Annotated in this window: 53 protein-coding genes, 1 tRNA gene, 1 rRNA gene and 1 riboswitch (1 of these 56 running past the window's edge); of the genes, 33 read left to right on the forward strand and 22 right to left on the reverse strand. The window is 57.1% G+C overall.

Annotated features, from left to right (window positions below; translation table 11 throughout):
• Positions 1-14: 14 nt before the first annotated feature.
• The 19 genes from rrf to der all read left to right on the forward strand — a co-directional run bounded on the left by rrf (position 15) and on the right by der (position 19080).
• Positions 15-131: ribosomal RNA gene (gene rrf / locus BMZ01_RS05820) — 5S ribosomal RNA — on the forward strand.
• A gap of 250 nt (positions 132-381) precedes the next feature.
• The gene (locus BMZ01_RS05825) at positions 382-1551 is read left to right on the forward strand and encodes a tetratricopeptide repeat protein (RefSeq protein ID WP_092285418.1); all 1170 of its coding nucleotides are present in this window, start codon (positions 382-384) and stop codon (positions 1549-1551) included.
• Entirely contained in the window at positions 1548-2537 is a 990-nt protein-coding gene (locus BMZ01_RS05830; RefSeq protein ID WP_092285420.1) for an HAD-IIA family hydrolase, read from the forward strand. The genes BMZ01_RS05825 and BMZ01_RS05830 overlap by 4 nt, the downstream gene beginning before the upstream one ends.
• Positions 2531-2701 (forward strand): hypothetical protein, encoded by a 171-nt coding sequence (locus BMZ01_RS11165; RefSeq protein WP_177180085.1) that lies wholly within the window; start codon positions 2531-2533, stop codon positions 2699-2701. The genes BMZ01_RS05830 and BMZ01_RS11165 overlap by 7 nt, the downstream gene beginning before the upstream one ends.
• On the forward strand, positions 2702-3526 hold the full coding sequence (locus BMZ01_RS05835) for a TlyA family RNA methyltransferase (protein ID WP_092285422.1): 825 nt from the start codon (positions 2702-2704) through the stop codon (positions 3524-3526).
• Complete coding sequence (locus BMZ01_RS05840) at positions 3523-4527, forward strand: NAD kinase (protein ID WP_092285424.1); 1005 nt, start codon at positions 3523-3525, stop codon at positions 4525-4527. The genes BMZ01_RS05835 and BMZ01_RS05840 overlap by 4 nt, the downstream gene beginning before the upstream one ends.
• Positions 4528-4622: 95 nt before the next feature.
• Entirely contained in the window at positions 4623-6344 is a 1722-nt protein-coding gene (gene recN / locus BMZ01_RS05845; protein ID WP_092285426.1) for a DNA repair protein RecN, read from the forward strand.
• A 95-nt stretch (positions 6345-6439) separates the two neighbouring features.
• Positions 6440-7636, forward strand: a complete 1197-nt coding sequence (gene steA / locus BMZ01_RS05850; RefSeq protein WP_092285428.1) for a putative cytokinetic ring protein SteA — start codon at positions 6440-6442, stop codon at positions 7634-7636.
• 31 nt (positions 7637-7667) lie between these two features.
• Positions 7668-8780: a copper transporter gene (locus BMZ01_RS05855; RefSeq protein ID WP_092285430.1), complete on the forward strand. Its 1113-nt coding sequence runs from the start codon at positions 7668-7670 to the stop codon at positions 8778-8780.
• A 149-nt stretch (positions 8781-8929) separates the two neighbouring features.
• A complete protein-coding gene (locus BMZ01_RS05860) occupies positions 8930-10567 on the forward strand; it encodes a CTP synthase (RefSeq protein WP_092285432.1) in 1638 nt (545 codons plus the stop codon).
• A gap of 119 nt (positions 10568-10686) precedes the next feature.
• The gene (locus BMZ01_RS05865) at positions 10687-11319 is read left to right on the forward strand and encodes an NUDIX domain-containing protein (RefSeq protein WP_092285434.1); all 633 of its coding nucleotides are present in this window, start codon (positions 10687-10689) and stop codon (positions 11317-11319) included.
• A gap of 7 nt (positions 11320-11326) precedes the next feature.
• Positions 11327-12262, forward strand: coding sequence for a site-specific tyrosine recombinase XerD (gene xerD / locus BMZ01_RS05870; RefSeq protein ID WP_092285436.1), 936 nt, complete (start codon positions 11327-11329; stop codon positions 12260-12262).
• Between the two features lie 297 nt (positions 12263-12559).
• The gene (locus BMZ01_RS05875; RefSeq protein ID WP_092285606.1) at positions 12560-13435 is read left to right on the forward strand and encodes a ParA family protein; all 876 of its coding nucleotides are present in this window, start codon (positions 12560-12562) and stop codon (positions 13433-13435) included.
• Positions 13436-13452: 17 nt separating this feature from the next.
• Entirely contained in the window at positions 13453-14304 is an 852-nt protein-coding gene (locus BMZ01_RS05880; protein WP_092285608.1) for a segregation and condensation protein A, read from the forward strand.
• A 21-nt stretch (positions 14305-14325) separates the two neighbouring features.
• The gene (locus BMZ01_RS05885; protein ID WP_223845799.1) at positions 14326-15261 is read left to right on the forward strand and encodes a sulfurtransferase; all 936 of its coding nucleotides are present in this window, start codon (positions 14326-14328) and stop codon (positions 15259-15261) included.
• Complete coding sequence (scpB, locus tag BMZ01_RS05890) at positions 15254-15808, forward strand: SMC-Scp complex subunit ScpB (RefSeq protein WP_092285438.1); 555 nt, start codon at positions 15254-15256, stop codon at positions 15806-15808. The genes BMZ01_RS05885 and scpB overlap by 8 nt, the downstream gene beginning before the upstream one ends.
• A gap of 70 nt (positions 15809-15878) precedes the next feature.
• Entirely contained in the window at positions 15879-16844 is a 966-nt protein-coding gene (locus tag BMZ01_RS05895; protein WP_177180086.1) for a pseudouridine synthase, read from the forward strand.
• Positions 16841-17545 carry a (d)CMP kinase gene (gene cmk, locus BMZ01_RS05900; RefSeq protein WP_092285440.1) on the forward strand — a complete coding sequence of 235 codons (705 nt, stop codon included), beginning with the start codon at positions 16841-16843 and terminating at the stop codon, positions 17543-17545. Before BMZ01_RS05895 ends, cmk begins: the two co-directional genes overlap by 4 nt.
• The gene (der, locus tag BMZ01_RS05905) at positions 17545-19080 is read left to right on the forward strand and encodes a ribosome biogenesis GTPase Der (RefSeq protein ID WP_092285442.1); all 1536 of its coding nucleotides are present in this window, start codon (positions 17545-17547) and stop codon (positions 19078-19080) included. The genes cmk and der overlap by 1 nt, the downstream gene beginning before the upstream one ends.
• Positions 19081-19084: 4 nt before the next feature.
• Here the strand turns inward: der and BMZ01_RS05910 are convergent, their stop codons facing one another.
• Positions 19085-19870: a class I SAM-dependent methyltransferase gene (locus BMZ01_RS05910; RefSeq protein ID WP_092285444.1), complete on the reverse strand. Its 786-nt coding sequence runs from the start codon at positions 19868-19870 to the stop codon at positions 19085-19087.
• On the reverse strand, positions 19867-20553 hold the full coding sequence (locus tag BMZ01_RS05915; RefSeq protein WP_092285446.1) for a type 1 glutamine amidotransferase: 687 nt from the start codon (positions 20551-20553) through the stop codon (positions 19867-19869). Before BMZ01_RS05915 ends, BMZ01_RS05910 begins: the two co-directional genes overlap by 4 nt.
• Positions 20554-20782: 229 nt before the next feature.
• On the opposite strand from BMZ01_RS05915, the gene BMZ01_RS05920 reads away from it, so the two are divergent.
• Positions 20783-21157, forward strand: coding sequence for an SdpI family protein (locus BMZ01_RS05920; protein ID WP_092285448.1), 375 nt, complete (start codon positions 20783-20785; stop codon positions 21155-21157).
• 191 nt (positions 21158-21348) lie between these two features.
• On the opposite strand, the gene BMZ01_RS05925 is transcribed toward BMZ01_RS05920, so the two are convergent.
• The 3 genes from BMZ01_RS05925 to BMZ01_RS05935 form a co-directional block, all read right to left on the reverse strand.
• Positions 21349-21425, reverse strand: a tRNA-Pro gene (locus tag BMZ01_RS05925).
• A gap of 82 nt (positions 21426-21507) precedes the next feature.
• A complete protein-coding gene (locus BMZ01_RS05930) occupies positions 21508-21894 on the reverse strand; it encodes a YchJ family protein (RefSeq protein ID WP_092285450.1) in 387 nt (128 codons plus the stop codon).
• Complete coding sequence (locus BMZ01_RS05935; RefSeq protein WP_092285452.1) at positions 21894-23057, reverse strand: bifunctional alpha/beta hydrolase/OsmC family protein; 1164 nt, start codon at positions 23055-23057, stop codon at positions 21894-21896. Before BMZ01_RS05935 ends, BMZ01_RS05930 begins: the two co-directional genes overlap by 1 nt.
• 150 nt (positions 23058-23207) lie before the next feature.
• Here BMZ01_RS05935 and secA2 point away from each other — a divergent pair, with 150 nt between their 5' ends.
• The 5 genes from secA2 (at position 23208) to BMZ01_RS05960 (ending at position 28243) form a co-directional block, all read left to right on the forward strand.
• Positions 23208-25490 (forward strand): accessory Sec system translocase SecA2, encoded by a 2283-nt coding sequence (secA2, locus tag BMZ01_RS05940; protein WP_092285454.1) that lies wholly within the window; start codon positions 23208-23210, stop codon positions 25488-25490.
• Positions 25491-25590: 100 nt separating this feature from the next.
• On the forward strand, positions 25591-26025 hold the full coding sequence (gene odhI / locus BMZ01_RS05945) for an oxoglutarate dehydrogenase inhibitor Odhl (protein ID WP_092285456.1): 435 nt from the start codon (positions 25591-25593) through the stop codon (positions 26023-26025).
• A 125-nt stretch (positions 26026-26150) separates the two neighbouring features.
• A complete protein-coding gene (ftsR, locus tag BMZ01_RS05950) occupies positions 26151-26894 on the forward strand; it encodes a transcriptional regulator FtsR (protein WP_223845800.1) in 744 nt (247 codons plus the stop codon).
• A 15-nt stretch (positions 26895-26909) separates the two neighbouring features.
• The gene (locus tag BMZ01_RS05955) at positions 26910-27422 is read left to right on the forward strand and encodes a bifunctional nuclease domain-containing protein (protein WP_092285458.1); all 513 of its coding nucleotides are present in this window, start codon (positions 26910-26912) and stop codon (positions 27420-27422) included.
• 245 nt (positions 27423-27667) lie between these two features.
• Positions 27668-28243 (forward strand): MerR family transcriptional regulator, encoded by a 576-nt coding sequence (locus BMZ01_RS05960; protein WP_092285460.1) that lies wholly within the window; start codon positions 27668-27670, stop codon positions 28241-28243.
• On the opposite strand, the gene BMZ01_RS05965 is transcribed toward BMZ01_RS05960, so the two are convergent.
• From BMZ01_RS05965 to BMZ01_RS05980, 4 genes are read right to left on the reverse strand one after another with little or no spacing between them, the layout of a single operon-like run.
• A complete protein-coding gene (locus BMZ01_RS05965) occupies positions 28240-29637 on the reverse strand; it encodes a vWA domain-containing protein (protein ID WP_092285462.1) in 1398 nt (465 codons plus the stop codon). The two genes, BMZ01_RS05960 and BMZ01_RS05965, sit on opposite strands and share 4 nt — an antisense overlap.
• A gap of 54 nt (positions 29638-29691) precedes the next feature.
• Positions 29692-30765 carry a hemolysin family protein gene (locus BMZ01_RS05970; RefSeq protein ID WP_395890399.1) on the reverse strand — a complete coding sequence of 358 codons (1074 nt, stop codon included), beginning with the start codon at positions 30763-30765 and terminating at the stop codon, positions 29692-29694.
• The gene (locus BMZ01_RS05975) at positions 30762-32150 is read right to left on the reverse strand and encodes a hemolysin family protein (protein WP_092285466.1); all 1389 of its coding nucleotides are present in this window, start codon (positions 32148-32150) and stop codon (positions 30762-30764) included. The genes BMZ01_RS05970 and BMZ01_RS05975 overlap by 4 nt, the downstream gene beginning before the upstream one ends.
• 26 nt (positions 32151-32176) lie before the next feature.
• Positions 32177-33514 (reverse strand): DEAD/DEAH box helicase, encoded by a 1338-nt coding sequence (locus BMZ01_RS05980; RefSeq protein WP_092285468.1) that lies wholly within the window; start codon positions 33512-33514, stop codon positions 32177-32179.
• Between the two features lie 105 nt (positions 33515-33619).
• On the opposite strand from BMZ01_RS05980, the gene BMZ01_RS05985 reads away from it, so the two are divergent.
• Genes BMZ01_RS05985 through BMZ01_RS05995 form a run of 3 tightly spaced genes read left to right on the forward strand, consistent with a single transcriptional unit; the run spans position 33620 to position 37676 of the window.
• On the forward strand, positions 33620-34363 hold the full coding sequence (locus BMZ01_RS05985; RefSeq protein WP_092285470.1) for a siderophore-interacting protein: 744 nt from the start codon (positions 33620-33622) through the stop codon (positions 34361-34363).
• A gap of 2 nt (positions 34364-34365) precedes the next feature.
• Positions 34366-36042, forward strand: a complete 1677-nt coding sequence (locus BMZ01_RS05990) for an ABC transporter ATP-binding protein (RefSeq protein WP_092285472.1) — start codon at positions 34366-34368, stop codon at positions 36040-36042.
• Entirely contained in the window at positions 36039-37676 is a 1638-nt protein-coding gene (locus BMZ01_RS05995) for an ATP-binding cassette domain-containing protein (protein ID WP_092285474.1), read from the forward strand. Before BMZ01_RS05990 ends, BMZ01_RS05995 begins: the two co-directional genes overlap by 4 nt.
• A 55-nt stretch (positions 37677-37731) precedes the next feature.
• Here the strand turns inward: BMZ01_RS05995 and gndA are convergent, their stop codons facing one another.
• On the reverse strand, positions 37732-39186 hold the full coding sequence (gene gndA, locus BMZ01_RS06000) for an NADP-dependent phosphogluconate dehydrogenase (RefSeq protein ID WP_092285476.1): 1455 nt from the start codon (positions 39184-39186) through the stop codon (positions 37732-37734).
• A 39-nt stretch (positions 39187-39225) separates the two neighbouring features.
• Between gndA and BMZ01_RS06005 the strand changes: the two genes are divergently transcribed.
• Together BMZ01_RS06005 and BMZ01_RS06010 are read left to right on the forward strand one after the other, a co-directional pair.
• On the forward strand, positions 39226-39681 hold the full coding sequence (locus BMZ01_RS06005; RefSeq protein WP_092285478.1) for a PaaI family thioesterase: 456 nt from the start codon (positions 39226-39228) through the stop codon (positions 39679-39681).
• Between the two features lie 20 nt (positions 39682-39701).
• The gene (locus tag BMZ01_RS06010) at positions 39702-40292 is read left to right on the forward strand and encodes a class I SAM-dependent methyltransferase (RefSeq protein WP_092285480.1); all 591 of its coding nucleotides are present in this window, start codon (positions 39702-39704) and stop codon (positions 40290-40292) included.
• Here BMZ01_RS06010 and BMZ01_RS06015 read toward each other — a convergent pair.
• Both BMZ01_RS06015 and thiM read right to left on the reverse strand, forming a co-directional pair.
• Positions 40289-42361: a bifunctional hydroxymethylpyrimidine kinase/phosphomethylpyrimidine kinase gene (locus tag BMZ01_RS06015; RefSeq protein WP_092285482.1), complete on the reverse strand. Its 2073-nt coding sequence runs from the start codon at positions 42359-42361 to the stop codon at positions 40289-40291. The two genes, BMZ01_RS06010 and BMZ01_RS06015, sit on opposite strands and share 4 nt — an antisense overlap.
• Complete coding sequence (gene thiM / locus BMZ01_RS06020) at positions 42358-43146, reverse strand: hydroxyethylthiazole kinase (protein WP_092285616.1); 789 nt, start codon at positions 43144-43146, stop codon at positions 42358-42360. The genes BMZ01_RS06015 and thiM overlap by 4 nt, the downstream gene beginning before the upstream one ends.
• 10 nt (positions 43147-43156) lie before the next feature.
• Positions 43157-43249, reverse strand: a riboswitch (TPP riboswitch).
• Between the two features lie 141 nt (positions 43250-43390).
• On the opposite strand from thiM, the gene BMZ01_RS06025 reads away from it, so the two are divergent.
• Positions 43391-46336 (forward strand): FAD-binding and (Fe-S)-binding domain-containing protein, encoded by a 2946-nt coding sequence (locus tag BMZ01_RS06025; protein ID WP_092285484.1) that lies wholly within the window; start codon positions 43391-43393, stop codon positions 46334-46336.
• Between the two features lie 142 nt (positions 46337-46478).
• Here BMZ01_RS06025 and pflA read toward each other — a convergent pair whose 3' ends face one another.
• From pflA to BMZ01_RS06045, 4 genes are all read right to left on the reverse strand, one after another.
• Positions 46479-47372 (reverse strand): pyruvate formate-lyase-activating protein, encoded by an 894-nt coding sequence (gene pflA / locus BMZ01_RS06030; RefSeq protein WP_092285486.1) that lies wholly within the window; start codon positions 47370-47372, stop codon positions 46479-46481.
• Positions 47372-47623 (reverse strand): autonomous glycyl radical cofactor GrcA2, encoded by a 252-nt coding sequence (grcA2, locus tag BMZ01_RS06035; RefSeq protein WP_092285488.1) that lies wholly within the window; start codon positions 47621-47623, stop codon positions 47372-47374. Before grcA2 ends, pflA begins: the two co-directional genes overlap by 1 nt.
• A gap of 211 nt (positions 47624-47834) precedes the next feature.
• On the reverse strand, positions 47835-49910 hold the full coding sequence (gene pflB / locus BMZ01_RS06040) for a formate C-acetyltransferase (protein WP_092285490.1): 2076 nt from the start codon (positions 49908-49910) through the stop codon (positions 47835-47837).
• A 246-nt stretch (positions 49911-50156) separates the two neighbouring features.
• Positions 50157-51542, reverse strand: coding sequence for an NAD(P)/FAD-dependent oxidoreductase (locus BMZ01_RS06045; protein WP_092285493.1), 1386 nt, complete (start codon positions 51540-51542; stop codon positions 50157-50159).
• A 227-nt stretch (positions 51543-51769) separates the two neighbouring features.
• Here BMZ01_RS06045 and BMZ01_RS06050 point away from each other — a divergent pair, with 227 nt between their 5' ends.
• On the forward strand, positions 51770-53113 hold the full coding sequence (locus BMZ01_RS06050; RefSeq protein ID WP_092285495.1) for an SAM-dependent methyltransferase: 1344 nt from the start codon (positions 51770-51772) through the stop codon (positions 53111-53113).
• Positions 53114-53187: 74 nt separating this feature from the next.
• Here the strand turns inward: BMZ01_RS06050 and BMZ01_RS06055 are convergent, their stop codons facing one another.
• From BMZ01_RS06055 to BMZ01_RS06075, 5 genes are all read right to left on the reverse strand, one after another.
• Positions 53188-54552 carry an MFS transporter gene (locus BMZ01_RS06055; RefSeq protein WP_092285497.1) on the reverse strand — a complete coding sequence of 455 codons (1365 nt, stop codon included), beginning with the start codon at positions 54550-54552 and terminating at the stop codon, positions 53188-53190.
• Positions 54553-54737: 185 nt separating this feature from the next.
• On the reverse strand, positions 54738-55340 hold the full coding sequence (locus tag BMZ01_RS06060; protein WP_092285499.1) for an endonuclease III domain-containing protein: 603 nt from the start codon (positions 55338-55340) through the stop codon (positions 54738-54740).
• Between the two features lie 81 nt (positions 55341-55421).
• Positions 55422-55616 carry a hypothetical protein gene (locus tag BMZ01_RS06065; RefSeq protein ID WP_092285501.1) on the reverse strand — a complete coding sequence of 65 codons (195 nt, stop codon included), beginning with the start codon at positions 55614-55616 and terminating at the stop codon, positions 55422-55424.
• Positions 55616-56308: a YceI family protein gene (locus BMZ01_RS06070; RefSeq protein ID WP_177180087.1), complete on the reverse strand. Its 693-nt coding sequence runs from the start codon at positions 56306-56308 to the stop codon at positions 55616-55618. The genes BMZ01_RS06065 and BMZ01_RS06070 overlap by 1 nt, the downstream gene beginning before the upstream one ends.
• Positions 56309-56318: 10 nt before the next feature.
• Positions 56319-56651, reverse strand: coding sequence for a hypothetical protein (locus BMZ01_RS06075; RefSeq protein ID WP_092285505.1), 333 nt, complete (start codon positions 56649-56651; stop codon positions 56319-56321).
• Positions 56652-56802: 151 nt separating this feature from the next.
• On the opposite strand from BMZ01_RS06075, the gene BMZ01_RS06080 reads away from it, so the two are divergent.
• Positions 56803-57213, forward strand: a complete 411-nt coding sequence (locus BMZ01_RS06080; RefSeq protein ID WP_092285507.1) for an RNA polymerase-binding protein RbpA — start codon at positions 56803-56805, stop codon at positions 57211-57213.
• A gap of 63 nt (positions 57214-57276) precedes the next feature.
• Here the strand turns inward: BMZ01_RS06080 and BMZ01_RS06085 are convergent, their stop codons facing one another.
• On the reverse strand, positions 57277-57671 hold the 3' end of the coding sequence (locus BMZ01_RS06085) for a polyprenol monophosphomannose synthase (RefSeq protein ID WP_092285509.1). 403 nt of this gene lie beyond the right edge of the window; the window shows 395 of its 798 coding nt (coding positions 404-798); the start codon falls outside the window, past its right edge; its stop codon occupies positions 57277-57279.

Raw genomic sequence — 57671 nt, forward strand, 5'->3', positions numbered from 1 at the left:
GACAACAATGATGTGTCGGTGGTTATTGCGGCAGGGGTACGCCCGGTCCCTTTCCGAACCCGGAAGCTAAGCCTGTTTGCGCTGATGGTACTGCACCTGTGAGGGTGTGGGAGAGTAAGTTGCTGCCGACCTAAAACTTGATAACAAAGAATATGGGGTGGGGTGTGATACCAACTGGTGTCGCACCCCACCCCATTTCGCATATCTAAAAGAATTTCCGGTGGGTTCTCCTGCTGCAGATTATTGTCACAGAGACGAAGACGAATAATGCATCGCAACGGGGTAGAATGATCCACCGTTGTCTATATAAACCACTGCAGGCTCTGGCCTGCACACCCCCTTTTACAAACAACGGGGTTCCCCCCGATTTCGAGGATGTCGATGAGCTCAGATAACCCGCACCGTTCCTACCGGGACAATCACCACTCTCGCAGCGAAGGCCCACGCCAACGCCGCGACGATGACCAGCGGCGTCATCGTAACCACGACCCCCGCGATGAGCGTGGCGGACGCCATTATGGTGACCAACCTCGTGGCCGTAACTGGGACGGCCGTGGTGAGCGCAAAAACCGCGGCCGCCAGTGGGATAACCGTGGCGATGATCGCCGCCGTGACGATCGCCCGCGTGGCCGCAATTGGGAAGAACGCGGCGGGGAACGCGGTCGTGAGGATCGTACCCGTGGCCGTAACTGGGAGGACCGCGGGGATCGTCGACGTGATGATCGCCCGCGTGGCCGCAATTGGGAGGATCGGGGGGACCGCCGCGGCGGTGGGGATCGGGATCGTCGAGGCGGCCATGCTCAACGCGGTGGCGCTCAACGACGCGACCGTTTCCAAGCTGGACCGCAGCGCAGCGGCTTCCGTGAAGACCGGATGGCGCAGCGCGCTAATGAACCTGAACTACCCAACGACATTGATGTCCAGGATCTTGACCCCATGGTCCGCCAAGACCTTCGGGTGCTCTCCCGCGATAATGCCGATCGCGTAGCTAAGCACATGATTATGGCTGCGGTGCTGCTTGAAGAGGATCCGAAGAAGGCTCTTGAGCATGCTCGTGCTGCAAAGGATCGCGCGGGACGTGTGGCCGTTGCACGCGAGACCTGCGGTATTACTGCTTATCATGCCGGCGAGTGGAAAGAAGCATTATCTGAGCTTCGTGCGGCCCGTCGCATCTCTGGTGGTCCCGGGTTGCTGGCTGTGATGGCTGACTGTGAACGTGGCTTGGGCCGACCGGATAAAGCAGTGGAAATGGCTCGCGCGCCGGAGGTCCAAGAACTGGATCCCGATTCGCGGATTGAATTGGCCATTGTGGTTGCTGGCGCTCGCCGCGATATGCAGCAAAAAGATGCAGCTTTGGTGACCTTGCAGCGGATGGATCCTAAGAAGTCCAATACCACTGTCTCTGGCCTGCGCTTAGCCTATGCGTACGCGGATGCGCTACAAGATGTGGGGCGCACTGATGAAGCTAAGGAATGGTTCACGCACGTGGCTGAGCATGACCGCGAGTTCAACCTTTTCGACGCCGAGGATCGCCTTAAGGAGCTTTCGTGAGTCGACTCATCGATCAATTCGATGGATTGCTGTTTGACCTAGACGGCACTGTTTATGCTGGCGGCCAAGCAATTGAGCACGCCATTGAGTCAATCAATGACGCTGAGCTGCCCTGCATCTACGTGACCAATAATGCTTCGAGGGCCCCGGAAGTCGTGGCCGAGCAACTTAGAGGCTTAGGCATTGGGGCGGCTAGCGCGGATAGTGTTTTGACCTCCGCGCAGGCTGCTTTGAAGCTACTGCGCGAATCCATAGGCGGGCACAAACTGCTGCTTTTAGGTTCCCAGAGCTTCCGTGACCTTGCTGAAGCTGAGGGCTATACCTTGGTGGATTCAGCTGATGAGCGTCCAGATGCGGTGGTTCAAGGTCATAACCCGGATACCGGGTGGCGTCAGCTATCGGAAGCGGCTTTGGCGATTCGCGCTGGTGTGCCGTATTTTGCCTCGAATTTGGATACCACCTTGCCGCAGGAACGTGGCCTTATGGTGGGTAATGGTTCCATGGTTGCTGCTGTGGTGAGTGCGACCGGGGTGAAGCCGAAATCTGCCGGTAAACCCGCTCCGGATATGCTGCGAATCTCCGCTGAGTTGGCTCAAGCGAAACGCCCTTTGGTGGTTGGGGATCGCCTGGATACGGATATTCAAGGCGGTAATGCCGCGGGCTTTAAAACCCTTCAGGTACTCACCGGTGTGCATGGCCCACGTGATGTGATTGCGGCACCAGCGGAGCAGCGCCCTGATTATTTGGCGGTTGATTTACGTTGCCTGCATGACAGCGTGGAGCTTATTAGCCCAGGGGCGGATCTTGGCTTTAGTGCTGAGTTTGTTGATGGGGAAGTACAGCTTCAATCAACACCTATGCAGGTTGCGGGGCAACCGGCGTGGCATGCCGCACTCCTTGCTGCCGCACCGGTGTGTTGGGAGCACCAGACGGTGTCGGTAAAAGCTTTAGATGAAAAAGCAAAGGATGCTATTTCTTCGTGGTAGACAAACCAAGGGATCCGCGAATGCGTGCGGAAGAGATTCGTCGGGAAGTTGAAGATGTGTTGGTGGACTTGCCCGATGATTTGTCGAATCCAGAGCAATTAGAGGCGGAAGTGGCGCGGTTGTCGAAGGCTCATGAATTATTGGATCGTGCGTTGCAGGATTAAATGATGGATGAGCAGCGGTTGGATAGTGCCATTAGTGAGCGGGGGTTGGCGCGCTCGCGGGAGAAAGCCCGAGCCATGATTAAGGCCGGGCGGGTGAGCGTGGATGGTCGGGTGGTGAAGAAAGCTGCGACGGCTGTGGGGGAAAACTCGCGGATTGAGATTGCTGCTGCGCCGGAGGATCGCTGGGCATCCAGGGGAGCGTTGAAGCTGCTCAGCGTGTTGGATCTATGGGAACCGCAGGGTTTAAGTTTGGCGGGTAAGCGAGTGTTGGATGCGGGGGCCTCGACCGGTGGGTTTAGTGATGTGTGCCTCGATCGTGGGGCGAAGAAAGTGTATGCCGTGGATGTGGGGCATGATCAATTGATTGCTCGGCTGGCGGAAGATCCACGGATTAAGAACCTTGAAGCCACCAATATTCGGGAATTAGACCGAGATATGTTGGATGGTGAAGCAGTTGATCTAATGGTGGGGGATTTAAGCTTCATATCCTTGAAATTGGTGCTGCCGGTGATTGCACAATGCGTGCGTGAGGGAGCGGATTTATTGCCGATGGTGAAGCCCCAATTTGAGGTGGGAAAGGAAAGATTAAGCCGCACTGGGGTAGTGAAGTCGCCTGAATTAAGGGCAGAAGTGACTTTAGATATTGCTCGTTGTGCGGCGGATCTGGGCTTATCGACCTTAGGAGTTGTGGCCTCAGCATTGCCGGGGCCAAGTGGCAACGTAGAGTATTTTCTGTGGCTGCGTGCCGATGCGGGTGCGCAAGCGCCCAGTGAGACGCAGCTCAGTGACATGGTGTCACGCGCAATAAAGGAAGGACCCCAATGAGTCCCTGCCAGGGTATCGACCGCTATTGGGAACGCGGTGACCTCCCGCCGCGGCCGCTTGAAGGGGAGGAGCGTGAGGTACTGCTCGTCCCGCACACCGGGCGCCGCGAGAATGTGGATGCATCCTCTAAAGCAGCTGAGATGCTCCAAGCCGCAGGCATTGGGGTGCGTGTTCTAGTTCACCGCGACTCCACTGCGGTGGCGCAACACCCCGTGCTTTCTCAATTAGATCGCCGCACGCACTCAGCTAGCGCTGCGGAAGGCGTGGAATTAGTGCTTGTTCTTGGCGGCGATGGGACCTTCTTGCGGGCCGCAGACCTGGCGCACCGTGTGGATATTCCGGTGCTGGGAATCAACCTTGGGCATGTGGGCTTCTTGGCGGAATGGGAAGCAGAATCCCTGGAAGAAGCTATTCAACGGGTAATTGACCGGGATTACCGCGTGGAAGACCGCATGACCTTAGATGTGGTGGTGCGCGATACCGACCTGAATATCACGGGGCGTTGCTGGGCACTAAATGAAGTTTCCGTGGAGAATTTAGATCGCCGCGGGGTGCTTGATGCAGTGCTAGAAGTTGATGGGCGGCCGGTGAGTAGCTTCGGTTGCGACGGGGTGTTGATTTCTACCCCGACTGGCTCGACCGCCTATGCATTTTCTGCTGGTGGGCCGGTGCTATGGCCAGAACTTGATGCCATTTTGGTGGTCCCGAATAATGCGCACGCGCTTTTCACCAAGCCTTTGGTGGTGTCCCCAAGCTCCACGGTGGCGGTGGAATCTAATCCCTTCGCCTCCCATGCGCAGGCCATTATGGATGGGTTCAGGCCGCTGCCTATGCCCCCAGGATCGCGGGTGGAAGTAGAGCGCGGGAATCGTCCGGTGCGGTGGGTGCGTTTGGATGATTCGCCCTTTACGGACCGCCTGGTGACGAAGCTGCGGCTCCCAGTTGAAGGTTGGCGTGGCCCCGGTAATGAAGCGAAGAAATTGGACGCTGAACAGAAGTAGGCCTTGCTGAAGGGCGCTATTTCGAACGCTTGGGGGAGGGCAGCTGGGGAGGGTGCTCGGCACCCTGACCCTAGTGGCGCATTAGGCTTTGATTCATGCTTGCCGACATCACGATCGAGAACCTGGGCGTCATCCCCAAAGCTAGCGCTGAGCTAGCCCCCGGCTTAAGTGTGCTCACCGGTGAAACCGGTGCCGGCAAAACCATGGTGGTTACGGGATTACGCCTGCTTTCCGGTGGGCGCGCAGACCCCGGCAGGGTACGTGCTGGCTGCAAGAAAGCCGTGGTGGAGGGGCGTTTTACCGCTGAGGGGGTATCCCTGGAGGTGCAAGCGCGATGCCAGGAGATCCTCAAGGCAGCAGGTGGGGATGTTGATGAGAATGGGGATTATTTAGCACTGCGCTCAGTAAGCGTGAGCGAAGAGGGCACGGGGCGTTCGCGCGCGCATCTAGGTGGGCGTGCGGTACCAGCTGCCACATTGGCGGAGTTCGCTTCTGAAGTATTAACCATCCATGGCCAAAATGATCAACTGCGCTTGCTTTCCCCGGAACGCCAATTAGCGGCTCTGGATCGCTTTGATCCACGCATCGCCCCGGTATTAAAGGAATATCGTGAGCTGTGGGGGAGGTGGCGGGAACTGGCGCGGGATCTGAAGAAGCGCACGGAGTCTCGCCGGGAATTGGCGCAGGAAGTAGATCGCCTGCAATTTGCGATCGAAGAAATCAGTGCCATTGATCCGGCACCAGGGGAGGATCAAGAACTCATTGCCTCGATTAGGCGCATGCAAGATGTGGATACCTTGCGCGAGCAGAGCATGCGGGCTTTGCATGCCATTGATGGGGTCGAAGATGTGGAGGCGCTGCGCGGTGCCGCGGAGTTAGCTGGGGAGGCAGAATACTTATTGATTGCCAGCGCCGATGAGCGCCTCAAAGCCCTAGGCGAACAGCTAGGAGAAGTGACGGCCTCTTTAGCGGATGTGTCTTCTGAGCTGGCAAGTTATTTAGATGAATTACCGGTGGACCCGGCTGAATTAGATAACCTCTTGCAGCGCCAACAGGAGCTGAAGACACTGACCCGGAAATACGCCCCGGATGCTGATGGCGTGATTGCGTGGAAAGAAAAGGCGGAGAAGCGGCTAGCCAGCATTGATGTGAGCACCGAGGCTTTGGATAAGTTGAAAGCTGAGGTGGCTGCCGCGGAAAAGAAGATGAAGAAGGTGGCGAAGCAGCTTCGGGGCTTACGTGAAGAGGCCGCTAAGAAATTAGCTGCCGCAGTGACCAAGGAACTGCATGGCCTCGCGATGCCGAAATCCCGCCTAGAGGTAGAGGTTAATGCGGTAGAACCCGGTGCTTCAGGCACTGAGGAAGTGCAATTATTGCTGGCCCCGACACCGCAATCCCCGGGGCGGCCGTTGGCGTCTTCAGCTTCTGGCGGTGAGCTCAGCCGCGTGATGTTGGCGTTGGAGGTGATTCTTTCGGAATCCCCTGGTGGGGGCACCATGGTGTTTGATGAAGTTGATGCCGGGGTGGGCGGTAAAGCAGCCGTGGAAATTGGGCGGCGGCTAGCTCGCTTGGCGCGCAGCAACCAGGTGATTGTGGTGACACACTTACCGCAAGTAGCAGCCTATGCGGATACGCATCTGCATGTGGCTAAGGAAGTCAGTGATGCCGAAGTGAGCTCTGGGGTGGAGGTCTTAAGTGATGACAGGCGGATTGAGGAATTAGCGCGCATGTTGGCGGGTATGGAAGATACCGCGACTGGTCGTGCGCATGCCGCGGAGCTATTGGCGACAGCGCAGGCAGAGATTAAAAACATGTAGGAGTTGCGGTTTGAGTTGCTGTAGGCCTCTGTGACGCAAGTTTCTAGGGTGACTTTCCGCGCGCCTCCACCCACTGAGCATTGGGATTGAACACAATGGGCCGCATGAGTCTGTTCTCTCGCACCGCCGACCTGCCCGGTATGCACGGGGTCCTTCGGGACTGCACACCCATGGGCAAGGGTTTTAAACGTTTCAAAGAAGGCGATATCGCCGTTATTGACGCCCCCGATATCTCCCGGCGTTTCGCCCAACGCCTCATTGAGATGCGGCCCCAAGCCGTGGTGAATATTGCGCGCTTCACCACCGGCGCAGTCCCCAATTTTGGCCCCCAAATGCTCATTGATGCGGGCATTCCACTGTATGAGAACACCGGGGCGCAGCTCCAAGAGGGCTTCCGGGACGGCAAGAAGGGAAGAATTACCGAAGATGGTGGAATCTTCCTTGGTGAGAACCAGATCGCTTCTTCTACTCCGCTAGATAGCGCTGGGGCACAGGCAGGTTTCCGTGATGCCCAGCAAATCCTGGTGGACAATATGGAAGCCTATTTCGGCAACACCACGCAGTTCATTCACTCCGAGGCACCACTGCTTATTGATGGCATTGGTATCCCGGATACCGGGGTGGCCATTGAAGACCGCAAGGTTGTGGTGCTCTCCCCGGATGCCGGGCATAAAGAGACCTTGAAGAATCTCCGTAACTTCATCCGCGAATATGATCCGGTGCTCATTGGCGTGAATGAAGCAGCAGACTCCCTTGTTCAAGCCGGCTACACCCCAGCTTTGGTGGTGGGCGACCCCCAATCCATGGCTGCTGAGACGCTGCGTAGCGGTGCGCGCGTGATTCTGCCGGCAGAACCAGATGGGCATGCCCCCGGCCTAGAAAGAATCCAAGACCTGGGTGTGGGCGCGATGACCTTCCCAGCGGCCACGCATTCGGCCACGGATCTGGCGATGCTCTTGGCTAATTACCATGGCGCACAGCTGATTGTGAATGCTGGTTCCCCGCGAGATTTGGATTCCCTTTTCGCCCAAGGTGCACAGGCCTCCCCAGCTGCTTTATTAACGCGCGCGAAGGTTGGCCCGAAGTTGGTGGATGCCTCTGCGATTAGCAATCTCTACACGGTCCAGCGTGGCGGTGGCTTGGGGTGGCTGTGGGCCATCCTGGGCATCTTGGTGGCCTTGGCGGTCATCATTGTGGTGGTGGGTACCGCAGGGCAGGGAACCTTCACCGATAACCTCATCGATACCTGGAACAATATTGCACTTACGGTGCAAGCATGGTTCCATCGCTAGCGCTGCATAGATCTGAAGGATAAGTACACACATGGCTAAAAAATCTGGTGGCGGAGTCTTTATTGGCGGACTCGGCTTCGGTATTGCCGCAGGTGTTGCCCTCGGCACGCTGGTGATCGCCCCGAACCTTCCAGAAGGTTCGCATGCTCAACTCGCCATTGCTCAAAAAGATCTCGCCGCAAGCAAAGAACTAGCTGAGATTAATGGCGCCCAAGCTGCCTCCGCAGATGGGCTGATTGGTGACCTGGCGGCAAGTGTTGTCAAAGACACCCTCAAAGATAAGGCCGTGCTGATTATGCACACCGAGGATGCTGATGCCACGGACCTCAGCCGGGTCAGCGAATTACTTGGTAAAGCTGGTGCAGAGATCACAGGTGATATTGCCCTGAAGGATAAATTCCTGTCCAAAGACGGTGCGGACTCCTTGAAGTCCATCGTGGCTAATACCCTGCCTGCTGGTGCCAAGCTCTCCACGGATTCGCTTGACCCCGGCACCCATGCTGGTGAAGCCCTTGGTGCGGCTTTAACCATGGACCCTGAATCCGGAGATCCGAAGGCCGCCGCGGAAGACCGCAAACTTCTACTAAGCGCCTTGGCGGACGCTGATTTCATCAGCTTCGATGAGGACACTATCTCCCCGGCTGACTCGCTGGTGATCATCACAGGTGATTCTGATGGCCTGGCGAAGAAGGATGATAGCGAAAGCGACACCCCGACCAGCTCCTTCGCCGCCCAAACGCTAGCGAAATTCGCTGCTGCTTTGGATCGCGCCGATGGGGCAGTGGTGCTAGCTGGCCGCGTACACACCGCCGCTGATACCGGCGTGATTGGTTTATTGCGCAAGGACGCCGAGGCGCAAGGTGTAAGCACCGTGGATTCCCTCTCCCGGGAATGGGCTCGCTTGGCCACCGTCTTGGCGGTAAAGGAACAGCTTAAGGGCGGTCATGGCGCCTATGGGGCGGCTTCTTCGGCTGAGGCCGTTGCCCCGGCACCCGATGGTGCCACCCCTTCGGTACCGGCGGAAGAACAACCCAGCGCTGAGCAAAATGCTCCGGAGCAGAACACCGCTGAGGAGAACACCGCCGAGGAGAACACTGCTGAGCAAAACACCGCCGATCAGAGCGGCTCTGAGCAGGAAAGTTAATTTCTGTCAGTTAATTGGTATAAACTGAAGGCCCGTAGTTCTTGAGTGTTTTCGCATTCAAGGGCTGCGGGACTTTCGCATTGTTGGTGAGCCCCGCATTCCGCTTTCCGCTTTTCGCCATCCGGACCGTCTAGGAGCATGCCCTCGCCATGAATAGCCACCAACCGAAATTCATCTTCGTCACCGGGGGAGTTGTCTCCTCCCTAGGCAAGGGGCTTTCTGCAGCCTCTCTTGGGCAATTGCTCAAAGCCCGCGGGTTGAAGGTGACCATGCAAAAACTCGACCCCTACCTGAATGTCGACCCAGGCACTATGAGTCCCTTCGAACATGGCGAAGTATTCGTCACCGAAGATGGCACCGAAACTGACCTGGACCTTGGGCACTATGAACGCTTCTTGGATGTGAACCTCTCTAATAACGCCAATGTCACCACCGGCAAGGTGTATTCCACCGTGATTGCACGCGAAAGGCACGGCGGTTACCTCGGTAAAACCGTGCAGGTTGTGCCGCATATTACCGATGAGATCAAAGCCCGCATCCTGGCGATGGCCGAAGGCGAAGAGATTCCAGATGTAGTGATCACCGAAATCGGCGGCACCGTCGGCGATATGGAATCCCAACCCTTCCTAGAAGCAGTCCGCCAAGTACGCCATGAAATCGGGCGTGAAAATGTATTCTTCATCCACTGCACGCTGGTGCCCTACCTAGCACCTTCAGAAGAACTTAAAACCAAACCTACCCAGCACTCGGTTGCTGAGCTACGGGGCCTAGGCATTGTGCCGGATGCTTTGGTGCTGCGCTGTGATCGTGAGGTACCCGGCGCGCTGAAGGCCAAGATTGCGTTGATGTGCGATGTGGATCGCGAAGGCGTGATCTCTTGTGCCGATGCCGCCAGTATCTATGACATTCCGGAGGTACTTTTCCGGGAGCAGCTCGATACCTTTGTGATCCGCCGGCTGAACCTGCCGTTTAAGGATGTGGATTGGACGCAGTGGCGCGATCTTTTAGATCGCGTGCATCACCCTCGCGGCACCATCAAGATTGGGTTGGTGGGCAAGTACACGGACCTGCCGGATGCCTACCTCTCTATTGCTGAGGCGTTGCGGGCAGCGGCCTTCCAGCACTATCAAAAAGTTGATATCCAGTGGGTATCTGCAGATGAGTGTGCTTCTGCGGAGGGCGCGGCCCAGGCTTTAGCTGGGCTTGATGGTTTGGTGATTCCTGGGGGCTTTGGGCACCGCGGAATTGAAGGAAAAATCGGTGCGATTACTTATGCCCGTGAGCATAAGCTCCCCACCTTAGGTATTTGCCTTGGCCTGCAATGCATCGTGTTGGAGGCCGCACGTTCTGCAGGTATTCAGGATGCTTCTTCTACTGAGTTTGATCCGCAGACCAGTGCGCCGGTGATTGCCACTATGGCAGAGCAGCTAGCTGCGGTTACCGGCGAGGCAGATTTGGGTGGCTCTATGCGTTTGGGGGCTTATCCTGCGCTGCTAGCGGAAGGTTCTTTGGTTGCTTCGCTTTATGGCCAACGTGAGGTCTCGGAGCGTCACCGTCACCGCTATGAGGTCAATAATGCTTATCGCGACCAGATTTCTGCTGGTTCCCAACTGGTATTTTCCGGTACCTCGCTTGATGGGGAACTCGTGGAGTTCGTGGAGTACCCGGCAGAGGTGCATCCCTTCTTGGTGGGAACCCAGGCTCACCCGGAATATAAGTCGCGTCCGACACGCCCACACCCGCTATTTTCTGGGCTGATGAGTGCAGCGATCGCGCGGCGCGGCTAGTCTTTTCCCGGAGGTCCTTTAAGCGAACAGCTTCCGCGAATAGTCTTCACCCCTCCGCTCAACCTGCCTGCCGCCGCAGGTAGGTTGATTCCCCACAGATTTCAGGAGTCACGCCACCTATGCATCACTTTGAGGTTGTCGACAGCGAACTACTGGTAGATGCCCCGATTCTCGCGCTTCGCCGAGATCAGGTGCGCATGCCCGCTGGCAATATCTCCAAGCGTGAAATCGTGGAGCACTTCGGGGCAGTTGCCATCGTAGCGGTTGATGATGCCCAACGCATCGCTTTGGTGCACCAATACCGCCACAGCGTGCAACAAAAACTGTGGGAATTACCGGCAGGGCTGCTGGATATGAAAGACGAAGACGCCCTTTTATGCGCCCAACGTGAACTCCAAGAAGAAGCCGGGGTGAGCGCGGGGCATTGGGCTTTCCTCCTGGACCTAGTAACCAGCCCAGGTTTTTGTGAAGAAGTAGTACGCGTCTTCCTCGCTGGTGATCTAAGCGAAGTCGAACAACCAGCAGGGGAAGATGAAGAAGCTGATATGCAGCTTGAGTGGGTGCCGCTGGATCGTGCCCGCGCCATGGTGATGGAGGGCAAGATCATCAATTCCATCGCGATCGCCGGGATCATGGCAGCCGCGGAGGTGCTTTCTGGCCGAGCGAAGACGCATCCGACCGATACACCTTTCCCGCTACGCCCCACGCACCTAGCTGCGCGCCGTAAAGAACAGGATATGAAGCGAGGCTAAAGCACCCATGGCAGCTACTGCCCAATCGACCCGGGGCTTAGCCAAGCGGTGGTTAGCGCACCTGCAGGTTGAGCGCGGCGTATCCCCGCATACCTTAAGCAACTATCGCCGTGACCTAGAACGCTACCTGCAGTGGCTGGAGCATCGCGGCATCACCGATCTAGGTACCGTGAGTGCCGAAGACCTGGAAGCCTACCTCGCTGATCTTCGCCGTGGGCTTAAAGAATTACAATGGCGCCCCCTTGCCCCCAGCTCAGCAGGACGTGCCCTGGTAGTGGCACGGGGCTTGCACCGCTTCGCGCTTGCCGAAGGTGATGTGGACCAAGACGTCTCCAAGGAAGTCGCCCCACCCCAACCGGCCCGCTATCTGCCGGATACCTTAAGCATCGATGAGGTCACCCAACTCCTGGAGGCCATCCCGGACGGTGAGGCCGCCACTCCGCTTGATCTGCGCGATAAGGCGTTGCTGGAATTGCTCTATGGCACCGGGGCCCGCATCTCTGAAATCACCGCGCTGAGTGTGGATGACCTCGTCGGCTGCGATGGCATCGTGATGATCACCGGCAAGGGATCCAAACAACGCCTCGTCCCGGTTGGCTCCCATGCGCTAGTGGCAGTGGAGGCCTATTTGGTGCGTGCCCGCCCGGCGCTGTCGCGGGGTAAAAGCCACGCCTTGTTATTGAACCAACGCGGTGGGGCATTATCGCGACAAAGCGCATGGGCGATTATCCGAAAAGCAGGGGAGCGCGCTGGTTTAACTAAAGAGATCTCCCCGCACACCTTGCGGCACTCTTATGCCACGCACTTGCTCGAAGGCGGGGCAGATGTGCGTGTAGTCCAAGAACTCTTGGGGCACTCCTCGGTAACCACCACGCAGATCTATACGCATATCACCGCGGAGAACCTACGGCAGGTCTGGCGCGAAGCACACCCAAGGGCGTAACGCTCCCGCGGGCATAGCCCACCCACGCGCATAGCGCTTCCAGACACCTCGTCAACCCGCGCGCCTTGATTCCGCAGCTGCAGAACATTCAAGCCAAAGAATCGCCTCGAAGCGTTCGAGCATGTAGCCCTATTGCATGTACTCTGGGCACTAAGTAACTAAGATGACAGCGATGTTATTTTGGCGCGCCGGGCATTCTCCATCAGGATGCGCAGGGCTGGCACCCCAGCTCATCCGCGCACCCCCAGCACCACACACGCACCGCCAGGTAGCTAAGTCAAGGAAGAGGGTATGACTGTGAGCGATTCGGGCTTGTTTGAGGCACCCGAGGTCGAACTAGGCCTCACGGGCCGCCCCGTCCGCGAAATCCCCGAACCCGCGCCCATCGACAAGCATGGCCCAGCCACCATCTTGGCCATGTGTAACCAAAAAGGCGGAGTGGGCAAAACCACCTCCACCATCAACCTTGGTGCCTGCCTCGCCGAGCTTGGCCGCCGCGTTCTATTGGTAGACCTTGACCCGCAGGGCGCCCTGTCAGCTGGCCTGGGCGTTCCCTACCAGGATCTCGATGTCACGGTCTATAACCTCATGGTGGATAACCGCTCGAGTATCCATAGCGCCATCCACCACACCAAGGTCCATAACCTCGACGTGGTCCCCGCCAATATTGATCTTTCCGCCGCGGAAATTCAATTGGTCAATGAAGTCGGCCGCGAACAAACCCTAGCTCGCGCCCTTCGCCCGGTCATGCGCGACTATGACTTCATCATCCTCGACTGCCAACCCTCCCTCGGCCTGCTCACCGTCAATGCGCTCGCCTGTGCGCATGGCGTGATCATCCCGATGGAATGCGAATACTTCTCGCTCCGCGGTCTCGCGCTACTTACCGACACGGTGGAAAAGGTCCGCGATCGCCTCAACTTCGATCTCGAGATCATCGGCATCCTGGTCACCATGTTCGATCGCCGCACCACCCACGCCCGCGAAGTGATGAGCCGCGTCGTCGAGGTCTTCGACGACCGCGTTTTCGATACCGTCATTACCCGCACAGTGCGTTTCCCAGAAACCTCCGTCGCCGGCGAACCGATCATCACCTGGGCCCCCAGCTCACCGGGCGCTGAGCAATACCGCAACCTCGCCCGCGAGGTCATCGAACGCACCTCTAAGCAGTGACCCAGGCAGCCCCACCTATCTCAGTTCCCCCGCGGCAAGCCACCGAGCTTCCCGCTGCCGCCACCACCGGCGAGCAATTGGAGATCCCCGGTTTCCGGGTGCAGCTGCGTAACTTCGAGGGCCCATTTGATCTGCTCTTAGAGCTCATCTCCGCGCGCAAAATGGATATCACCGATATTGCGCTTGCCGAAGTCACCGATGAGTTCATCGCCTATACCCGCAGCCTCGGCGGGGGCGCCGCGGAATTAGAAGAAACCACAGAATTCCTGGTGGTCGCCGCCACTTTGTTGGATCTGAAAGCCGCCCGCCTGGTTCCCCGCGGGGAAGTAGATGATGAAGATGACCTCGCTCTGCTAGAAACCCGCGACCTTCTTTTCGCCCGCCTTTTGCAGTACAAGGCCTATAAACAGGTCGCTGAATTGTTCGCGCAGTGGCATCGCGACGCCCGCCAAAGTTACCCGCGCGCCGTGGGCCCGGAGGAGTCCTTCGCGCATCTGCTTCCCCCTGTGGTGCTCAACCACACTCCGGATAGTTTCGCGCAGCTAGCGGCCAGTGTCTTTCGCCCCCGCCCGCCCGAGGAGGTCGGCACCGCGCACCTGCACCAGGTGGCGGTCAGCGTCCCGGAGCAAGCCGGCCGCATCCTGGATACCTTGCGGCTGGTAGGTGCCCATGAATGGTTGAGTTTCACCCGCTTAACCCATGATTGTTCGGTGTCGATGGAAATCATTGGCCGTTTCCTAGCCTTGTTGGAACTCTACAAGGCCCGCGCCATTGACACTTCCCAGGAAGAGGCCTTAGGTGAGCTGAAGATCTCCTGGACGGGAATTGATGTTGACCCAGCTGTTGTTGCTGCCAGCAATTGGGATTAATAAGCACCTAAGATGGTGCACATGACTGACCTATCCACCGGAATGCCCACCCCTCTCATTAATGCCGCCTGGCTGGTGGAACACCTTTCCGAAGTCACCATTTTATGCACTTCCATGGGCCCCAATCCCCCTACTAAGGGAATTCCCGGCGCCATGTTGGTCGATCATGAAGGCTGCATTTCTGATCCCAATTCCGGCCTCCCGCACACCGCCCCGGAGAATCTCGCCGCTTTATTTATGACCCTTGATGCGCTGGCTAAAACACAGCCCAACCAGATTGATCCGCAGGATATTTCCGAACTTATTCAAGATAAATCCCGCGACCAACAATTAGCGGTCGACCTTCGCCCCATTGTGGTTTATGACGCCGACCATGGGGTCACCGCCCCGCGCCTATGGTGGCTCGCACACCACTGCGCAGGCATCCCGCAGGTCGCAGTACTCGACGGTGGATTGGACGCCTGGCTGGCCGCCGGCGGGGAACTCAGCGAGCTGTCCAACCCCCTTAAAGATGTGCCTGCCATCGGCGTGGCCGGGGACTATGACACTCTCGTGGATGCGCAAACAGTCTGCGATGTCCTCGACGACCCAGGCGTGGTTGTGGTGGATGCGCGTAGTCGCGGCCGTTTCCAAGCCACCGAACCGGAACCTCGCGAGGGGATGCGCGGCGGGCATATGCCCGGTGCGAAAAACCTTCCCTTTAGCGAACTTTATGATTCCCAAGGCTGCTTTAAATCCCCCCAAGAGCTGCGCGACATCTTCCAGGACGCCATCGGGCTTACCCCTAAAGAAGCCGATGATAAAGACCTTATTTTCAGCTGCGGTTCCGGTATTACCGCCTGCGTTGATGCTTTAGGAGCCACCCTCGCTGGTTATCCGAACCTCAACATTTACGAAGGTTCTTGGTCCGAATGGGGTCAGGAAAACGCCCAATGGCCGGTGGTCACCAATGAGTGATCTTCCACTCATTGATCCCTTAAGATCTCAGCTGGAATCCATCCTGCTGGTCATCGATCACCCCGTCGATATCCCCACCCTCGCACGCGTGCTGCAGACCGAAGATTCCCAGGTCAAGAGCATGCTTTCCGAGATCGAGGAGGAGCTTAGCGCGCGCGGCTCAGGTATTGAGCTGCGTGAGGTAGACGACGGTTGGAGGTTTTATACGCGAAGAGCCAACGCCGACGTCGTCGAAGCTTTCCTACTGGACGGTTCCCAGACCAGGTTGTCTCGCGCAGCCTTAGAAACCCTCGCCGTGGTGGCCTACCGCCAACCAGTAACCCGCAGCCAAGTCTCCGCAGTACGCGGGGTCAATGTTGATGGCGTGATGCGCACCCTCGCGCTTCGTGGGCTGATCAAAGAGGTCGATCCTGATGAGTCCACCGGCGCCCACCGCTATGAAACCACCCAATTATTTTTAGAGCTTCTAGGAATTGAGTCCTTAGATCGGCTTCCTGATTTGGCACCATTATTGCCCGATATCGATTCGATTGAGGAAGAGTTTTAAGCATTTGTGCGGTAGAGTCGCCTGAAGCACTACTTACAACCGAAGATTATTTTGAGAGGACACGATCAACGTGACCCCACCCGCTCGCCGAGACGGCACACCGGAAAAGAAGGGCTTCCGATCACGAAGCTCCTCCGATGACAAGCCTGCGCGCCCCCAACGTGAACGCACCGCCTATGGTGATGGCGCACCGCGCTTCGAACCCGAAAACATGCAAAAGGTTGCACCCCCAGAGGTACAACCCTCCTTCGCACGCCCAGCGAAAAAACAGCACAAAAAACTCGACCGCACCTTGCCCCAAGGTGAAGGCATTCGCCTCCAAAAGGTGCTGGCCCAAGCCGGGGTTGCTTCTCGACGTCACGCTGAAATCATGATCGACCATGGTCGTGTGGAAGTAAATGGCAAAATCGTGACCGTGCAGGGCATGCGCGTTAACCCCAATGTTGATGTCATCCGCGTTGATGGGGTGCGCATCAATGTCAATGAAGATCTCGAATACTTCATTCTCAACAAACCCCGCGGCATGCAATCGACCATGAGCGATGAATACGGCCGCCCCTGCATTGGCGATCTGATCAGCGAAAGGATTGTCTCCGGGCAACGCCTCTTCCACGTTGGTCGCCTCGATGCGGACACCGAAGGTCTCATCTTGCTCACCAACGATGGCGAATTAGCTAACCGACTCATGCATCCACGTTATGAGGTATCAAAAACCTACCTAGCAACCGTGCTCGGCGAAGCGGATCGTCGACTGGTCCGCCAGCTGCGTGAAGGCATCGAACTTGAAGACGGCCTGGCGAAGGCTGACTTCGCCCAGATCATTGACACCTTCAATGGCAAAACCTTGATCCGTATTGAGCTGCATGAAGGCCGCAAACACATTGTGCGCCGCATGCTCAAAGAATCCGGTTACCCAGTTGAACGCCTGGTGCGTACTCGCCTGCACACCGTGCAGCTGGGGGAGCAAAAACCAGGTACCTTGCGGGCCCTGAATACCGCGGAGCTCACCAGCTTGTATAAGGCGGTGGAAATGTGAGCGAGTTAATCTCCAACCTTGCTGACGGTGGCCTGCTGCTCACCGTCGATGGCCCCTCCGGTACCGGCAAGTCCACCACCTGCCGGCGCCTCGCTAAAGAACTCAACGCTGCCTATGTCGATACCGGTGCCATGTACCGCGTCGCCACTTTGGCGGTACTCCATGCTGGGGTAGACCCCGCTGATACCGCTGCGGTTATCGAAGTAACCCGCACACTGCCCATGGAAGTATCCGAGGACCCGCAGTCCACCGAAGTGCTGCTCGCCGGCCGCGATGTGTCCGAAGATATCCGCAGCGCTGAGGTCACCGGCTCCGTATCAGCTGTATCTGCGATCCCCGAGGTACGCCACAACCTGGTAGAGCTACAACGCAGCCTCGCCCGCGGTGCCCGGCGCGCCATTGTCGAAGGCCGCGATATTGGTACCGTGGTGCTTCCCGATGCGCCGTGCAAAGTCTTTTTAACCGCTAGCGCACAGGTGCGTGCCCAGCGCCGCCATGAGCAGAATCTGACTGCCGGTCGCGATAGCGATTTCGAGCAGGTACTAGCTGATGTGCAGCGCCGCGATGAACTAGATTCCAGCCGCGCCACCTCACCGCTGAAACCCGCAGAGGACGCCCACATTATTGACACCTCGAACTTGAGCATGGACGAGGTCATTGCCACCTTGACCCAGCTGCTTCGCGAAGGAGGACAGTGCTGATGACTACAGATGATCAGAACCCTCAAGACATGAACCCCGCCGAAGAAGAGTTGGGCTTCGAAGATGAAACCACCTTCCTACAGGTAGGCCCCGGCGAGGAAGTCTTCGAGTTTGATGAAGACGAGTTCGCCGACCCCGATTTCGGCGAAGATTTCTCCGAAGAAGACTGGGAACGCATCGAAGCTGCCTTCGGTGTCGAAGACCAAGAACACCTAGAAGAAAACCTCTGCACGGTAGCCATTGTGGGTCGACCGAATGTGGGCAAGTCCACGCTGGTGAACCGCTTTATTGGGCGCCGTGAAGCAGTGGTCGAAGATTTCCCCGGTGTTACCCGCGACCGCATTAGCTACCTTGCTGACTGGGGTGGCCAGCGTTTCTGGGTGCAAGATACCGGCGGCTGGGACCCCAACCAAAAAGGTATCCATGGGGCCATTGCCCGCCAGGCTGATGTGGCCATGGACTCCGCTGATGTCATTGTGATGGTGGTCGATACCAAGGTGGGCATCACCGAAACTGATGAGATTATGGCGCGGAAATTACAGCGCGCTAAAGTCCCGGTCATCCTGGTGGCCAATAAATTCGACTCCGATTCCCAATTCGCCGATATGGCGGAGTTCTATGCTCTAGGCCTGGGTGATCCCTTCCCGGTATCAGCACAGCATGGTCGCGGCGGCGCGGATGTGCTCGATGAGATCTTAAAGTCCTTCCCGGAAACGCCCCGCAAAACCTCCATTGTGGAAGGCCCCCGCAGGGTTGCGCTGGTAGGTAAACCCAATGTGGGTAAATCCTCCTTGCTCAATAAATTTGCGAAGGAAGAACGCAGCGTCGTCGATGATGTTGCCGGTACCACCGTTGACCCGGTGGATTCCCTGGTGCAGCTCGACCAGAAGCTCTGGCGCTTCGTGGATACCGCTGGGCTGCGCAAGAAAGTCAAGACCGCCAGCGGGCATGAATACTATGCCTCCCTGCGTACCCGCGCGGCCATTGAGTCCGCGGAAGTCTGCATTATGCTCATCGACTCCTCGCAACCAGTTACCGAACAGGATCAGCGTGTGCTCGCGATGATCCTGGATGCTGGTAAAGCCCTGGTACTCGCTTTTAATAAGTGGGATCTCATGGACGAGGATCGTCGCAGCGAATTAGATCGCGAACTCGACCTCCAGCTCAACCACATTCCGTGGGTGAAGCGAGTGAATATCTCGGCGAAAACCGGGCGTGCTTTGCAGCGCCTGGAACCGGCAATGATTGAAGCACTTGATAACTGGGATCGTCGTATTACCACCGGCCAGTTGAATAACTGGGTGCGTGAAACCATTGCGAAGAACCCGCCGCCGATGAAGGGTGGGCGCTTACCGCGCGTGCTCTTTGCCACCCAAGCATCCACCCGCCCACCGGTGATTGTGCTTTTCACCACCGGCTTCTTGGATGCTGGTTATCGTCGCTATTTGGAGCGCATGTTCCGCGAAAGCTTCGGCTTCGATGGCACCCCGGTGCGCATTGCGGTGCGCGTGCGCGAACGCCGTAAGCGTAAATAGGGCGTTAGCGGCTTAGCAGGAAAGCATCCACGCGATAGGGCAGGTCAATGACCTGCCCTTTGGCATATCCAAGGTGCTCATACAGGTACCAATCAAGATTCGCCGTAACTCGCTGCCTACTGCGCTGATTAGCACGTAACCAATAACTACGGGTGTGGGTGAGTAGATGAATATCTTCAGGGGTTATTGGGGTTACCCAGCGCTTACGCACGGTTCGGCTGATCTGCCAGGGCTTATGGATACTCGGAATGAACCCTTCAGCTAAAACATCTCCGGCGTGCATAATGCGGCTAAGCCGATGCACCCAGGGGATGGACACATCCAAGGTATTCCACGCTAGGAGCACGCTACCGCCGGGGCGGATAATGCGATCAAGTTCCAGGCAGGCTACCTGGCTATCGCACCAATGCCAGGACTGCCCACAACAGGCAGCATCCACACTATCGGCCTTAAGCGCGGTGGCTTCCGCGGTAGCCCGCCAGGCGGGCCCGAGCTTCTTAGCGGCGGCGACGCGCACCATATCGGCGCTGGGGTCGAGGAGGAAGAGTTCATGCCCGCGGGCTGCCAATAGGCTTGCTAGTTGCCCAGTCCCGCAACCAATATCCACCACCGTGGTGAGCTCAGCTGGCATCAGCTCAACGACGTCGGCGGGGTAACCGGGCCGCACCAGGTCATAAAGCTCAGCACCACTATCGAAAGCCCGCGCTGTTTGGTGGCGGTGTTGGGGACTATGGAAGAGCGGTTGGTGGCGCTTGGATAGCGGTGGGATCGGCGGGTTGGGGTTATTCATCGCGTTTCTGAGTGTAATTGTTGACAGAACTCCACGAACCCATGGGTAAGACCGCGGCCGCCGCGAATAATATCGCTATCGACTGCGCGCATGCGGGCTTCCATTTCTTGGGCGTCACCACCGGTATTCGCCCACCATTGGCCCATGATCGTGGGGGTGACTTCGGGGTGGAATTGCACGCCCCAACGATTCCCTAGGCGAAATGCTTGAAGGTATTTCTCGGAATACGCCAGCTCTACATCCCCTGGCGGTAGGCAGGCAACAGAGTCATAGTGCGAGAGCGCACACATGATGTTGCTGGCATGCGTCATTGCCCCAACAACCGGATCATCAGTAGCTGCGGGATGAAAGTGCACGCGAAAAGCCCCATCTTCCGGGCCCTTGGGATCGGCGATATGTAATTGACCCCCGAAGGCCTCGGCTAAAATTTGGTGCCCCAGGCAGACCCCAAGGATAGGGGCGGTAATGCTGCAAAGATACTGCTTGAGGGGAGCTAACCAACTAATAGTGTCATCTTGGGCATCCATGCGGCCACCTAAGACGATGATGCCGTGGGTGTGAGTGGGGAAGCGGAGTTCATGAAAAAGCTCAATGAGATCCACCTGGGCGCCGGTTTCTTCTAGCCAGGTGTGCATCCTGGCTAGAGGGCAGATGGGGTCTGGTTGGAAAACACTAATACGCATGGCACAAGAAGTAGATCAGAGGCGGGGATAAAGGGCTTATCTTAAAGGGCCCTTGGGTGAGCATCTTATAGCGAGGCTCTGCGGAGTTTCCGCTGCTAAGAAATAACGTTGTAGCCCGCTGTGGGGAAGGAGGGTTATCGTAAATCTCACAGGCAAACCTCAGATGCGTGGTTTGCGGAAGTCGTGGAGTCTCCAACACAGGCACGCGGCCAGAATGGAAGGAGAAAACATGCTGTTAGTAGCGGCTCTTAATGCTGCATTAGGACTGATCATCGTTGGCGCCGTGTGCTTATCAATCCCCAAAGACGCAGCCTCCGGGAGCATCTCTAGGAACGCCGCCATTGGGATTAGAACCCGGGAGACAAAGAAAACTGAAGAAGGATGGCGCGCCGGGCACCTGGCGGCAACCCCGATCCTGACAACCACCGGGAAAGCCGGCCTCATTATTGCAGCGGTACTTGTTGTCTTGGGTTTCTTTGGTGAGAAATTAAGTACCCTCACCATTACTGTTGGGGTACTTGGCTACGTTGTGGTGATTGGTGGGGTTCTGTGGGCCAAAGTCGTGGCGAATGTTGCCGCCAAAGCGGCGAATCGCTTAGCGTAGAGCCACGCTTAATCTCCGGCTACTCGCGTGAGGGCAGAAGATGGTGTGGCATACCCCAGCCCCGTGGGAAGTGTGGCGTGCGCAGTCGGCGATGCTTGCGGGTCTCGGGGAAAGCCCAAATAATAGTGTGGGTGCCCGTGACATGCGAAAACAGGCCCTACCGAAAGATTTTCGGTCTGGCCTGTTTTAGCTGGTCGGACTGACAGGATTTGAACCTGCGACCCCTTGACCCCCAGTCAAGTGCGCTACCAAGCTGCGCCACAGTCCGGGAAGTTCACACCTTGCGGCGTGGGACTTCGTACAGGTTACAACCTTGTGATCAACCTTGTCTAATCCGCAGGTCAAGGAGGCTAGATTGCCTCTTGATAGAACCAGTTTTTGTCCCTCTTATAAAAGCGTGAAGTTTCGCGCTGAACCCCGCGGGCAGCGCCACGATAATGCGCCGCGAACTCCACGACACCTTCCACATCGAAGGGGCCGCCGCGCTCGGTGCGCAGGATCTCCAATAAATAGAATTCCGGGGCATCAGGGTGCTCGAGTTCCAGGGATTGCGGGCGAGTGATGGGATCCCAGGTGTTAAGGAGATAGGCGGCGTCGCGCACCACGTAGGCACTAAAACGAGAACGCATGAGCATCTCCGCTGTGGGAGCGGGGCGCTCACCGCGGTGCAGGGGCGCGCAACACTCGCCATAGCGCAGGCCAGTGCCGCAGGGGCAACGCTGGGTATCTTCGATCATTAGTGCAGCTTATCGGTGATTTCCAGGCCGCGCAGCAAACGTGCAACGGGGGTGTTAAGACCGGTGATTAAACGCGCGCGCTGGGCATCGTTGAGCTCACCTTCGATGCGGATATGGCGGGTCACCGAACCGGCATCATCACTGCGGGGAACGACATTGACCTGCACCGCATCAACCTTAAGGCGACCAGTTTTCGCGGCCTTACGGATGGCTTGGGAAGTATCGGCTGCAAGCGCGGTGTAGATCAGCTCCATAGTGCAATGACCCTGGCCCTTACCGCCGTCGGATTTATCGCGATCAAGAGTGATCTCGCCGTGTTCGCTGCGGGCAAGATCCCCAAACTTAGAGCCCTTAATGGAACGCACCTCAACCTCATGCTCATCAAGAATCGGGGTGGCAGAGTGATCCTCTAGATAAGGCTCCACCCATTCAGCAATGAGATGCCCGGCGCGCTGCGCGGTGCCTTGGCGGGTACAGAGGTGATCAGCCTTATCCAAGGCCACCAGCGACTTGGGGTAGCGGGTGAGTTGGAAAATCTTCTGGGCATTATCCACGCCCACCGTGGTGTCGATAGGGGAGTGTAAAAGCAATAGCGGCTTGCGCAGGCGCGGAAGATAGGAGGCGACATCGGTATCGGCGAGATCTTCGAGAAAGCTACGCGAAATAGTGATTTCGCGGCCACCCAAGATGACGGTAACCGCGCCTTGTTCATCAACATCTTTAATGCGGTCGGCATAGTGCAGCACCGAGTGCGCGGGATCAAAAGGCGCACCGATGGTGGAGACCGCCTTCAGAGAACGGATCTGGCCGGCGGCTTTCAGTGCTGCGGCGCCGCCAAGGGAGTGGCCAATGAGAAGCTGCGGGGCTTCGTAGTTTTCTTCAAGCCAGCTGGCGGCGGCGAGGATATCGTTGACATTCTCGCTAAAGCAGGTGTCGCCGAACTCCCCGGTGGATTGACCAAGACCGGGAAAATCGAAACGCAGGGCGGCGATGCCATGTTCGGCGAGGGTCTTGCACACCCGGGAGGCGGCGGGGGTGAAACGAGAGCCGGTGAAGCAGTGAGCAAACATGGCGTAGGCGCGGGGCTTGGCATCGGGCATGTCGATGGTGCCGGCCATGGTGTGGCCCTTGCTGGACGCTAACTTCACGTTGATCGAATGCATGCGGAGTCCTGTAGGGGGTGTTTTAGAAACTGTGGGTAGGTGTACTCAACGGCTAGTGTATGCGCCCCAGGCGCACCTGCGGCTGAGGTGTGCATTAAGGTTTTCGGTGTCAGTGAAGTGAACCTCAACTAGGGAAGAGGGCCGACCCCCGTGGCGCGATTTAACTGGTTCTGGAAAGCAATGGGTGCAAGCTCGACGCGCAACCAGAAGAAGTCCTTGGCGATCGTCGCGCAGGCTGAAGAAGTCCGCGCGGAATTAACCCAACTTGATGCTGATACGCTGCGTCAACGCGCCCGGGATTCGCTAGGCAACCAAGCTGAATTATTAGCCGTGCTGGGAGAAATCGCGCACCGCACCCTCGGGTTTGAGCCTTTTGCAGTGCAACTCCAAGGTGTCCTACGTCTCATTGATGGGGATGTTGTTCATATGGCCACCGGCGAGGGGAAAACTCTAGTGGGCGCGATGGCGGCGGCCGCTTTTGGGCTACAAGGCAAGCGCGTGCACATGATTACCGTCAATGATTATTTGGCGCGCCGGGATGCGCAGTGGATGGGGCCCATGGTGGAGTTCCTGGGCTTAAGCGTGGGCTGGATTAATGCCGATATGCCAGCCGAGCAACGCCGTGAAGCCTATAGATGCGATGTGGTGTACGGGCCGGTTAATGAGATCGGTTTTGATGTGCTGCGGGACCGTCAAGTAACTGACCCCTCAGCATTGGTGCAGGCCCCAGCGGATGTGGCGCTGATTGATGAGGCCGATAGCGTGCTGGTGGATGAAGCTTTGGTGCCGTTGGTGCTAGCTGGTTCGCAGCCAGGAAGTGCGCCAACTGGGCGGATTACTGATGTGGTGCGGGGGCTGAAAGAAGATGAAGATTTTGAGGTTTCCGAGGACCGCCGCACTGTTTTCTTGAATGAAGAAGGCGCAGACAAGGTGGAAGCTGCCTTAGGGATTTCTAGCTTGTATGACGATGAGCATGTGGGCAGCACCTTGGTACAGGTGAATTTGGCTTTGCATGCCCGCGCACTACTAATCCGCGATATCCACTACCTGGTACGCGATGGCAAGGTGCAGCTGATTGATGCCTCGCGGGGGCGGGTGGCTGATTTGCAGCGCTGGCCGGATGGCTTGCAGGCCGCGGTGGAAGCTAAGGAAGGTCTAGCGGTAACTGAGGGTGGGCGCATCCTAGATACCATCACCATTCAGGCACTCATGGGCCGCTACCCGATGCTGTGCGGGATGACCGGCACCGCGGTGGAAGCTACTGATCAGCTGCACCAATTCTATGGTTTAGGGGTGTCTGTCATTGAGCGGCATCGCCCGCTGCAACGCTTTGATGAAGCTGATCGCATCTACGCCACGGTGGCGGAGAAGAATGCTGCGATTGTGCAAGAAATTGCCGCTGTGCATGCCACCGGGCAGCCAGTGTTGGTGGGAACCCATGATGTGGCGGAATCTGAGGGCCTGGCTGAGGCTTTAGCTGAGCGCGGCATTGAGGTGAATGTGCTTAATGCCAAAAATGATGCTGAGGAAGCCCGCATTATTGCCGAGGCGGGGGACCTGGGGCGGGTGACTGTTTCTACCCAGATGGCTGGGCGCGGTACCGATATTCGCTTGGGTGGTGCCGATGAAGCGGACCATGATCAGGTGGCGACACTTGGTGGGTTGGCGGTAATTGGTACGGCGCGGCACCGGAGTAGCCGTTTGGATAACCAACTAAGGGGGCGTGCGGGGCGCCAAGGTGACCCCGGATTGAGTGTGTTTTTTGTCTCCCTGGAAGATGATGTGGTGGTCAGTGGTGGCTCCGGTGAGCAGATCACCGCGCACCCGGATCCGGATACCGGGATGATTAACCAGAAGCGGGTGCACGACTTTATCGGACACTGCCAGCGGGTTACCGAAGGACAGCTACTGGAGATCCACTCCCAAACCTGGAAGTACAACAAGCTGCTGACTGATCAACGAGAGATCATTGATGAGCGCCGCCAGCGTCTCCTCGAAGAACCGGACTATGCCTGGCAGGATCTAGCCAAGCGGGCCTCGGATAGAGCTGCGGAGCTCGCTGATCTGCCAGAAGAAATCCGCTGGCAGGCGGCCCGCGAGATCATGTTGTTCCACTTGGATGATTCCTGGGCGGAGCATTTGGAGCTGATGGATGATGTGCGCGAGTCGATCCATTTGCGGGCGATTGCAAAAGAAACCCCCTTGGATGAGTTCCACCGCATTGCGGTACGGGAGTTTAAGGAGTTAGTGCAACGTGCCGTTGATGAGGCGGTAGAGAGCTTCAAAAAGGTCACCATTGACCATGAGGGAGCTCATTTGGCGGATGCTGGGAGGGCGCGTCCTTCTGCGACATGGACCTATATGGTCTCTGATAATCCGCTGGCTGGAAGCGGTAACTCAGTGCTCAAAGGCATCGGCGCAATTTTCCGATAAGCCCAGTAGGGGAGCCACTTCGCGAGAAGAAGGCTTCTTGTCCGCTACGATAGAGAGCATTGCAATACGCAAATCCGACGAACCCGGAGGTTATAAAATTATGAGCGACAACACCGGCGCTCCCGAAGTCCAGGTTGAGACCACCTCGGTCTTCCGTGCCGATCTGCTCAAGGAGATGGAATCGGGTGCCAGCCAGGCTCCCGCAGCTGCTAACGGTGCGGAGAACCTTCCGGAAGGCGCAGCTTTATTAGTGGTTAAGCGTGGCCCGAATGCTGGGGCTCGCTTCTTGCTCGACCGCGAAACCACCACCGCTGGTCGCCACCCTGAATCCGATATCTTCCTCGATGATGTGACTGTGTCGCGTCGCCACGCGGAATTCCGCATTAACGATGGCTCCTTCGAGGTTGTGGACGTCGGATCCCTCAACGGCACCTACGTTAACCGTGAACCGCGCAACTCCCAGGTGCTCTCCACCGGCGATGAAATCCAGATCGGTAAGTTCCGTTTGGTCTTCCTAGCCGGCCCAGCCAAATAATCCGATTCTTTTCTAGGAGCGCCACTTACTCACCCGGAAACCGGGTATCCTATCCGCGAGGGGGAGTAAGTGGTGTTCTGTTTTAACTAGCAGGCCTTCAAGTACAAGGGAAGTGATCCAAGATCGTGAATGCAGTGCCGAAGACAGCTGCGATGCGTCGCAGTGGCAGTGGCGCGAAGTCCACAAAAACCATGTCCATCGGCGTTGTCTTGGATCGACTAAGCCAGGAATTCCCCGATGTTACGGTCTCCAAAATCCGCTTCTTGGAGTCCGAAGGCCTGATTAGCCCGCAGCGTACCTCCTCGGGCTATCGCCGCTTCACCGAAGATGATGTGGAGCGCCTGCGCTATATCCTGGTCACCCAGCGCGATAACTACCTGCCCTTGAAGGTGATCCGTGAGCAATTGGAAGCCATGGATAGCGGGCAGGTCACCGCGATTTTAAGTGCTGGGCAAGCTGAACCCATTGTCTCCCCGGAGAATTTCCGCCGCCCCGTTGCTACTCGTCTGACGGACACTGACTTGGCTGAACAGGCTGAAGTTTCCGTTGATGTGGTGGCAGGCTTGGTGAAAGCCCAGTTGATTCACCCTGATGGGGCCGGGTTTTTTACCAATGATGATGTGGCGATTGTGCGGACCGCGGAAGCCCTCGGGGACTTCGGCTTTGATATCCGGCACCTGAAGTCTTTAAGGAACACTGCGGAACGCCAAGCTGATTTGATTGGCCAAGCAGTAGCTCCCTTAGCGCGTTCGCGTGGTGAACAATCCCGGCAGCGGGCTGAGGAAATGGGCCAACAGATGAGCGCCTTGGTGGTGTCCCTGCATGCCACTTTGGTGAAGAATGCGTTGCGTCGCGAACTAGATAACTAAGGTAGGCAGGAATTCATGCGCGCTTTATTTCCCTTAGAAGTCCAAGACATTAGCGCCTATGAACAATGGCCTGATCGGGCAGTAGTGATTCTTAGCTGTGCTGATTTAGATAGCCAGGTCCCAGTATGGATGCCGCGATTCCAAGCTGAGTTAGTTGCCGCGACCGTGCCGGGGGCACGGGAGATGAGCGCTCGGGAAATTATTAATGCCAGCCATGGTGCCGCTTTAAGCCTGAGCAGCCATCCCTATGTGGACGTGTTCTGCGACATCGTGGAAGCCTATGGAGATTCCATTAAAGAAGTGGTACTGGATGGCTTTGTAGAAGGCCGCTTCTTAGTGCAGGTAAATACCCTCGGGGGACAGTCCTTTGAGGTTCGTGCCTCGGATGGGATTATGTTGGCCCGGCATGTGGGCTGCCCGCTTTTTGCTTCGCAGCATGTGATGGATAATGCCGCCGTGCGCGCACCGCTCGCTGATGAAGATGTCTCCCTTTCTGATGTTGATTGGGATGAATTCCTTAACCCGTAGCTTTTAGGCTTGGTTTTAGCCCTTGTTCTAGCCCTTGGCTATAAGCCCTCGGGTTAGCAACACCCCCTTTTGTGACACGCGGGACGGATGACATTGGTGTTACTCGCGGGGTTAATGGGGTAGGGTAAGTCTCAACTTCAACTTGAGGTTCATGTTTTGGGCGTGTCGCTAGTGAACACCTTGACGCTGGCTTAGGCTTAGCCCACAATGAACTCATGTGACTAAGCGAGGGAGATAGCGTCACCGTGAATACTGAACAGCAGGCCGTAGCCGTCCAAGGAGCCTTATTTGACCTCGGACCTGATGAAGAAGTGGGATACCGCGTACCCACCGCTTGCCAGGTTGCCGGCATCACTTATCGCCAATTGGATTATTGGGCCCGAACCAAACTGGTGGTGCCCTCTATTCGCGGTGCCCGCGGTTCCGGCTCCCAGCGTCTTTATTCCTTCAAAGACATCCTCGTCTTGAAGATTGTGAAAGGCCTGCTAGATACCGGCATCTCCCTGCAAAATATTCGCCTGGCGGTAGATAAGCTGCGCGACCGTGGCGTGGATGATCTCGCTGAGATCACCTTAGTTTCTGATGGCACCACGGTGTATGAATGCCGCTCCAAGGAAGAAGTCATTGACTTACTTGGTGGTGGCCAGGGCGTGTTCGGTATTGCTGTTCCGGGTATCGTTCGTGAGCTGACCGGCACGATCGCTGCTTTCCCCTCCGAGCGCATTAATGAACATGGGATTGCCGAAGTTACTCAACCAAGCGACGCCGCGGTAGTCGATGAGATTGCTGCTCGCCGTCGGCGCCGCCTGCGGACCTCTTAAAGAGCGCTAGCCTGATTCAGGGCCCCGGCTAATTCGCCGGGGTCTTTCACGTTGATGGTGAACATAGATACCGCATCCACTGCCGGGTCAATGGGGTTATCGCCCAAGTGGATAAGGGATAGCTGCACCAACCCACGAACCGACGCCAGGGTAGAGCTCAAGCTCTCTGCGCTCACCGCAGCATCATCAGCGGTACCGGTAGTAATCAGCACAATCCGCACCGGATTACCTGGTTGTGCCTGTACCGCCATTGACCCAACTGCAGCAAGTAACGAGTTTCGGGTTTGGGGCACACCACCGGTACCAAAACCGTCGAGTACGGGGTGTACAGCGGCAGCATCACCTAGGCGAACATTATCTCGCCAACCCTTTTGGGCAGTAGGTGATAGCGGGGAAGAGTAGTTCCACAGTCCCACGCGCACACCTTGAGCACCTAGGGCATCGATCATGGGGTGCAAGGCGCCACGTACCGGGTCTAACCACAGAGCCATGGCATCGGAGGTGTCTAAGAGAATCAAGGTATCGCGGGTAGTTTCCGGCTGGCGCTTAGCCAGGGTAGTGGGTTGGCCCTGGGAAAGATCCGGTAAAGCCACGGTGATAAGCGAATTATCCACATCACCGACGGGCTGCTCGGAAGCCCATTTTTTAAACTCTGCGGCAGCCCGGGTTTGGTTATCGGCCGCAGCGTTCGCACGCGGACTTAAGGTGACAGCGCGCAGCGCGGTGGTGGCTCCTTCAATGGGGTGGAAGGACCAACCCGCGGGGGTTTGAGCCTCCACCATGGCGACCGGCGCTTGACCAGCAAGTGCCTCGGTGGTGGAGAGGTTCTTATCGCGTTCTAGCAGGGACTCAGCTTGTTCTGGGGCAATAGCTTGGGCAACACGCGCTGCTACGGCGGCTTCAGAGGCCACGGGGAATACTGCGGCAGATTCATCTGGTTCTCCGCTATCACCGGGAGTTGCCAGGCCAACCGGAATGGCGCCGACAACCGGCAAAGCATTAGGGGTGGCGCCATCCGGTGAATCCGGGGAACTGAGGTCTAGTTCGCGTAGCTGTGCTGGAACCTGAGCTTCAACGGCGGTGGTCAAAAGCAGGACCGCGTCGCGGGCATCGTTGACGACCGTGGGTTTGATGCAATGATCCCGCACGATGGGGGCGCTTTCGGCCCAGGAAGCAAGTAGGGTTCCAGCTACTCCGGGTGAGGATTCAGCAACGGGTACGATCAGGTCGCCTTCGATGCATTGGGAGGCTGCTTCGGTTTTTTCGGCACCGGCATTATCTCGTGCCTTGCTCCAAAAAATGTAGCCCGCAACCAGTGCGAGGATCACCACAATGGTGACAATCACCCAGGTTGATAGTGCAAAATTATTGCGCCCACTGGCATGCCGTCCCATATAAGGAAACTCCCTTTCCCTTTTTAGTCACTAGCAGCCAGTGTATACGGGCTCTTAGTCTTGTACTCGGAAGTGGGAATTTTCGTGGGTCCAATCACTGACGGTGCCCACATATTCTTCAATGACATCCTCAAGGGTGATGATCCCGATGAGAACCCCACCTTCACGCACCTGAGCCATGTGCGCAGATTTAAGGTGCAAAGTGTGCAGCGCATCATCGAGCGTGCCATCCGCATCAACAATAAAGAGCGGGCGGATCTCGGAACGCGGGATGGTATCTCCCAACTTAGAATCCTCTGCCACCATGCGGTTGAGGATGTCCTTGATGTGGACATAGCCAAGATAGGCATCATCGGGGCCGACAATGGGGAAGCGGCTAAAGCCGGTATCGCAGACCGCTTGCTCCAATTCGCCTAAGGTGGTGCCGTGTTTCCCGAATTTCAAGGTACGGACCTTCTCTAATGGGATCATGACCTCGCGAACACTACGATGCTCAGAGCGAAGGGCTTTAGAGAGTCGGGCATGTTCCTCGGCATCCAAGAGCCCCTCGGAGCGGGATTCTGCGATCATGTTGGCAAGTTGTTGTTGGTCCACGGTGGAATCCAACTCGTCTTTTTGCTCCACCCCGAAGGCCTGCAGAGTTTTGCGGGCCACCCAGTTTAAAAACTCAATGAAGGGGCGAGTGATTTTCACCCACAGGATCATTGCTGGTGCCAGCCACATACCTAAGGTTTCGGGTCCGGCAATGGCGATATTCTTAGGCACCATTTCGCCGAAAAGAATGTGCAAGAAGGTAATAATCGCCAGCGCAATGATGAAGGAGACCGGGTGAATCCACTCCGCGGGTAAACCAGCGGCGGTAAAAGGCACTTCAATGAAATGCGCGACGGCCGGTTCGGCGACCTTACCGAGAATCAGAGAACAAATGGTGATGCCGAACTGAGCGCCCGCCAACATGATGGATAGGTGCTCGGTAGCGTGCAGCACGCGCGCAGCAGCTGGGCGACCTTGAGCCACCAGAGACTCCAGGCGATCGCGTCGGGAAGATACTAGGGCGAATTCGCAGGCCACGAAGAAAGCATTAGCGGCGAGCAACGCCACGATCATCAAGATCGTAAAGATAATCATGATTGGCTCAGTTCCTCGGCATCCTCATGGCGGATGGGCGTCAAAATCACCTTGTCCACGCGGCGATCCTCCATGACTGTCACTCGAGCCAACCAACGCCCGGAAATACCGGAGGTGAACTCGCTCAGCATGGGGGTATCGCTTTCTGGGAGCAGTACTTTATCTCCTACTTTGGGGATGCGCCCTAAGGTGGCCATCACTAAACCGCCGAGGGTTTCAAAGGGGCCATCTTCCGGGGCGGCGTAGCCAACTACTTCTTGAAGATCATCGAAGCGCACCAGCCCCGATACTTCCCAGGAAGCACCGAATTGCTGGAAGTCGCGTTCGGCTAAAGCATCATCGTGCTCGTCATAAACCTCACCGAGGATCTCTTCCACCACGTCTTCGATGGTGACAATCCCGGCGGTGCCGCCGTATTCATCAGCAACCAACACCAATTGAGAACCTGCAGCGCGAACCGCATTGAGTACCGCGTCTCCATCCAAGGAAGCCGGAACAGCGGTGATGGGACGCGCGAGATCACGCAGCAGGGTAGTTGCGCGTTCTCCCTTGGTGACTGCGAAGGCATCTTTGATGTGGACCATGCCAACGGTGTCATCGAGATCGCCATTAACCACCGGGAAGCGTGAGTGACCCGTTTCTAATGCCATGGCAATGAGATCAGCGACCGAGTCATTAGCTTCGAGGTAATCGATGGTCGATCGCGGGGTCATAATCTCTTCAGCGGTGGTTTCACCGAATTGGAGAGAGCGGTCCAGCACTTGTGCGGTAGCGGCATCTAATTCCCCAGATTGCGCGGAATTACGAACCAAAGCCCCAAGCTCCTGGGCGCTACGTGCTGAAGCCAATTCATCGGCAGGCTCGATACCGAGTTTACGCACCAAGAAGTTGGCGGACTTATTCATCAAGTTGATGAACCAGGCAAACACGGTATTAAACCAATTCACCGGGTGCACCACCACACGGGCAGTTTCCAGCGGGAGCGTGATGGCAAGGTTCTTAGGCACCAGCTCACCGAAGACCATGGACAAGGTGGTGGCCACGAGAAGCGCAAGCACCAAGGCCACAATTGGGGAGGCACCAGGCCCTAGCCCCACCCACTCCAAAGCTGGAGTGAAGTATTGAGCCAGGATGGGTTCCGCGAGGAAACCTGTTGCCAGGGTAGTGACGGTGATACCAAGTTGGGCACCTGATAGCACGAATGACAGGCGCTGGAAATCACGCTTTACGGCGTGGGCACTGCGGTCACCACGTTCTTTAACATGGGTTTCCACCGTGGAGCGTTCCAGGCCTGTGAGGGCGAATTCAATTGCCACGAACAGGCCGGTCGATGCCGTTAAGGCAACGAAGCCCAGGATCGAAAGGATGCTTATAAATATGTCCATCGCTGCTTATGAGCTCGGTGAGTATCCTACTTTTCGTGTCGCGTCACACGAACGCGACGTTTCTTTTTACGCGGGTCTTGCTTAGAAGAACGTGCCTGGGCCCGCGGGTGTTCCCAAGCTGGATTCTTCTTTTGTCGGCGCCTAGCCCCAGTATCCTTAGCCACCGCGGGTTTATTACCCAGCGGGGGTAAGGGAATTCCAGAAGGAGCCACGGCACCAGTAATTTTCTTCAGCGCACGCGGATCATTGCGCACATCGACCACCGGGGCATCTACCCCGGCTTTACGCATCAGCGCTTCAACATCTTTTACCTGGTTTTCCATCACACAGGTGACCACCACGCCACTCGCGCCAGCGCGGGCGGTTCGCCCGGCGCGGTGCAAGTAGGCCTTGTGTTCTGCTGGGGGATCAACGTGCACAACCAGATCAACACCAGCGATATCGATACCGCGGGCAGCAATATCGGTAGCTACCAACACTGGAATATCACCAGAGGTGAAGCCATCAATCGCATTACGGCGCCCACCTTGGCCCTTATCGCCATGCAAACCGATGGCGTTAATACCAGCGGCACGCAACCTTTTCACCTGACGATCCACACCGCGCTTAGTGCGCATAAACATAATCGTGCGGCCAAGACGGCCAGCAATCTGAATGAGAATGCGGTTGCGGGATTCCGGACCGCCAACTAGCAGGCGGTAATGCTTCATGGTGTCGACATTGGCTTCCACCGCGGCGGTGGAGTGCGTTGCCGGGTTATGAAGATAACGACGCACCAATTTATCAACATCGCCATCCAAGGTGGCAGAAAATAGTAGCCGCTGACCATCCTTCGGGGTGCGGTCTAAGAGTTTCCGGACCTGCGGGATAAAGCCCATATCAGCCATATGGTCAGCTTCATCCAACGCGGTGACCTGCACCTTATCCAGGATGAGGTTGCCGCGTTCCATCAGGTCAATGGCACGACCTGGGGTGGCAACCATCAGGTCGCAGGGTGCGGCCAGGCGCCGGATTTGAGCTTTGATATTTTCCCCACCCACGATTTCTACTAGGCGCAAACCTAATGCCGCGGCACAGGGTTCGAGGCGCTCAGTAATCTGGGTGGCCAGCTCACGGGTGGGTGCAAGCACGAGCCCGCGAGGGTGACCTGGGATGGAGTGTCCGTGTTTCGCTAAGAGCGTGAGCATGGGCAACCCGAAGGTAAAAGTTTTGCCGGACCCAGTGGGGCCTCGGCCAAGAATGTCGCGGCCATTCAGCGCATCAGGGATGGCTGCGGCCTGGATGGGGAAGGGGGAATTAATGCCGTCTTTGGCAAGTACCTGGCAAACCTCTTTAGGGAGGCCCAGTTCAGCGAACGAAATCACTTGCCCAGTGTAGCCGACATATGGTGAGGACTCTGTTTCTTTAGTACTGTTGACCAGGATTGCTACTTAGGCCAGCCAAAGCAAAGCAGGAAAGGTCTCAGTTTCATGGGCAGAGGATTATCTGGTTTAGTGCTCAGCGCACTAGGCGCCAAGACCCATAAAGTAACTGTCTTAGACAAACAGCCGCATGGCGAACATATGCTGCGGATCCATTTTCATAGCGATACGCTGCTAGAACCCGTAGAAGCCCCCGGTGATTGGCTAAGAATGTGGTTCCCAGATGACCGCGGCAAGCTCTACCAACGCGGCTATACCATGATTAACCCGGATTATTCGGAGGGAACCTTCGACGTCGACATCCTCCAGCACGACCCGCCGGGACCCGCGGTTCGCTGGGCGCGTCGCTGCGAAGCCGGTGAGGTCATCGAAGCCACCCGCTATTCGGGCAAAGTATTTTCCCTAATCCAGCCTCAGCCTGCGGGCTACCTTTTCCTTGGCGATATGACCTCCCTTCCCGCAATTAGAGACCTGGTTGCAGCTATCCCCGAAGAAGTACCGGTTGTTGTCCGCCTCGTGGATCGCGCCGGGGATGAAGGTGGTGGGGCTACAACCCCAGCTATTCGCGAGAACCTCGACTTCGCGTGGATACCGGAACTTCCCGAAGGCCGCACCTTCCTTCCCACCTTGGAAGCCGGTGATTTTAGCGGCTGGTACGCCTGGGTGGCCGCAGAAACAGTGGAAACCCGGCTGGCGAAAACAGCGCTATCGCGAGAGCACCTAGTTTCTGGCCCGCTGCTTCATTCACAGGCCTATTGGATCCGCGGCCGGGCGATGGGAACGGAGAAATAACCATGAATGTTTTAGCGCCGGTGAAAAACACCATCATCATTGGTGGAATTATTCGAGGCATCCTCGCACTGGTGGAAATCCTGCCCTTTATTTTCTTCGCCGAGCTCGTCCGACTATTCCTCCTCGCCGCGCCACGCGAGGAGTTCATCAGAGTAGCCATATATGCGCTGATCGTGCTGGTGGTTTCCGGGCTGGGTAATTTCCTACTGATCACAATCCTGCACTTCATTGACGCAGCCTTTGCTGCGCAGCTACGTCGCCGGATGCTCAGCGTTTTAGCTGAGGCACCACTAGGGTGGTTCCGGCGCCGCGATTCCTCGGAAGTCCGACAACGTGTTGGCGATGATGTCGCCGGCTTACATAGCCTCATCGTCCATGGGGTACCGGATGCTGTAGCTGCAGTGGTTACTCCCATCGCGGTACTTATCTACCTCGGCATCGTTGATTGGAAAATGATGCTGGTCTTGTTGATCCCGGTGCTGCTTTATGTGGTGGCGATGGCGCGAGAAGGCATCCGAGAAAAAGAAGTCATCTCTGTGTTACTGCGCCACCGCCTGCAGATGGCCCAGGATGCTCGCCACTTCTTGGCATCTCAGGACACCATCCGAATATTGGGTGATAAATCCATCGTTGATCTAGAAAGCACCTTGTGGGATACCAGCAAGGTGGTGCACGAAACTCAAGATAAAAGCGCCCAAACCAAAACCGTGTTGATCCTGCTCACTCGCCCAGCAACCATGTTGGCGTTGGTAGTACTAGGAGGCTGGCTGCTGAAAGTTGATGCACCAACCGAAGCAGCATTCCTGATCCTCGGTACGGCCTTCGGCGGCCAATTAGTGACTCTGAGCTTCTCGATGGCCGATATGCTCGCCGGACGAGAAGCCAAAGATTCCATCGAACTCTTATTGGCCACCCCCACCTTGGCGACACTTCATAGCGAAGCGGAATCTGTGGACACATCGGTATGTTTCCGGGATGTCAGCTTTGACTACCAAGGCCGCCAAGGAGAACAGGCCCTCATCTCGGATCTGAACCTGGAATTAGCCGCTGGCACCACCACCGCCATTGTTGGTGAATCAGGGGGAGGTAAATCCACCATCGCTGCGCTGCTCGCCAGACTGTGGGATCCACAAAAGGGCGAGATCAGCATTGGTGGGAAAAATATTGCCGCCATGAGCCAAGAAGAGCTCTACGCAAAGGTCGGTGTATTACTCCAAGACGTACGCCTGGTGCGCGATACAGTGGCCGCTAATATTGCGCTCGCCAAACCTGATGCCTCCCGCGAAGAAATCGAAGAAGCAGCCCGTCAAGCCCAAATCCATGAGGAGATCCTGCAACTACCTCAAGGCTATGACACGGTAGATCCCCAACTATCCGGCGGACAACGACAACGCATTGGCATTGCCCGCATGTTGGTAGCCAATACTCCCGTGGTGGTTCTTGATGAACCCACTGCCAGCACCGACTATGACAATGAGCAAGCCATCCACGCGGCGTTGAAGGAATTATTGCGCGGGCGCACCGTGCTTATCATCGCCCACCGCTTGCACACCCTGCAGGACGCTGATCGGATCCTGGTAGTCAAGGCAGGAAAAATTATTGCCGAAGGCTGCCACGGTGAACTTCTCAGTAGCAATGAGACCTACCGCGAACTGTGGGAAAAGGAGAGCATCCAATGATTCTGCGTGATTTAGCGGCGGTGACCGGCGGACGATATGTTCGCCAATTCATGGCCTTCGCGGTGGCCTCAGCGATACTCCAAGCAGTAGTGGTGCTCCTGCTTTTCCCACTGCTACAACGCCAATGGACCGGGCACCTAAGAGATGCGATGCCGTGGGTGCTGGGTTTTGTGGCAGCCACTGCCGGCATGTGGGTTTTAGACCTTATTGCCGGCCGATATGGCCTCCATGCCGGGATGGCCACCATGGATGCACTATGCGAGGCCGCCACCCCAGCGGTACGCAATCTACCGTTGGGGCAGATGAACCGCCGCCGCGTGAAGGCTTATGAAAAGCTGATCGCCACTGGTGGTACCGAGTTTTCCTCCGGCGTTATTTTGGTGATCACCGTGGTGGTCACGGCCTTCGCGTTTAGCATCGCATTAGCCCTGGGCTTAGCAGTCACCGTGTCACCGCTAATCGGCACCGTAGTTGGGTTATCCGCAGTGCTACTAGGTCTTTCCCTCTGGGGATCCGGGAAGATCGAAGAAGGCGCAGACCAGCGCTACCATGCCGCCAACGCTGACCTAGAAGATCGCTTGGTGGAATTCGCGTGGCTGCAGCCCACCCTGCGCACCAATGGGCGTACCGCTGAAGGCGCAGAACATGTGGAAAAAGACATCAAGGAAGCACATTCGCGCACCAAACGCCTCCTGGGGTGGCAGATCCCCGGCGAGATTCTCTTTAACCAAGTACTCCAAATCGTGCTGATCGGGCTTGCTGCTGTGACCTGGTACGAGTACCAAGTTGGAACGCTTAATAGTGTTTCAGCAGCAGTCATGATTGTGGTTGCCCTGCGCATGATCGAACACATCACTGCGGTGAATATGCTTTCCTCCGCTGTGCATGGCACCGCCCGTGACCTTCGCAAGATCCGAGAACTCCAGGCCTACGCTGCACTCGATAAGCAAGCAGCACCCAACCCGGAAGCACCAGCACCACGGGTGGCTTTAAAAAATGTGACAGCCGGCTATGGGGAAGCACTCTTCGACACTGCACGCGCCACCGCCCGCGGCAACGTGATCGAGAATCTAAACCTCACCCTGCCCGCTGGAGAAATCACCGTGGTCATGGGGCCAAGCGGTTGTGGAAAATCAACGCTCTTAAAGCTGGTGTCTGGGCTCCTTGACCCCCTGGAAGGCGATGTGCTCATCGATGGAGAACCCTTAATTGCGGTGGCGCGCCGGGCCCGAAGCACGGTTGTTTTCCAGGACACTGAGCTGGCTGCCGGAAGTGTGGGGCATAACTTATTGACGGTGAACCCGCAGCTTAGCGAGGAAGAACAACGGGAACTGCTCCGTACCGTGCACCTAGATATCGCTTTGGATACGAATGTGGGGGAGTTGGGTTCGCAGCTATCCGGTGGTCAGCGTCAACGCTTAGGGATGGCGCGGGCTTTGGCGAAACCCGGGGCTGATATTTTGCTCATCGATGAGTCCACCTCAGCGTTGGATAATGTCAATGAGCAATTGTTGTGGCGAACCGTGAAGGAATTGCGCGGAAAGTACACCATCTTCATCATTACGCACCGTCCGGCGGCACTTCAGATCGCTGATCATGTGGTGCGCGTGGATTCGCAGATGACAGTCCTCTAGCCAGACAAAGCCCATCTGTGTAGATGGGCTTTGTCTTTGGGGTTAGCAGGAGGGGTTATTCCTGCACCTCAGTGCGGTCCCCAGACCACAGGGTGTGGAAGGTACCTTCCTTATCGACGCGCTGGTAGGTGTGGGCGCCGAAGAAATCGCGCTGACCTTGGATCAATGCGGCAGGCAGGCGCTCTGCGCGCAGGGAGTCATAATAAGACAGCGAGGAGGCAAACACCGGTACCGGTAGGCCCAGCTTGGTGGCGGTGACAACTACGCGGCGCCAGGAATCCATCAGGTCGCCGAGCTCACCCTTGAAGTAGGGGTCTAGCAGGAGGGATTCGAGCTCCGGGTTAGTGTCATAGGCTTCCCGAATGCGGTTGAGGAACTTCGCGCGAATAATGCAGCCGCCACGCCAAATGGTGGCCAGATCGCGGGGGTCGACACCCCAATCATGTTCGGCGGAGCCGGCCTTAATTTCATCAAAGCCCTGGGCGTAAGCCACGAGCTTGGAAGCATAGAGCGCGCGGCGGACATCCTCGATGAAGGCTTCGCGATCTTCGTGTTCCTCGGCGAAGTCGGCCAGCTGGCCAGAGGGCAGCTGGCCACGAGCGGCTTCGCGTTGGGAGGTAGCACCAGAAAGCGCACGGGCGAATACTGCTTCGCCAATGCCGGTGACCGGGATACCCAGATCCAGGGCTGCCTTAACCGTCCAGCGGCCGGTGCCCTTTTGACCAGCGGCATCAACAATCACGTCGATCAGCGGGCGGCCGGTTTCTTCATCGACCTGGCGCAGTACCTCAGCGGTGATTTCCACGAGGTAGGAGTCAAGGTCGCCGGTGTTCCATTCGGAGAACACCCCGGCGATTTCTACTGGTTCCATGCCGGCGGCATAGCGCAGCAATTGGTAGGCCTCGCCGATGACCTGCATATCGGCGTATTCGATGCCGTTGTGCACCATCTTCACAAAGTGTCCGGCACCATCGGGGCCAATGTGGGTAACACAGGGGGTGCCATCAACATGGGCGGCAATGGATTCGAGCAGGGGCCCTAGAGACTCATAGGATTTAGCCGGCCCACCGGGCATGATGGCCGGCCCATTAAGGGCGCCTTCTTCACCACCGGAGATACCGGCGCCGACGAAGTGGAGGCCACGGGCCGCGATTTCTTTTTCGCGACGGATGGTGTCGGTGTATAAGGCGTTGCCACCATCGATGATGATGTCGCCTTCTTCCATGGCGTCGGCGAGCTGATTAATGACTGCGTCGGTGGCGGCGCCGGCTTTGACCATGATGATGGCGCGGCGGGGGCGTTCCAAGGAAGCTACGAAGTCTTCGATGGTTTCTGAGGGGATGAAGTTGCCCTCCTCGCCGTGTTCTTCCATGAGACGGTGGGTCTTTTCCACGCTGCGGTTATACACCGCAACGGTGTGGCCCTTGTGCGCGAAGTTACGGGCGAGGTTGGAGCCCATTACGGCGAGGCCAACAACACCGATTTCGGCAAGATTCTGCTCAGTAGTCATGGCGACGATGCTACTCGCAAAAGATTAAGCTCGTATATCATGGGCGAATTTCTGCGGATTCTTAAAGAAGATGTGCGCTGCGATAATGGCGAGATCACAGCCGATGCCGCGGCGCTGGAAAAACTAAATGCCTGCTTGTGCGGGCACGATGAACACTTAGGGTTGCGGTATACGAGGCTGGATCAAGAGATGATTGCCGCGGAACTTCATGTTTCGGAGCGGCACCTTCAGCCGATGGGGTTGGTTCATGGTGGGGTGTATGCGGCGATGGCGGAATCTTTGGGTTCGATCGCGGCCTATTGCTATTCCGGGGCCCAACGACCAGTAGTGGGAGTGGCTAATCACACAGAGTTCTTAGCGCCGGTGAAAGCTGGGGTGATTAGTGGGGAAGCGCGAGCGGTGAAAATTGGGAAGCGCACCCAGCTGGTTGATGTGGAGTTTTTTCACCGCGGCCACCTGGTGGCGCGGGCAACGGTGCGCACCCTCGCGGTGTAGCGCAGCGTACATTGGAGCGCATGGATACCTGGAAAGAAATTACTGCTCGCGACCCCGAGCATTCACATAACTACGCCAAGCGTTGGGAAAATATCGCCGCGAGCGGCCAAGACATCTATGGTGAGGCACGCTTATTAGATGCCCTGGCAGAACGCGATTCCCTGATTGTGGATGCAGGCTGCGGTACCGGAAGGCTGAGTCATTATTTAGCTGCGGCGGGGCACCGCGTGATCGGAGTGGATATTGACCCGGTGCTACTAGAGGTTGCAGCTAACACCGCCGAGGACACGTGCACCTGGGTGGAAGGTGATCTTGCCAGCGTGGAGATTCCCACCAGCGAAGCGGACTTTGTGATTAGTGCCGGCCAGGTATTGACCTTCATTGCGAAAGAAGATCGCGAAGCAGTATTGGCGAACCTTTATGCCTGCTTGCGGCCAGGCGGCTTCTTGGTGGCTGGGTTTGGTGCCGGACGTGGCTTTGAGTTCCCGGAGTTCTTTGGGATCGCCCAAAAAGTCGGGTTCGAGCGCTATCAAGAATTTTCCTCTTGGCAGTGTGCGCCCTTTGAACCCGACTCTGATTTTTTGGTTGCGATGATGCGCAAACCCGCTTAGAAGCGGCGGCTAGCCTGGTCGAAGAACTCGCGTTCATGCACGCAGGCATCCAGGTACGCCTGCGTGGCTTGAGCGCGCTCCGCCGGGGTGGCAGCGGCGAAGGCCGCTTCTGCTGTTTTCACCGCCCAGCGAGCACCGTCGATGAACTCCTGACCGGAGTACATCCCTAACCAAGAATAGTAGGGGTGGTCTTCGCTGAGATTATCGCCGGCTAGGACCAACCCCACTTCGGCATAAAGCCAATAGCAGGGCAGTACCGCGGCGACCCCAACCACATAGGGGTCCACGCTGGCACGGGCGATGAGGAAATCGGTGTAAGCCTGCGTGATGGGGGAGCAAGCGGCTTCGAAATTAAGCTCGCTGCGGTGTAGTTCTGATTCGGCTTCGATGCAGATGCGCGCACCTTCTGCCCAGGTGGCTTGATCCGCGGGGTGCGGGGCCTTGGAGGAGACCAAGGCCAACGCGCGGGAATAACGCTTGAGGTATTCCGCATCTTGGGAGAGGTAGAACTCGAAGTCTTGGCGGTCTAAATCACCGGACCTTAAGTCCTTAATGAAATCCAAGTTGAAGATTTCGTCGGCATATCCACCACCAAGGTGCCATAACCGCGATGTATGCATGCCCGCTGGTGCGATATGTGCACGTACTTTTTTGGGGTGGGGGAAAGAACGCGGGCGGGAGGACGCCGATCTCGATAATTGCCAAGAACGATGGAAGTGATGCACCGGACCATGCCCGCCGGGACTGGCGACCTCAAGTTCTGCGGCATGACGGATGGAATCATGCAACCAGCGAGTCGACCACTCGGTGGCGGCGTCGATGTCCTCGAGGCAGATGCGGGTGGCGATCGCGGAGGATAGCGAGCAGCCCGTGCCATGGGTGTGCGGGGTATCGATATGCGTGCTGTAAATATGGTGCACGCGGCCATCGCGATGCACCACCGCGTTATCGGCTTGGTTGAGGTGCCCACCTTTGACAATCACCGTGGTGCCCAGCTTCTTTGCCTGCTCGATAGCGGCATCCATGCTGGTCGCAGGGGCTTCCTCGGCGAGTACGGCGAGCTCGGGCAGATTCGGGGTGATCACATCAGCCAGCGCGCACAGTTCGCGCAGCGCGGCTTCGGCGGAAGCATCGAGGAGACGATCACCGCTAGTGCTAACCATCACCGGGTCAAGGACCACGGGGTGATAATTGTGCTGAGCAAGCCAATCGCGGACAGTATGGATGATCTCCGTTGTGCCGAGCATGCCGATTTTAATGGCGTCGATGGGGGCATCATCGCTGACCGCATCGAGCTGTTCGCGCAGGAAGGAAGGATCTGGGGTATGGATGCTGCGCACCCCGTGGGTGTTTTGGGCAACCAAGGCGGTGACCGCGCTCATGGCGAAACCACCAGCGGCGGAAATGGATTTAATATCCGCTTGGATGCCGGCACCACCAGTTGGATCCGTGCCGGCGATGCTCAACACGCGGGGAATGCGCTGGCGAAACGCGCGGGCGGCGGCACGCGGATTAGGGGCCGCCATAATGGCGGATACCACGCCGATGCCATCAGTGATGCGCGGGAAATTCGGTGTCATACCGCCGATTGCAATGGTTGCGCACTCAGGGGGTGCAAGTTCCACCAGCTGGCGTAAACCATCAATCCCGATGGGGGAATCATGATCCGGTTTGGTGGGAGTGGGGAAGACCGGGCCTAGGCCAAGAACATCCGGATAAGGCTCGCTCAGGGCCTCAATTTCCTCTGGGCGGCTGATGGATAGGCCAATCATCAGTTCATCAGCAAGGGCGGCGCGGGCCTGGTGGAAGGGAATATCGCCTTGGCCGATATGTAGGTGGCAATGCAGCTCTTGGGCGGCGGCGAGGCGATCATTGACGAAGAAAGGAATATCCGCGGCATCGCAGACCGCCTTGATCTCGCGGGCGCGAGCTAAGAATGTGGCGTCATCGGCTTTCTTATCGCGATATTGGACAACGCTAACGCCACCGGCGATGGCTTCTGCGACGATCTCGGGGACACGCTCCGGGTGGGAGCCAGGGTCGGTGACAAGGTAGAGATCCCAGTTCATCCCTCCTTCACCTCCACTGCGGCGAGAACTTGGGTGGGGGTGAGGTTATAAAGCGCATCGAGCCAGGCGACTGCGAAACTACCGGGGCCAGCGCTTTCAGCTGCAGCGACCTGCGCGGCGGCACCCACATGAGCATGCGCGGCGACTACCGCATTATGGGCTGAGACCTTCTTCCGCGCACCTAAATAGGCGGCGGTCATGGCGCCTAGGGAGCAGCCGGTGCCCACCACTGTTTGGAGCAGGGGATCACCGGAAGCCAACCAGGTGACGCGCTTTTTGGAGATGATGAGGTCACGTTCACCAGAGATAGCAACGACCTTCACGCCGCGCTCTAATAGCGCGCGGGCAGCGGGGATAGCTTCTTGTACCCCTTGGGTGGCATCCACCCCTTTGCCACCTTGGCCGAGTTCGGCGAGCGCCATGATTTCGGAGGCATTGCCGCGAATGCAGGTGGGGTGGTACTTCAACAATTTGCGCAGGAATTTACTGCGTTCGGGCAGCACCCCAGCGGCAACTGGGTCAAGCACCCAGGGTGTGCCATTGGCTTCAGCGGATTTCGCGGCGGCCCGCATACCGGCATATTGCTCGGTGTTTGGGGTGCCGGTGTTGATTAACACCCCGGAGGAAATCTTGGCGAAATCCGCGGACTCAGCCGGGGTATCGCACATTGCTGGGGAAGCACTGATGGCGGCCAGCACATTGGCGGTGAGGCCTTGCACCACGGTGTTGGTGAGGCATTGGACAAGTGGTTGTTGGGAACGGACCTGATCAATGGCGCGTTCCATGGCATCTTTATGCACTTGGATGGGACATCCCTTCGCTAGTTCGAGCTAGAGCAGGTTCAACGGGTCTGATCTCAGCGCTATCTGCGCACCCCGTGCCTGACTCTGAGCCTAGCTGCTCCACCCCGCTTCGGGGGAACGCGAAAGATTTAATGATCGTTTCTTTGCGTTTAACCTGCGTAAATGGCGGCAAAGGCAAGGGTATCCTAGGACGCCAGGCGCCCCTTAAGAGACGTAGGATCAACCTATGGCGAAGCTACTTAGCAAAGATCCCAGCCGCATCGGCCGACCAGAACCGCACCCCGGCGAAGCAGACCACTTCCCGGACCGCGTCCCAGACCGCCTAGCCGAAGGTAGCCCCGAGGCTTTAGCGGCGGATCTTAAAGCCCTTCTAGGTGAAGAGCAGGTGCACTCCAGGGTGATTGACCTGGTACGTTATGCCTCTGATGCGGGGCCTTATCGCCTGATCCCACAAATTGTGGTGAGCCCGCGTAACCCGGAGGAGATGGCGACACTTTTCCGCTACGCCAAAGAACACGGCCGCCACCTCACCTTCCGCGCCGGCGGCTCCTCGCTTAATGGCCAAGCCCAAGGCGATGACATTTTGGTGGATGTGCGCCGTAATTTCCGCGGCATGGTGGTTGAAGATGAAGGCCGCCTGCGCGTGAAACCCGGGGAAGTACTCGATGATGTGCAAGCGGTCTTAGCGCATACCCGGCGCCGCTTCGCCCCGGACCCGGCGAGTTCTTCTATCGCCACCATTGGCGGCATTTTGGCGAATAACTCCGGTGGGATGCGTTGCCATCCGCACCAAGATAGCTACCACTCGCTGCATGCGGCGACGATTGTGTTGGCGAGTGGCACGGTGATTAATACCGAAGATCCCTTAGCGGATGATGAATTACGCGAAAAAGAGCCTGAGATTTATCAGGGCTTGATGGATCTTCGCGATGAAATTCGCGCCGATGAGGCTTTGGTGAGCAGGCTACGCCGGAAATTTAGTATCCGGAATACCAATGCGCTGCGTTTGGATGCCTTCTTAGATGAAGACTCCCCAGTGCAGATCCTGAAACAACTCATGGTTGGTTCTGAAGGCATCCTCGGGTTTATCGCCGAAGCGGTGCTAGAAACCCTGCCGCTACCATCTAAGCGCGCGGTGGCGTGGGTGATGCTGCCCAGGCTGGATGTTGCTGCTGACTATGTGCACAAGCTGGTGGAAGCCGGGGCGTCTGCAGTGGAGCTATTGGTCTCCCCGGTGCTGCGCGAAGCCGTAGGCAACTTCAAGGGTGCACGGGAATCTTGGCGGGACCTGAAAGACGAGGACGCCGCCTTATTACTCGAAGTATCCGGCACCGATGAAGCTGACCTGGCCGAGCAGATCCGCCGGGCCGAAGAAGTGCTGGCGGATTCCGAACTGACCGCACCCCTGGAGTTCACCTCTGACCCCATTGAGATCCACCAAGCCTGGGAGATCCGCGGTGGCCTACTGCCCCTGCTGGGTAAGCAACGTATGCAAGGTGCCACCTTGATTACCGAGGACGTGTGCTTCCCACCGGATGCCATTGGCGAAGCTTCCCGCGATCTAATGCATCTATTGGCGAAATACGATGCCCCGGAAATGGTGATGGGGCATGCGGCCTTCGGTAACCTGCACTTCTTCCTCACCCCTTCCTTCGAGTCCGATGAAGAGATCAACCGCTATGGCGACTTCATTAAGGAACTCGTGGAGCTAGTGCTCAATAAATACGATGGCTCGCTTAAAGCTGAGCACGGCACCGGCACGAATATGGCGCCCTTTGTGCACCGCGAATGGGGCGACCAAGCCTATGGGCTGATGTGGCGTATCAAGGATCTGCTGGACCCCGAAGGGATCTTGGCCCCGGATGTGAAACTCACCCGCGATGATCGCCTGCACTTGAAGAACTTCAAGTCTTTCCCGCGCATCGAAGAAGAAGTGAATGCCTGCGTGGAGTGTGGTTTCTGTGAAAATGTGTGCCCCTCCAGGCATGTGACCTCCACCCCACGGCAACGCATTGTGGTGCGCCGCGAAATGGCCCGTCAACCAGAACACTCCCCGGTGCTGAACTACCTGCATGAGGAATATGGCTATGAGGGCATTGACACCTGCGCTGCGGATGCCAGCTGCGCGGTAGCCTGCCCGATCAGCATTGACACCGGTGCGCTGATGAAGCATTTCCGCGCCATGGAAGCGACCGACGCGGCCGATAAAGTGGCCCTGACTTTGGCGAAGAATTGGAAGTCCGTGGAGATGGCTGCCCGCGGTGGATTAGGCGCCGCCGATGCGATTACCAAGGTGCTCGGCGAGAACCTCGGAACCCGAATGCTAGGTGGCATCACTGGGGTGCTGCGTAGCTTCATCTCCGAAGACTTGATGCCTTCTGCTAAAGATGGACTACCGCCGGCTGGCTCCAAGCGGATGCCACCAACCAGTCGTGAAGGCGCGGAAGCCATCTACTATCCGGCCTGCATTAACCGCATGTTCGGCCGCGATGTGGCCGGGCCTTCCTTGGCGGAAACCATGGTGACTGTTTCGCAGCGCGCTGGGCATAAGGTGCATATTCCTGAAGATATTGCTGGTAGTTGTTGTGCCACGCCCTTTAGCTCCAAGGGTTATTTAAGCGCTAAGGCGTATATGGCCCGGGATTTGGCGGCGCGGCTGTGGGAGTGGTCGGAACATGGCCGGCTTCCGGTGGTGGTGGATGCGGCTAGCTGTACCCACAACATCATTAAGGAAATTCCCACGCAGCTAGATGATGAAGGGCGCGCTCAATTCGAGCAGATCAAGATTATGGATGCTGTGAGCTGGGCGCATGATGTGCTCTTGCCTGATCTAGAGGCCAGGCATCCGCAGGGCAGGGTAGCGGTGCACCCGAACTGTTCGTTGACGCATATGGAGTTGGTGGATCAGCTCAATGCGGTTGCGGCCTTCGCAGCTACCGAGGCTTTTGTTCCGGTTGGTGCTGGGTGCTGTGGTACTGCGGGTGACCGTGGCTTGCTGCATCCGGAGCTATTAGAGTCTGCCACCAGGGATGAAAAGGCTGGGTTGGCGGCGGCACCGCCGGCGGATGCTTATGTTTCTGCGAACCGCACCTGCGAGATGGGCATGACCCAATCCACGGGTAAGGAGTATGAGCACATCCTTTATCTGCTGGAACAGGCCACGCGGGTTTAGGCAGTAGAGGGGAGCGCTTGGGCGCGGCGCGTAGGGGAGCTGTGGGTAGGGGAGCTGTGGGTAGGGGCCCTGCCCAATGCCTTGCTGCCTCAGCGCCCCGTCCCCAACCCGGCGCCCCGACCCCCGCGCCCCCAACCCGGCGCTAATACACGCAGTCGAAGCCACGCGCGCGGAAGATGTCGCGGGCATGCTCGACGGCTTCCGGGCTTGGGGGTTTGGTGTCGGCGAGGGTGTAGCGCATATTCAGCTCAGCCCATTTATCGGCACCCATGTTATGGAAGGGTAGGACCTCAATGCGTTCCACGTTGTTCTTCCACTTTTCGACGATATCTGCGACCGCCTGAATATTTTCTTCCGCATCCGTAAGCCCCGGCACCAGCACAAAGCGAACCCACACGGGCTTGCCCAGCGCACTGAGTCGATCGCCGAACTCAATGGTCGGTTGCAGCTCACGTCCGGTGACGCGGCGGTAGGTTTCCGGGATTCCAGATTTCACATCTAGCAGCACTAGATCAATATTTTCTAGATCTTCATCGCGCAGCCGGGAGCCTAAGAACCCGGAGGTATCGATGGCGGTGTGCACACCTTTGGCGTGCACCTTGGCCAAGAGGCGGCGCGTAAACGCAATCTGGAAGAGCGGTTCTCCACCGGAGACAGTTAACCCACCACCGGAGGCCCGGAATACTGGGCGGTAGCGCAGTACCTTCTTCACCACCGAGTTGAGGTTCTCGAGGGTGCCGGTCTTCATATGCATGGTGTCTGGGTTGTGACAGTACTGGCAGCGCAGCGGGCAGCCGGACATGAAGAGGGTCATGCGGGTGCCCGGGCCATCCACGGCGGTCACTAATTCCCAGGAGTGCACCAGCGCAATATCGCCGGTGCGGCGTGCCTCCATGAGGGCGGCGCGCTCTTCCGCGGTGCGATATTCGGTGAGCGCTTCATCAACGGTTCCCCCGATACCGCTAGCCACACCGCGGACGCGGTCGCCAACCTCGGGTTCGAGGCTGACGACACCAGTTACTCCATCAGTGCGCATTAAGCCTTCTGGTGGAAGGTACGAGAGATCACATCGCGCTGCTGTTCCTTGGTTAGCTTCACGAAGTTCACTGCGTAGCCGGATACTCGGACCGTGAGGTTCGGGTACTTCTCGGGGTGCTCCATGGCATCTTCGAGGGTCTGCTCGTCCAATACGTTGATATTGGCGTGGTAGAGCCCGGAGTTCATGTTATTGGCCTCACGGTTGGCCTTCATCGATGCGAGGCGTTCATCAAAAGTCTTGCTTGCCATGTCAAAAATCTCCTTCAAAAGTGCACTATCAGGGCAGAGCCCCAGGGCCAGAGCTCTAGGGCCAGAGCCCCAGGGTCAGAGTCCCGCAGCAGGGCAGCTGCTCGATAGAAAACGGCTGGTCAAATACGGCTGGTCAGAAATAGCTCGGGACGAACTTAAGGTCAGGAATCGCTAGGCGTTCGTCACCGGCAACTCACTAGGCATCCCCGTGCTACGCATCCTCCATAATGAACCCGGCGTCCAGAATGCCGACCAGGTTATCAACCTGCTCATCCTTGGTGCGCCCAAGCCCGGAAGGGGTGATGGTGTTCGTCAGCGAAATACCGTCGAGGGCATCGTGGTAGTCCAGCTTGCCCACCGAGAGCATCGAGGCAATCATGCCGTGGTTGTCGGCACCATTTTCGGGGTTAGCACCCGGTGCGAAGGGCGTGCCGGCCTTATGCCCGCAGGGGAAGGACCCAGTGGCCTTGCCGTACACCACATTCGAGGTGATGGTGAGCACCGATTGCGTCGGAATGGCATCGCGGTACATGGGGATCGCACGGATCTTTTCCATGATGGTGTGCACGATGGTCGCGGCAATATCATCGGCGCGATCATCATCATTGCCATAGCGCGGGAAGTCGCCTTCGGTCTGATAATCCACAATCAGACCAGTCTCATCGCGTACCGGGGTCACCTTGGCGTACTTAATGGCGCTCAAGGAGTCCGCCACGATCGACAGCCCCGCAATACCACAGCCCATGGTGCGGATGATTTCGGAGTCATGCAGTGCCATTTCAATGGCCTCATAGGCGTACTTGTCATGGCAGTAGTGGATGATATTCAGCGCCTCAACATAGGTGCCCACCACCCAATCCAGCATGTCTTCGTACTTGCCCCACACTTCATCGAAGTCCAGCGGGCCATCGCCTTCAACCGGGGTGTAGCCTTCGACAACCTGCTTGCCGGATACTTCATCGCGGCCACCATTCATGGCATAAAGCAAAGTCTTCGCGGCGTTCACGCGGGCACCGAAGAATTGCATTTGCTTGCCGACCTTCATCGGGGACACGCAGCAAGCAATCGCGGCATCATCGCCCCATTGGTCGCGGATCTGCTTATCGGATTCGTATTGGATCGAGGAGGTCTCGATCGAGATCGCGGCGCAGAATTCCTTATAGCCTTCGGGCAGTTCTTCATCCCAGAAGATGGTGATATTCGGTTCCGGTGCCGGCCCCAGGTTGCGCAGGGTTTGGAGCAAACGGAAGGAGGTCTTGGTTACCTGCGGGCGCCCATCCACGGAGAACCCAGCATCCGACCAGGTAGCCCAATAGGGGTCACCGGAGAAGATCTGGTCATAGTCAATGGTGCGCAGGAAGCGCACGATGCGCAGCTTAATTACCAGCGCATCAATGATCTCCTGGGCATCTTCTTCGCTGATCACACCAGCGGCCAGGTCGCGCTCAAAGTAGATATCAAAGAAGGAGGAGAGGCGACCAATCGACATCGCCGCACCATCTTGGCTCTTCACCGCGCCAAGGTAAGCGAAGTAGGTCCACTGCACAGCTTCCTTCGCGTTGCGCGCGGGACCAGAAATATCAAACCCATAGGCTTCCGCCATGGTCTTGAGTTTCTTCAAAGCCTTGATTTGTTCGGCATGTTCTTCGCGGTAGCGTGCCCAGTGCTCAGAGAATCCTTCGGATCCCACGGCATGCTTTTGGGCTTCTTTATCTTCGATCAGGCGGTCCACACCATAAAGCGCGACGCGACGATAGTCGCCAATAATGCGGCCACGCCCATAGGCATCGGGCAGCCCGGTGATGATGTGCGAGGAACGCGCGGCACGAATCCGCGGGGTGTAGATATCAAAGACCGCATCATTGTGGGTCTTGCGATAGCGGGTGAAGATCTCTTTGACCTTCGGGTCCGGTTCCTTACCAGCTTCCTTAATGGCGGTTTCCACCATGCGCCATCCACCAAAGGGCATCATGGCGCGCTTCAGCGGCACGTCGGTCTGCAAACCAACGATCACATCATCATCTTCGCTGATATATCCAGCGGGGAAAGCATCAATATCCGCGGGAGTCTCAGTATCCACGTCATAAACGCGGCGCTCCCGTTCTACAGAAAGATATTTATCTTCCAGCGTCTCCCACAGCTTCTTGGTTTTTTCCGTGGGGCCAGCCAGGAATTCAGCGTCTCCATCATAGGGGTTGTAATTGCGCTGAATGAAGTCTCGTACATTAATTTCTTCGGTCCAGGGGCCTTCTTTAAAGCCTTCCCAGGCCGAGTCGTGCATAGTCATCGTGGTTGATGAGCCTTTCACAGATCTCGGGTTTAGGGGGTATCCCTTGCAGCAACACCGCGCTTTTGGGACCTGTCCGTATTTGGTCTGACCACGGCGGCCTGCCACAACACTCAGTATAGCCCCACCTCCTGGGCAAAGCTTGCCTCGAGGCAGGTGAGAGCTCTCACTTAACACAGCCTCATCCGGGGGTACGTTTGCATAAAAAATGGCCCCTTCGGTGAAGGAGCCACTCAAAGCTAGATTTTAGGCCTTTTCCTTAAGTTCCGGTTTTGCTTCTGCATTTCCGAGAACGTCGGCGAGCTTGGCAAGTCCGGTGCGGGCGTGCAGTTGCTGCCTAGTCACCGCCAGGTTCCAGCGCTTCGGAGTCAGCGCGTTCAGAACCCAGTTGATCACAGACACAAGACGGTTGCGGAAGCCAACCAGGAAGGACACGTGAACCATGAGCCACAGGATCCAACCAATAAAGCCAGTGACCTCCATCTTGCCCATCTTCACCACTGCATTGAAGCGGGAGATGGTAGCCATGGAGCCCTTATCGAAGAACTCGAAGGGCTCACGGGAGGTGGAGTCACGACCATCAGCTTCAGCAGCAATCTGGTCAGCAGCGTATTGGCCACCCTGGATAGCAACCTGAGCAACACCGGGCAGGCGATCCAGGCTCATCATGTCGCCAATGACGAAGACATTGTGCTTATCAGCAACAGTCAGGTCCTTGTTCACCGGGACGCGGCCGGCGCGGTCAACCTCAACGCCGCACTGCTCGGCAACCATCTTGCCCAGCGGGCTGGCAGCCACACCAGCGGACCAGATTTTGCAGAATGCCTCAACAGTGTGCTCGGACTCATCCACCGTGGACTTATAGGTGACGGAGTTTTCATCCACATTGGTCACCATGGCGTTCAGCTTGACCTCAACACCAAGCTTCTCCAGCTGACGCTGAGCATTGCGGCCCAGACGCTTGCCGAAGGGCGGCAGCACCTGCGGGGCGCCGTCGAGCAGCACAATCTTGGCGGAAGAGGTGGTGAAGTTGGTGTATTCTCCAGCTAGAGTGCGGTGAGCCATTTCGGCGAGCTGGCCAGCCAGCTCCACACCGGTGGGGCCAGCACCAACCACCACGAAGGTCAAGAGACGCTCACGCTCAGCCGGATCATCAGTCAGCTCAGCACGCTCGAAGGCACCCACGATGCGCGCACGCAGTTCCAGCGCGTCATCGAGGGTCTTCATACCCGGCGCAAACTCAGCGAAGTGATCATTGCCGAAGTAAGACTGCCCAGCACCAGCAGCAACGATTAGGTAATCGTATTCATAGGTGCGACGGTAATCATCCAGCTTCGCGGTGACAGTCTGCTTGTCGACATTAATGTCGGTGACTTCACCCTTGACCACGTGAGCATTATCTTGCTTGGCCAGAATCTGGCGGGTCGCAGGAGCGATTTCGCCGGAGGACAAAATGCCGGTGGCCACCTGGTACAGCAGCGGCTGGAAGAGGTGATGGTTGGTGCGGTCGATGACGGTGACCTCAACATCAGCGTCTTTGAGTTCGCGGGCAGCAAAGATGCCACCGAAGCCAGCACCAATGATGACTACGTGGGGGCGTCCGCCTTCGGGGCGGAAGGGAGCGTTCGTCATATGTGCGTCTCTCCTGTCGGGGTTGAAGGTTTCAAATTCTAGGTTTTATTGATTTTGACCCAGGAAAAGATGGGGTATGAAGGACCATCCTAGTCCGCACCCAAAGAAACAAAATTCTTTACCCCTGTATTAGTTCGAACATAATGTGTTCAACCGTACATATTGCCGAGCTTTTGTGATGTCAAACCGTCATTTGGCAGCTCATCTGCCTCAACCCACTAGAATGAATGCGAACCACGTACGCCCATCAAGGAGGTGAAGGCGCCATCGACGGAGCAGCCGGCACAGAAGCCCATATCGATCAACATCGCTGGCCCGGTATTGCCCAATTACCGCAGCTTCACTTCGCTAGCTCCCGCACCAAACATGAGGAGGCCCGCTTCGCCAGTGCCTGCCGCCGCGTCGGCATTGAACTCGCAGGTCAAAGCCCAGATATTACGATCGAATCTGATGCTCTTTTCCTCCGCATCGCCGATGCCGGCTGGCTGGGTTTAATGGAATCCTTCATGGCCGGGGAGTGGCGTGCGAAAGACCTTACGGACGTGCTTACGGGGCTGATCAAGGTCGGCTACGAGCCCACCAAAATAACGCTCGCCGGATTAAAACTTCGCCGTGCCAGCCACCTCAACCCCAGCGAAGAATTGGCTTCCATCCCACCAGAATTGATGAAACACTCCGCCGCCGATGGGATGAGTATTTTTTCTGCGGTTTTCCAATCAGGGGTATCTACCACGGTGCGTGAATCGGTGAATTCCTATGTCCGCGGGGCCGGAAAAGGCCGTGAACCGGCCCGGCATTTTGTGGATGTTACCGAGATTATCGCCCCAGTTAATGTCGAACGCGAAGACCTTGGTGCCGCCCAAATTCATGGCATTGAGATGCTCTTGGAGGCCGGTGAAGTTGGTGCCGGTACGCACCTGATGGTCTATCCCACCGTCGGTGGGGCAGTCGCTATGGCAGCGTCGCGTAAGAAAGCTACTGTCGATACCTTCACCCTCGATCCCAACATGGCCCTCGCGGTGGAAGAACGCCTCACCTTCGCGGGACTAAGCGATGCGGTGCACATCATCAACCCCACTGATATTCCCCAGCGGTGGGCAGGTGGTAGCCGCTATGACGCCGTCATTAGCATCGGCACCCTCGATACTTTATATCCGGCAGCCAAAAAACGGGTGCTTAAAGATATCGACCACATGTTGGTTGCTGGAGCTAAGGCTGTGCTCCAAACCGATATCCTCAAAGTCCGCGGCCAGGCCACGGATGCGATTGCTAGCCTGAGGGCGTATATGTGGCCAGGGTTGAGCTACCTAGAGACGGCCGATATTCACCGGATGGTGGACCGCAACACTTCATTGCGCGTGATCGCCGAAACCCACATCGGTGCCCACCAAGCCGATTCATTGAAGCTTCGCCGCGCGATCTTTGAGGGCAATCTCCGCGATGCTGCCGCAGATGGTTTTGATGTAGCTTATCGGCGTCTCTGGCGTTATCAACTTGCTCTTCGAGAGGCCCTGCTTCGCTGCGGGATCTTGGATACTGTGCAGCTCACTTTGCGCACCCGTCGGCGTTAGCTGGCAGCAAAAGAAGAATGCCCGCCCCAGGCGCAATCTGCCTGGGGCGGGCATTCTTAGGAACTGTGACTGCTTTAGATGGTGTTCATATCGTGGTGGCGGGTTTCGCGCATGAGTACAACTGCCAGCAACGAGATGGCCGAGACCACGATCAGATAGTAGCCAACTGAGGTGACACCATGGTTAGCGGCCAGGGCAGTGGCGATGAAGGGGGCCACGGCTGCGCCCAAGATGGAGGACACATTGTAGGAGATGCCAGAACCGGTATAGCGGACGTTCGTGGGGAACATTTCCGGGAGTACCGCGGACATCGGGCCGAAGATCATGCCCATCAAGAACATACCGATGGTCAGGAAGCTCAGAACACTGGTTTCGGTGGCGGTGTCGATATTCAGGAAGTAGTTGAAGCTGAACCCGAAGATGATGATGGCAACGGTGGTCCAACCCAGGGTGTTCTTGCGGCCCCAGGCATCAGCCAACCAACCAGATAGCGGGATACCCACCACGAAGGCCAGGATGGACAGCAGCTGCAGCTTCAGGAAGTGGGTGTAGGGAATACCCAGACCGAGGCCAGCTTCCTTGGACCCCAGGCCGTAGGAGAGCACCCAGGTGGTGACCAAGTAGAAGAGGGTGTAGCAGCCAACCATCACGAAGGTGCCGGAGATCAGCGGACGCCAGGCAACCTTAAAGACTTCGCGGAGCGGCTTATCAACCTTCTTGCCTTCGTTAACGGCATTTTGGAAGACGGGGGTCTCATCCAAACGCAGGCGAACATAAAGACCAACAGCAACCATGATGGCGGACAGCAGGAAGGGGATACGCCAACCCCAGGTCATGAAGGCGCCTTCAAGATCACCAGCGGTATGCCCCAGGGAGCTCACGATGATCAGGAAGAGACCATTTGCCAGGATGAAGCCGAAGGGAGCGCCCAGCTGCGGCCACATGGCTGCGCGAGCACGGCGGCCTTCAGCTGCGGTCTCGGTGGCCAGCAACGCGGCACCGGACCATTCGCCACCAAGGCCCAAGCCCTGGCAGAAACGCATCAGAGCCAGCAGGGCAGGGGCGATAATGCCAATGGAGGTGTAGGGCGGCAGCAACCCGATGATGAAGGTAGCAATACCCATGGTCAGCAGTGCGAACACCAAGGTAGCCTTGCGGCCCACGCGGTCACCAAAGTGGCCGAAGAGCACAGAGCCCAGCGGGCGGGCGATGAAGGCGAGGCCGAAGGTGGCGAAAGAGGCCAGCAGGCTGACGGTCGGGCTTTCGGCCTTCGGGAAGAATAGGTGCGGGAACACGGCCACAGCTGCGGTCGCATAAGCATAAAAGTCATAGAACTCGATGGTGGTGCCCACCGTCGAGGCGATAATCACGCGGTTTCTTTCGCGTTTCGTCAGCTCCTTCTGTGGAGCTTTGGCAGTCGTTGTGACAGCGGTAGTCATGGAGTTCCTCTCACATCCTGCGGAGTTGCGGTATGTGGGAGGAAGAATAAGTTTCTCACCTAGTGGAAGTCAACTCTCAACTAATGGGAAAATAGGGCAGGGGAGGAGCTTTAAAAATGAGAAAATCCTCTTACGTGCTGAGATAGCACCATAGAGGGCTCAATTATGGATTTTTGTTGTCTTTATCACATTCTGCCGGCAGCTTGCTTGGAGTGGTCGACAATCAAACCGTGGAAGGTTCCGAACTCCGCCGCAGAAAGAACGGGAAGATGCTGATCAAGGGCTCTTTTTGCGGCCTTGTAATTGGGGAATGAACCAAAGCCTCGACTAGCTAGCAGACGCCGCGCATAAAGGTCATAAATGAATAGCGGTCGCTGGTACACATAAAGCGCAATAGAGTCGGCAGTCTCATCGCCAATGCCACGCACAGATAATAACGACTTTCGTAACCGCGCAGTGTCCCATGAGCGGGCTTCAGCATCGTTATCAACAAACCACTGAGTTGCCTCACGTAGATACGTCGTCTTCACGCGGTAGAAGCCCGCAGAGTAAATCAGCTCTTGTAAACGCGGCAGCGGCAACTCTAAAAGTGTGTGTGGATCCAGAGCATCGGCGGCTTTGAGTTGAGCGATGGCGGTTTCTACATTGCGCCAGGAAGTGTTTTGGGTCAGTACCGCGCCGACGATAATTTCATAGCGGCTATCAGCCGGCCACCATGTGCTCAAAGCAGTAGTCGATTCCAGCTCTTTATAGAGGGCGAGTAGGTCTTGAGTCGTCTGGGTAGTCATGGAGGCTTCCGGACAGCGTAATTGTCATAATGTACATTATCGGCGCAATAACAGGAGGGCAACTATATGGCCCTATTAACGTCACTGACGTAATTCTGCCTGTTCTTCCCGTCTAGCGCGGTGCCCAACTACCAATTGGCTAATCGTCAGCAGCATCATCACTACCGCAAAGACCAGCAGCCACCAGGCCTGCCGATAAGCCACGTAAATGCCGAAGATCAATAAGGCCGCAAAGCGAACCCAGATCATCGGCAGCATCCGTGCGGCGGTACTCATTAGCGGCGCTCCAGATGCAGGCGAATATTCAGCTCGCCTTCCTCATCAACCTTTGCGGCAATAAACTCCGGAGTCTCCACCCCAAAGTCCAAACGGTTAATCGGCACATCCCCGGAGATCAAAATTGTGCGGCCATCACGGATTGCATCAAACTCGTGGGTAATTTCCTTCTTCTCGCCATGGATGATCATGTCGCCGGTTAAGGTGAGCTTCCCGGGTGTGCCATCATCCGGCAAAGCTGCCAGATCAGCTGGCTTGGTTAATTCGAAGCTTGCTTCGGGGAATTTATCGGTGTCGAGCAATTTGCGGCGGACATTGACATCACGGCGCATTTTGTCGGTGACGATATCAGTCATATCCACGGTGACCAAAGCCTCCGTTAACTGACCTTTCTTCACCTGACCTTCACCACTGACATCCTCCGTTGCTCCGGAGGTGGTCTTACGCTCACCGGGCAGAATCTCAAAGAAAGTGAAGCCCACCGCGGAGGTATTTGGCTTCTTCCCCTTGGTGACCTTCCACTCCCCGTCCAAGTCAACGGAGGCAGGTTTTGCATGGTCGTGGCGGAAACCAGTGACCTTCACCCCCGGCCCGGACATATGCGAATAGATAGTTGGTGCAACGGAAATTAACGCGATACCTAGCACCAAAATGGCGAAGATAGCGACGAGTCGTTTTTGTCCTTTTTGCATAATTGGGTGTCTACCTCAGTTTCTCGATCTCACGAGCCAAGTGTACGAGCTCTTCACAGAGCTCTTGGAGTTCTTCGGCTCCAGCGCCTTCCTGGGCTGCGGTGGAAATATCTTCCGCGGCGCATCGAAGCTCGTATAGATTATCGCGAAGTTCTTCCGCACGATGCGGTGCCATAATCACCGCATCTTCAGGAATGCTGGTACCGACTATGCCACGTCGCTGCTCATAGGCGCGCTGGCGACATGCTGGACGGCAATATTTACGCGGACGCCCACGGTTGGAAGTCTCAAACTCCCGACCGCACCAGGCACAGGTGGCCGTGGTACGACGGCGTGCCGCCATATGGGGGCTCATCGACTCTGCAGGCTCGTTCACCCTGATAACCATAGCCCAGGGGGTGGGGAACAAAACAGCGTGCCCCTTCGTTATACTGGCGTGTCTATGTTGTTGTAAGTGACAACATGCCTCCAAAAGGAAGTGGTGGGAGAAAAACATGGCAGATCGCGTTCTGCGCGGCAGCCGCATGGGTGCCGTTAGCTATGAGACCGACCGGGACCACGACCTGGCCCCGCGGCAGATGGTCAAATATCGCACCGACGCTGGTGAAGTTTATGAGGTCCCGTTTGCCGAGGATGCCGAGATTCCTGGCACCTGGATGTGCAAGAACGGCCAAATCGGCACCCTCATGGAAGGCGAAGGCGTGGAATCCAAGCCCGCCAAGCCACCGCGTACGCACTGGGATATGCTCTGCGAGCGCCGCACCATCGAAGAACTCGATGTGCTGCTGGAAGAGCGCATCGACCAGCTTCGTCGCCGTCGCCGCAATGCCGCGCGTTTGCTCAAGCAGCAAAAGGAAGAAGAAGAAAAGGCTGCCGCCGCAGCCGCAGCTGCGAAGAAGAAATAACCCTTAGCAGCCTGAAAAGCCGCATTCAGTTCATTTTGAATGCGGCTTTCGTCTTGGCCAGAGTTAGCGCTTGCGCTGGTACTGCTTTACAGTGTGCCCCACCATGCGGGAAATCTCCTCAGCAGCATTCTTAAGCTGCTCGCCGCGGTGCACCAAACCCCACTTGGTCACCTCAACCAGAGAGTCCTTCACGAAGCTGCCATCCAGCTTGGACTCACCAATCTCACGTTCGGTGAAGGTAATTGGCACCTCGCGCACATCGAAGTCCGCTTCGATTGCCCGCCAAGCTAAATCCACCTGGAAGATATAGCCAGCATTGGAAAGCTCATCTAAATCCATGGCTTCGAGCACCTCCCGGCGGTACGCCCGATAACCAGCGGTCATATCGGACAGCCCAGCACCAAGAGCTAAGGAAATATAGAGGTTTCCGCCCTTGGAGAGGATCCAACGCTTCTTCG

It is taken from the genome of Corynebacterium spheniscorum (assembly GCF_900113445.1).
Taxonomy (GTDB): Bacteria; Actinomycetota; Actinomycetes; order Mycobacteriales; family Mycobacteriaceae; genus Corynebacterium; species Corynebacterium spheniscorum.

Coding starts and splice junctions, on each gene's coding strand:
- BMZ01_RS05840 (WP_092285424.1), top strand. CDS start 3,523: ATGAGTCCCTGCCAGGGTATCGACCGCTATTGGGAACGCGGTGACCTC.
- BMZ01_RS05975 (WP_092285466.1), bottom strand. CDS start 32,150: ATGGACATATTTATAAGCATCCTTTCGATCCTGGGCTTCGTTGCCTTA.
- BMZ01_RS05930 (WP_092285450.1), bottom strand. CDS start 21,894: ATGATCGAAGATACCCAGCGTTGCCCCTGCGGCACTGGCCTGCGCTAT.
- BMZ01_RS05990 (WP_092285472.1), top strand. CDS start 34,366: ATGAATGTTTTAGCGCCGGTGAAAAACACCATCATCATTGGTGGAATT.
- BMZ01_RS05920 (WP_092285448.1), top strand. CDS start 20,783: ATGCTGTTAGTAGCGGCTCTTAATGCTGCATTAGGACTGATCATCGTT.
- BMZ01_RS05985 (WP_092285470.1), top strand. CDS start 33,620: ATGGGCAGAGGATTATCTGGTTTAGTGCTCAGCGCACTAGGCGCCAAG.
- BMZ01_RS05860 (WP_092285432.1), top strand. CDS start 8,930: ATGAATAGCCACCAACCGAAATTCATCTTCGTCACCGGGGGAGTTGTC.
- BMZ01_RS05835 (WP_092285422.1), top strand. CDS start 2,702: ATGATGGATGAGCAGCGGTTGGATAGTGCCATTAGTGAGCGGGGGTTG.
- BMZ01_RS05915 (WP_092285446.1), bottom strand. CDS start 20,553: ATGCGTATTAGTGTTTTCCAACCAGACCCCATCTGCCCTCTAGCCAGG.
- BMZ01_RS06045 (WP_092285493.1), bottom strand. CDS start 51,542: ATGACGAACGCTCCCTTCCGCCCCGAAGGCGGACGCCCCCACGTAGTC.
- BMZ01_RS06025 (WP_092285484.1), top strand. CDS start 43,391: ATGGCGAAGCTACTTAGCAAAGATCCCAGCCGCATCGGCCGACCAGAA.
- pflB (WP_092285490.1), bottom strand. CDS start 49,910: ATGACTATGCACGACTCGGCCTGGGAAGGCTTTAAAGAAGGCCCCTGG.
- grcA2 (WP_092285488.1), bottom strand. CDS start 47,623: ATGGCAAGCAAGACTTTTGATGAACGCCTCGCATCGATGAAGGCCAAC.
- BMZ01_RS05935 (WP_092285452.1), bottom strand. CDS start 23,057: ATGCATTCGATCAACGTGAAGTTAGCGTCCAGCAAGGGCCACACCATG.
- recN (WP_092285426.1), top strand. CDS start 4,623: ATGCTTGCCGACATCACGATCGAGAACCTGGGCGTCATCCCCAAAGCT.
- BMZ01_RS06055 (WP_092285497.1), bottom strand. CDS start 54,552: ATGACTACCGCTGTCACAACGACTGCCAAAGCTCCACAGAAGGAGCTG.
- BMZ01_RS05970 (WP_395890399.1), bottom strand. CDS start 30,765: ATGATTATCTTTACGATCTTGATGATCGTGGCGTTGCTCGCCGCTAAT.
- steA (WP_092285428.1), top strand. CDS start 6,440: ATGGGCCGCATGAGTCTGTTCTCTCGCACCGCCGACCTGCCCGGTATG.
- BMZ01_RS05955 (WP_092285458.1), top strand. CDS start 26,910: ATGCGCGCTTTATTTCCCTTAGAAGTCCAAGACATTAGCGCCTATGAA.
- BMZ01_RS06015 (WP_092285482.1), bottom strand. CDS start 42,361: ATGAACTGGGATCTCTACCTTGTCACCGACCCTGGCTCCCACCCGGAG.
- BMZ01_RS05825 (WP_092285418.1), top strand. CDS start 382: ATGAGCTCAGATAACCCGCACCGTTCCTACCGGGACAATCACCACTCT.
- BMZ01_RS05965 (WP_092285462.1), bottom strand. CDS start 29,637: ATGGGACGGCATGCCAGTGGGCGCAATAATTTTGCACTATCAACCTGG.
- xerD (WP_092285436.1), top strand. CDS start 11,327: ATGGCAGCTACTGCCCAATCGACCCGGGGCTTAGCCAAGCGGTGGTTA.
- BMZ01_RS06005 (WP_092285478.1), top strand. CDS start 39,226: ATGGGCGAATTTCTGCGGATTCTTAAAGAAGATGTGCGCTGCGATAAT.
- BMZ01_RS06050 (WP_092285495.1), top strand. CDS start 51,770: ATGCGAACCACGTACGCCCATCAAGGAGGTGAAGGCGCCATCGACGGA.
- BMZ01_RS06080 (WP_092285507.1), top strand. CDS start 56,803: ATGGCAGATCGCGTTCTGCGCGGCAGCCGCATGGGTGCCGTTAGCTAT.
- BMZ01_RS05865 (WP_092285434.1), top strand. CDS start 10,687: ATGCATCACTTTGAGGTTGTCGACAGCGAACTACTGGTAGATGCCCCG.
- BMZ01_RS05995 (WP_092285474.1), top strand. CDS start 36,039: ATGATTCTGCGTGATTTAGCGGCGGTGACCGGCGGACGATATGTTCGC.
- BMZ01_RS06065 (WP_092285501.1), bottom strand. CDS start 55,616: ATGAGTACCGCCGCACGGATGCTGCCGATGATCTGGGTTCGCTTTGCG.
- BMZ01_RS06075 (WP_092285505.1), bottom strand. CDS start 56,651: ATGGCGGCACGCCGTCGTACCACGGCCACCTGTGCCTGGTGCGGTCGG.
- BMZ01_RS05855 (WP_092285430.1), top strand. CDS start 7,668: ATGGCTAAAAAATCTGGTGGCGGAGTCTTTATTGGCGGACTCGGCTTC.
- BMZ01_RS06010 (WP_092285480.1), top strand. CDS start 39,702: ATGGATACCTGGAAAGAAATTACTGCTCGCGACCCCGAGCATTCACAT.
- BMZ01_RS05885 (WP_223845799.1), top strand. CDS start 14,326: ATGACTGACCTATCCACCGGAATGCCCACCCCTCTCATTAATGCCGCC.
- odhI (WP_092285456.1), top strand. CDS start 25,591: ATGAGCGACAACACCGGCGCTCCCGAAGTCCAGGTTGAGACCACCTCG.
- pflA (WP_092285486.1), bottom strand. CDS start 47,372: ATGCGCACTGATGGAGTAACTGGTGTCGTCAGCCTCGAACCCGAGGTT.
- scpB (WP_092285438.1), top strand. CDS start 15,254: ATGAGTGATCTTCCACTCATTGATCCCTTAAGATCTCAGCTGGAATCC.
- BMZ01_RS06060 (WP_092285499.1), bottom strand. CDS start 55,340: ATGACTACCCAGACGACTCAAGACCTACTCGCCCTCTATAAAGAGCTG.
- BMZ01_RS05910 (WP_092285444.1), bottom strand. CDS start 19,870: ATGAATAACCCCAACCCGCCGATCCCACCGCTATCCAAGCGCCACCAA.
- thiM (WP_092285616.1), bottom strand. CDS start 43,146: ATGGAACGCGCCATTGATCAGGTCCGTTCCCAACAACCACTTGTCCAA.
- gndA (WP_092285476.1), bottom strand. CDS start 39,186: ATGACTACTGAGCAGAATCTTGCCGAAATCGGTGTTGTTGGCCTCGCC.
- der (WP_092285442.1), top strand. CDS start 17,545: ATGACTACAGATGATCAGAACCCTCAAGACATGAACCCCGCCGAAGAA.
- BMZ01_RS06070 (WP_177180087.1), bottom strand. CDS start 56,308: ATGCAAAAAGGACAAAAACGACTCGTCGCTATCTTCGCCATTTTGGTG.